The organism is Microvirga sp. 2YAF29 (assembly GCF_052114605.1).
GTDB lineage: Bacteria > Pseudomonadota > Alphaproteobacteria > Rhizobiales > Beijerinckiaceae > Microvirga.
This window is the reverse complement of sequence record NZ_JBFRFB010000003.1, coordinates 114184-171854: the sequence shown is the minus strand read 5'-3', so window position 1 is coordinate 171854 and position 57671 is coordinate 114184. Positions and strand designations below refer to the sequence as shown.

Genomic DNA, 57671 nt, shown 5'->3' with positions numbered 1-57671 from the left:
GCCAAAGCCGCTTTCATAGTCATAGGCAATCACGTGGGCCTCGACGGTGCGGCCCTTGGTGGTCGTCAGCCAGACCTCATCAGCCTCGGCGATCAGGTAGCCTATCGTCACCACAAGGCCGTCAGCCCGGATGACGACGCCCTGGCCGGCCCGCTCCGTCCCAAGCATTTCAGCCGTGAAAGCTTTATGCGGCACCCTCGCCCGCAACGATACAACTGAATCGAGCGCATTCTGGAGATCATAGGCCAATGCATCCGGATCTGGCTGGAACTCGGGCGGGATTTCCCATTCGTCCGGTGATTGCATCGAGAACTCCTCATACCGTCCGGCCCGAACAAGGCCAGATACTGAAGATGGCGGAGAATGCGGCGCCTTCAAGCCGTTGCCGGATCCTACCCCCGAATGCTCGGGAGCCGGGGTTGATCCAGATCAAGGCTAGAAATGCCGAGGCGCGGCAAACACAACGTTATGACGCCAGAGCTCATTGCCCGCTACGATCAGCGTGTTCCACGCTATACAAGCTACCCGACCGCACCGCATTTCAAGCCTGACGTGTCGGCTGAAACCTATGCGGTCTGGCTGTCGGAGCTCTCTTCCGACACGGCCCTGTCCCTCTATCTGCATGTGCCCTTCTGCGCGGAGCTGTGCCTTTATTGCGGCTGCAACACGACTGTTGCACGGAGCTACAAAGCCGTCGCGTCCTACGTGGAGCTTCTGGAGCGTGAGATCGAACGTGTGGCGCAGCATCTCCCGCGCCGCATGAATGTCAGCCATATCCATTGGGGCGGCGGCACACCGACCATTCTGTCCGCAAGCGACCTGAAGCGCATCATGGACAGGCTCGAGCGCGCTTTCCAGATCCGAAAAGATGCGGAAATCGCAGTCGAGATCGACCCGAGGACTCTCACTCTGGAGCATGTCGAGGTCCTGGCCGCCTCGGGCCTCAACCGTGCGAGCCTCGGCGTGCAGGATTTCGATCCGAAAGTGCAGGAGACGATCAAGCGTGTTCAATCCTTCGAGCAGACGTCGAAGGTTGCCGCTTGGCTACGACATGCAGGCGTGACCGGCCTCAACCTCGATCTGATGTATGGCCTTCCCTATCAGACGAGAGAGAGCGTCACTCGCTCCGTCGAGCGTGCACTACTGCTCGATCCTGATCGCATTGCGCTGTTCGGCTATGCGCATGTTCCATGGATGAAGCGCCATCAGACGCTTTTGCCCGAAGCGGCGTTGCCCGATGCCATTCAGCGGGTCGAGCAAAGCACGGCGGCTGCAATTGCCCTTCTGGGTGCAGGCTATGTCCAGATCGGCATAGACCACTTTGCAAAGCCCACGGATGCACTCGCTCTGCGCCAGCGCGAGGGGCGCCTTCATCGCAACTTCCAAGGCTACACGACCGATGAGGCAACGGCCCTGATAGGTTTCGGGACATGCGCCATCGGCTCCTTGCCGCAGGGCTATGTCCAGAATTCTGCGACGACGGCCGGATATCGGGAGGCTATCAGTGAAGGGCGCCTCGCCACCGCTCGCGGTGTCGCCCTGACCGAGGATGATCGGCTCCGCCGCAGCATCATCGAGCGCCTGATGTGCGATTTTACCATCGACCTCGATGAGATCGGCGCTGCCGCCGACTTCACTCGAGAACTGGCGGAAATCGATGAACTTGCCCGTGACGGCTTGGTGAAGCGCGACGGTCTGGTCCTCCAAATCCCCGAGGAAAGCCGCCTGCTGGTGCGCAATGTCTGCGCCGTTTTCGACCGGCATCTGGAGGCCGGAGCCGCCCGGCATTCGCGCGCGGTCTGATCCAACAAGGGGCAAAAGCCGAGCCTATGGCTCAGATTGATTTGCATCAATGCCCCTTCCCCTCCCCCCTCCTAGACAGGGAACCTGAAGGCGAAGCTCAGGGCCTCGCCTCATTCAAGAACGGTCGAGACCTATGGCTCACACGGCAGCACCCTCCAAGGGAATGACCTTTGGCGAAGCAGGATCAGCCCTTACCTTCGCATCTCTGGCTTTCCTGAGCATTATCATCGCGGCGAAGGCCTATACGCCTGAATACGCCTTCCATGCTTATCTGTTTGCCGCGGCAAGCATCGCGGCGACATTTTTCATCATCAATCGCTATTACGAGCGTCCTGCCGACTTGCCGCCGCTGACGATCAACGGTAAACCCAACTACAACATGGGCCCTGTGAAGTTCGCGACCATCGCCTCCGTGATCTGGGGCGTCGCCGGTTTCACCATCGGCCTTCTCATCGCGCTTCAGCTCGCTCTCCCGTCTCTGAACTTCGACACGGCATGGCTGTCCTTCGGACGCATGCGGCCCCTGCACACATCGGCGGTGATCTTCGCCTTCGGCGGCAACGTGCTGATCGCGTCGTCCTTCTACGTGGTGCAGCGCACCTGCCGTGCTCGCATGGTCGGCGACATTGCACCGTGGTTCGTGGTGCTCGGCTACAACTTTTTCATCGTGATCGCCGGCACGGGATACCTGCTCGGCATCACGCAGGGCAAGGAATATGCCGAGCCGGAATGGTATGCCGATCTCTTCCTGACCGTCGTGTGGGTTACGTATTTCCTCGTGTTCCTCGGTACCGTCATGCGCCGGAAGGAACCCCATATCTATGTGGCGAACTGGTTCTACCTCGCCTTCATTCTGACCATCGCGGTCCTGCACCTCGGCAACAACGCGACGATCCCCGTCTCGATCTTCTCGCCGAAGAGCTACATCGTATGGTCGGGCGTGCAGGATGCCATGGTGCAGTGGTGGTACGGCCACAACGCAGTGGGCTTCTTCCTCACCGCCGGTTTCCTCGCCATCATGTACTACTTCATTCCGAAGCGGGCCGAGCGACCGGTCTATTCCTACCGTCTGTCGATCATCCACTTCTGGGCCCTGATCTTCATGTATATCTGGGCGGGCCCGCACCACCTGCATTACACCGCATTGCCCGATTGGGCGCAGACGCTGGGCATGGTCTTCTCCATCATGCTGTGGATGCCCTCCTGGGGCGGCATGATCAACGGCCTCATGACCCTCTCCGGCGCCTGGGACAAGCTTCGTACGGACCCGGTGCTGCGCCTGATGGTGGTGTCGGTTGCCTTCTATGGCATGGCTACCTTCGAAGGCCCGCTCATGTCCGTGAAGGCCGTAAACTCCCTGTCTCACTACACCGACTGGACCATCGGCCACGTTCATGCCGGCGCTCTCGGTTGGGTCGCCTATATCTCATTCGGCGCGATCTACTGCCTCGTTCCGTGGCTGTGGAACAAGAGGGAGCTGTATTCTATGAAGGCCGTCTCCTGGCACTTCTGGATCTCCACCCTCGGCATTGTTCTGTACATCTCGTCGATGTGGGTCGCAGGCATCCTTCAGGGCCTCATGTGGCGCGCCTATACCGGCCTCGGCTTCCTTGAGTACTCGTTCATCGAAACGGTGGAAGCCATGCACCCCTACTACCTCATCCGCGCCCTCGGCGGTGCCTTCTTCGTGGCAGGCAGTCTGATCATGGCCTGGAACATCTGGAAGACGATCACCTCCGCCGAGTCCGCCGCTGAAGAAGCCCTTCCGGCGCAACCGGCACTCGTCGCCGCTGAGTAAAGGAATCGACCATGTCAATCTGGTCCCGTCACAAGATCTTCGAGACCAACTCGATCATCCTCATCATCGGTGTGCTGTTCGTCATCGCGATCGGCGGCCTCGTGGAGATCGTTCCCCTATTCTACCTGAAAAGCACCATCGAGAAGGTGGAGGGCATCAGGCCCTACACCCCGCTCGAATTGGCCGGCCGCAACATCTATGTGCGCGAAGGCTGCTACAACTGCCACAGCCAGATGGTGCGCCCGCTGCGCGACGAGGTGGAGCGCTATGGGCATTACTCCCTCGCTGCCGAGAGCATGTACGACCGACCGTTCCAGTGGGGCTCCAAGCGCACAGGTCCCGATCTCGCGCGCCTCGGCAACAAGTACTCGGACGATTGGCACCGCGATCACCTGAACGATCCGCGCGCCGTTGTGCCGGGCTCGATCATGCCGAGCTATCCTTGGCTTGAGAAAACCGAGCTGGATGTGTCCGCTGTCGCGAATGAATTGAAGGTTCAGGCGACCCTTGGCGTTCCTTATGACGAGGACATGATCAAAAGGGCCGAGAGCGACATCCGCACACAAGCCAACGCGGATGATCCCAACACCGCCGAACTCGCCAAGCGTTATCCCAACGCTCAGTCGCGCAACTTCGACGGCAACCCGCAGAAGGTGACGGAAGCGGATGCTCTCATCGCCTACCTGCAGATGCTGGGCACGCAGGTGGATTTCAAACTGTACGACAACAAGGCCAACGTGCGCTGAGGACGATCGATCATGCCGGCCGCATACAAATTCTTCGCTGAACTCGCCCAGACCTGGGGGCTCCTGTACTTCGTCGCCGTCTTCCTGGTGGTGCTGATCTATGCCCTCGCTCCCTCGCGGAAGGCCCGCTTCGACGAGGCCGCACGCATGCCTCTCAAGGAGGACTGATCCCATGGCTCATGAGACACACGAGCAGGTCGATACCGTCACAGGCGTGACCACCACCGGGCATAGCTGGGATGACATCCAGGAGCTCAACAATCCGCTGCCGCGCTGGTGGCTGTGGACCTTCTATCTCACCATCGTCTGGGCCATCGCCTATTGCATCGCCTATCCGGCATGGCCGCTGGTGTCGTCCTACACCAAGGGCGCCCTCGCCTGGCATTCGCGCGAGGCTATCGAGGTGGATCTCGCGCAGCTGAAAGAACACCGTTCGGGCATGACGGCAAAGCTTGCCGCAAGCTCGCTCGAACAGATCCAGCAGGCCCCGGAGATGTTCACCTTTGCCCGCGCTCAGGGCAAAGCATCCTTCGGCGACAATTGCGCTCCCTGCCACGGCGCGGGTGGCGCGGGCGCCAAGGGCTATCCGAACCTGAACGACGACGATTGGCTGTGGGGAGGCTCGCTCACACAGATCGAGCATACGATCCGCTACGGCGCACGCTCGACCAATGATCAGGGCCACGCAGGCACCATGCCCGCCTTTGGCCGAGATGGAATACTCAAACGAGAGGAGATCTCGCAGGTGGCCGACTATGTCCGCTCTCTGTCGGGGCTCTCCACGGAAAAAGGCGCCGATCTTGCTTTCGGCGCCAAGGTCTTCGCCGAGAACTGCGCCGCATGCCATGGCGAGCAAGGCCTCGGCAATCAGGACATGGGTGCGCCGAACCTGGCCGACAAAATTTGGCTCTTCGGCTCTGACAAGGCCGCGATCACCGAGGGTCTCATGAATGGCCGTGGCGGCGTCATGCCGACCTGGCACGGGCGTCTGGACGACACCACGATCAAGGCGCTGACGCTCTATGTTCACTCACTCGGCGGCAACCAACGCTGAGCCTGAGCGAAACAACATCTTTGCAACAACCGCATCGGCCGGAGGGCAATCTCCGACCGATGCTTGACTCAAATCAAGGCGCTGCAGCCGGTCCCGTCGTATTCCGAAGTCTCTTCGATGAGATGATTGCGACGGATTCGATGGCTGACGCCCCACTCCCCCAACCGATTTCCCCGACTTCACCGGCCTCCGCCGATGATGCTCCGCTCTTTGCTCCCCGCAAGCAGATCTATCCTCAGGCCGTGAAGGGACGATTCCGCACCATCAAATGGATCGTCCTCGCCATCACACTCGGCATCTATTATTTCCTGCCCTTCATCCGGTGGGATCGTGGACCGAATGCGCCCAGCCAGGCCATCCTAATCGATCTCGCCAATGGCCGCTTCTATTTCTTCTTCATCGAAATCTGGCCGCAGGAAGTCTATTACCTCACCGGCCTCCTGGTCCTGGCCGCCCTTACCCTCTTTCTCATGAATGCGGTGGCTGGCCGTCTCTGGTGCGGCTACCTTTGCCCGCAGACGGTATGGACAGACCTGTTCTATGCGGTGGAGCGCTTCATCGAAGGCGACCGCCGAGAGCGGATGCGCAAAGATAAGGAGAAGCTCACCGCTAAAGCGCTAGCACAGAAAACCCTGAAGCACTTCATCTGGCTGATGATCGCCTGGTGGACAGGCGGCGCATGGGTTCTCTACTTCTCCGATGCGCCGACCCTCGTCTACGAACTCGCCACCTTCCAGGCCTCGTTCCTGGCCTATGTCTGGATCGGCATCCTCACCTTCACGACCTACACCCTCGCGGGCTTCATGCGTGAGCAGGTCTGCACCTTTATGTGCCCATGGCCTCGCATCCAGGCTGCGCTGACCGATGAGTACGCTCTCAACGTCACCTATCGCTATGACCGCGGCGAGCCGCGCGGCTCGATGAAGAAAAACGAGGTTTTGCGCAAGCAGGGACTTCCCGCAGGCGATTGCATCGACTGCGATCAATGCGTTGCGGTATGCCCGACGGGCGTCGATATCCGCAAGGGATTGCAGTTGGACTGCATTCAGTGCGGCCTGTGCATCGACGCCTGCAATAACGTGATGGCCAAGATCGGACGCCCCTCCGATCTGATCGCCTACGATACGGACATGAACGTAAAGGCTAGGATGGACAGGCAGCCCGAAGTTCGCCGCATCGTTCGCCCCCGCACCCTCTTCTACGTCGGCATCATCGCTGTCGTCGGCGCGATCATGATCGGATCGCTGGCCATGCGCCAGAGCAGCTACTTGAGCGTCATGCATGATCGCAACCCCCTCTTTGTCCGCCTGTCGGACGGCTCGATCCGGAACGGCTTCACCATCCGCGTCGCCAACAAGAACCTGGATGAGCGCCGCTACGCTCTCACCATCAATGGCCTGTCCCATACCAAACTCGATATCGTCGGCGGCGAGATCGACCAGGAGGGCCGCGCCGTCCTTCTGGTCGGCCCCGATCAAACCCTTGAAGCCCGTGTCCTTATCACCTCTGAGGCGATCGTGCTTCCCTCCTCGACCGATCTTCACTTCACGTTGACGGACCTGACGAGCGGCGACGTCGCCCGTATGAATGATCATTTCAAGGCGCCCTAACAGGATGATTTCCATGTCCAGCTTGTCATCTGCTTCGAGCACACCCCGCGTCATCACCGGGCGCACGGTCCTGATCTGCTTCATAAGCTTCTTCGGCGTTGTCTTCGCCATGAATTTCGTGATGGTGCGTGTCGCCCTATCCACCTTCAGCGGCGTCGAAACCGAAAGCTCTTACAAGGCAGGCTTGTCGTTCAAAAACGACATTGCCGCCGCGCACGCACAAGATGCCCTTCATTGGAATGTTGAAGCGAGGCTTCAGCATGGCGCGGAAAGCCGAATTGCACTCTCGGCGCGTGACGCTCAACAGGCCCCTCTTTCCGGGCTGACCACCGAGATTCGCCTCGCTCACCCCACCGACAAACGGCGCGATGTCCCTGTTCAGTTCGTGGAGACCGCTCCTGGCCATTTCGAAAGCCTCACGGTATTACCCGAAGGCCAATGGGACCTCGTGATCAGCCTCAAACGCGACAAAGAAATTCTGTTCCGCTCCAAAAGCCGCATCTCTCTCTAGGAAGCGATCCCATGTCGGACAAACTCGATTTGTCGGTTTTCGTGAGGCATCAGGATGACGGCACGTCCCATCTCGATCTGGCGATCGAGGGAATCGATTGCGCCGCGTGTATCGACGAGATCGAGGGTGGATTGTGCCAGCAGCCGGGTATCGTGGATGCCCGCCTCAACTACACCAATCATCGGCTCGCCATTCAGTGGCATGAGGGCGCAACATCGCCTGCTTGCATTCTTGATGAGCTGCAGCGCCTCGGCTACCGTGCCCACCCCTACCAAGCGCGCCTTGTGGAAGAGGAAGAGACGCGCCGCGCTAAATGGCTGATGAAATGCCTTGCGATTGCAGGCTTCGCATCCATGAACATCATGCTCCTAGCGGTCTCCGTGTGGTCGGGCAACGTCACCGATATCACGCCGGAGACACGGGATTTCTTCCATTGGCTCGCCGCGTTCATTGCTCTGCCGGCCGTAGCTTATGCCGGGCAGCCGTTCTTCCGCAGCGCTCTGGGCGCGCTGAAAGCGAGGCGCACCAACATGGATGTGCCGATCACCATCGGCATTCTGCTTGCGTTGATCATGTCGGTGATCGAAACCATCAATCACTCCGAGCACACCTATTTCGACTCGGTCGTGATGCTGCTGTTCTTCCTGCTCTGCGGCCGTTATCTCGATCAGGCCATGCGCCGCAGAACGCGCGCGGTCGCGGGCAATCTCGCAGCACTGAAAGCCGAGGTCGCCCACCGGATCGATGAGGCCGGCGAACCCGTCCTCGTGCCGACCGCCGCCTTGAAGCCGGGCGACCAGGTTCTCGTTCGGGCGGGAGAGCGCATCGCCGTCGACGGCGTCATCCTGTCCGGCTCCTCCGAGGTCGATGAAAGCTTGGTGACCGGCGAGACACAGCGCTGGCAGGCAAGCACCGGAAGAAATGTCTATGCGGGCAGCATGAACTTCAATGGCACGCTGACCCTTCAGGTAACCGCAGCTGAAAACGGCACGCTTCTGAACGAAATCGAGCGACTGCTCGAGACAGCATCCGCCGCCAGGTCGCGATATGTCCAACTGGCCGATAAAGTCGCCCGTCGCTACGCACCCGTTGTGCATCTCACGGCCGCGATGACAGCAATCACCTGGATGGCTTTTGGCGCATCTTTGCATGATGCCGTCATCACCGCCGTCGCCGTGCTCATCATCACTTGCCCCTGCGCTCTGGCACTGGCCGTGCCCGTGGTGCAGGTCGTAGCATCGGGCGCCCTTTTCCGGTCCAACGTATTTCTGAATTCCGGCGATGCCCTGGAACGTCTCGCGGAGGCCGATACGATCGTCTTTGACAAGACAGGCACGCTCACTCTCCCCGAAATGCGCGTTGCAAATGCAACAGCTATCCGCCCGGATCTTCTGGAAGCGGCAGCGCGGCTCGCCCTGTCGAGTCATCACCCTCTCGCTGTCGCCGTCGCCCATGAGGCTAAGAACCGCCGCCCCTTCGAGGACGCTGCCGAAGAAGCAGGTCAGGGCGTTCGCGTAATCATGGATGGGATCGAGCTTCGCATCGGCAGTCCTGCCTTCTGCGATGCCGTTGACCTCGCAGCTGAGGCGTCGGTGGAAGCCAAGGACGCCTCCATGATTGCCTTCTCATATGGGTGTGAACGGGCAATTTTCATGGTCCGTCAGGCGCTTCGCCCCGATGCCGTGATAACCATCGAAGCCTTGCGCGATATCGGCATCGATTGCCGGATCCTGTCCGGCGACCGTCCCGAGGCTATAGCGCCAATTGCCGCTTCTCTCGGCATCACTGATTGGCGTGGCGGAGCCAAGCCGGCCGATAAGATCGCGGAACTCGAACGGCTGAAAGCATCGGGCCGCAAAATCATCATGATCGGCGACGGCCTTAACGATGCACCGGCTCTCGCCGCTGCCGACGTGTCCATCTCTCCCATCACCGCTGCCGACCTCACGCAGGCCCATGCCGATGCTGTTTTCCTGGGAGAAAAGCTTTCTCCAGTGCTTGATGCTCTGGTCATTGCACGCCGCGCTCGTAGCCTCATGCGCCAAAATCTGCTGATTGCCTTGGTTTACAATCTGATTGCGGTCCCGTTGGCTTTCCTCGGCTATGTCACCCCGCTCGTTGCGGCTCTCGCCATGTCGGGATCGTCGAGCCTCGTGACGTTCAATGCGCTGCGGGTTCGCCTTGGCAAAGTGAAGGCCCTTCCGGAACCTGCTCCCAACCAACCCACGCCGATTATGCCGGCCCTGCAAGGAGCCTGATCATGCAAGTTCTGATCTATCTCGTACCGACTGCATTGCTGCTTGGCTTATCGGGTCTCGCTGCCTTCCTGTGGTCACTCAAGAACGGCCAATACGACGATGTCGAAGGCGCAGCCCTGCGTGTGCTGACGGATGACGACATCAAGCCATGACCATCTCGACTGCCATGCCGCGCGCCGGACAACTCGACTGCCTGTGTGAACCGATTGAGTCGGCCGAGCATTCACGCAACCCCGCCGCAACCGCTCTTCTGGCGACCGGCTTTGCCTTGTCGGTTCTATCGCAGGTACTCACCCTGACGATCCTTCCGCTCGCCGGCCTTTCTCTCGCGCCTGAAACGATCTGGGTGAGCCTGCCCTATGCGGCGTTCTATGCCGGTGCGGCGACTGCAAGCCTTCCTGCCTCCCTGCTTCTCGACGCCTTCGATCGCCGCGCCGCCTTCACGCTGGGCGCAAGCCTGGGCATAGCTGGTGGTCTGGTCCTAGCCTGGTCCTTGATGCAATGGCATTTCGGCGGACTTGTGCTTGGTGCATTCTGGCTCGGAATCGCCAACGGCTTCAGCCTTTTCTACCGGCACGCTGCAGCGCCGCTGGGCGCGAGGGACACGAAAGCTGTTCTGCTCGTGTTTGGAGCAGCCACGCTTGCAGGTCTCGCGGCTCCTACCATTGCGAATGTGGCAGAAGCCCTGGCAACACCTCATGCGCTCTTGGGCCTGGCAGTTGCAGCGGCACTGGCGCATGTCGGCTCGCTCCTTGCGACAGCCGGCCTGCCCCCGCGCAGGACCCATTCCGTCCCCCTCGGGGCGATCAGATTCCAGGGGTGGCGACACATCGTCTGGCCGAGCCTTATCGGTGGCCTTGGGTGGTTTGCCATGACGGCGCTGATGGGGGCAACGCCCATCGCCATGGTCGGATGCGGCCTCGGCGAAGCCGTGACAGGGGCTATCGCATGGCATGTGGTTGCCATGTATGCTCCCTCACTCGCCTTGGCAGCCTTGCCGAAATCGATCCGCCCCCAATGGATCGCCATCGCCGGGTGCGCTCTTCTGGCGGTCGCCGGGATGCTGTTCGCCTTATCGGGAAGTTTCATGGGCTTTTCTGTCTCGGCTGCTCTCTTAGGGGGCGGCTGGTCCATGGTCACGCTTGGCACCACCCTGTGGGTTCATGAGGCGGATGGGCACTCCCGCTGGCTTCTTGGCCTCCACGACGCAACGCTGCTGGGATCGGCCCTGCTGGGGGCTCTGGCGGCAGGCGCTTTCTTCTGAACAGGCAAGGTTTTGTGCCTGTAGGAAGCGCGCCTTGGCTATGCTAGTAACAGCATAGGAATGGTGACCGTTTTTCCATGCCGGGTTCAGCGGAGATGCGGATGGCCCGGCCGGACTGGAGTTTGCTTTTGACTGCCCCTCACTCTTCGCTTCATCAGGATGTCAGCTTCGCATTGCTGGTCGATGCAGTGACGGATTACGCCATCTGCATGCTGGATATCGAAGGGCGGATCATCAGCTGGAACACCGGCGCCGAACAGATTGGAGGCTGGCGCCGGGATGAAATCCTCAATCGTCACTTCTCCATCTTCCATCCTCCCGAGGCTCTCACGAGCGGAAAGACAGAGGAGGAGCTTGAAATTGCGCGAAAGACGGGGCGGTTCGAGGAACAAGGCGTGCGCCTACGCAAGGACGGCACACGCTTCATTGCCCATGTGAGCCTGACACCACTGAAGAACGACAGCGGAGATCTCTTGGGCTACGCCCAGGTCACCCGGGATATTACCGAGCGTGTCGCAGCCGAGGAAGCGCTCAAAACCCGTGAAGCACATCTACGGTCCATCCTGGAGACCGTACCCGATGCGATGATCGTCATAGACGAGCAGGCTCACATCCAATTTTTCAGCGCTGCGGCGGAACGTCTGTTCGGATATGAAGCATCCGAAATCATCGGAAAGAACATCAAGATCCTGATGCCCAATCCTTACCGCGATCAGCATGACGATTACATGCATCGCTATCTCTCCACGGGAGAGCGCCGGATCATCGGAATTGGGCGCGTCGTCGTAGGGCAGAGCAAAGATGGAGCGACCTTTCCTATCGAGTTGGCGGTCGGCGAGATGCGATCAGGCGGACAACGCTACTTCACCGGCTTCATTCGAGACCTGACGGAGAGGCAGAAGACGGAAGCCCGTTTGCAAGAACTTCAATCCGAGCTCGTGCATATGTCGCGCTTCACCGCTCTAGGCGAAATGGCGTCCACTCTCGCCCACGAGATCAACCAGCCTCTCACGGCCATCGCAAACTACCTGAAAGGCTGCCGCCGTATCTTGCAGCGCATGAAGGGGGACGAAGTGCCGATGCTGGAAGGTGCCGTGAACGAAGCAGCGGAGCAGGCCCTGCGCGCTGGACAGGTGATCCGCCACTTACGCGAATTCGTTACCCGTGGTGAGAGCGAACGGCATATCGAGAACCTGCCCAAGCTGGTCCAGGAGGCCAGCGCGCTGGCTCTGGTCGGCGCTCGCGAGAAGGGTGTGCGCGTCTCCTACCGCTTCGACCCTGACGCGGCGCTCGTGCTCGCCGATCGCATTCAGATCCAGCAGGTTCTGCTGAATCTGATCCGAAATGCGATCGAGGCCATGCAGGGCGAACCACGCCGGGAGTTGGCAATTTCCACTCACTCCGTTGCGCAGGACGGACTAGTGGAGATCAGTGTCAGCGACACCGGTACCGGCATCGAGCCGCGCATCCTGGAGCAGTTGTTCCAGCCATTCATCACCACCAAGAAACATGGCATGGGCGTGGGTTTGTCGATCTGCCGGACTATTGTCGAATCTCACGGTGGCAAGATCTGGATAGAGTCCGCTATTGGAGAGGGAACAACGTTCAGGTTCACGCTCCGCGCAGTCAGTCAGGAGGAGTTAGCGAATGCCGAGTGAAGCGGTTGTGCATGTGGTCGATGACGATCTGGCAGTTCGCCAGTCCCTGTCCTTCCTGCTGGCATCGGACGGGTTGCCTGTGCGCCTGCATGAATCGGCCTCTGCGTTTCTCGACAACGTCAAGCACGCTTCGGACGGCTGCATCGTCACCGATGTTCGCATGCCAGGCATCGATGGCATTCAATTCCTTCGGCACCTGAAGAGCCGCGGCTTCACCCTGCCGGTCATCATCATGACAGGTCACGCGGATGTGCCCATGGCAGTTGAGGCCATGAAGGAGGGCGCCATCGATTTCATCGAGAAGCCCTTCGATGATGATATCCTCCTCTCGACAGTGCGGGCCGCTCTGAAGAGGCAGGAGAAACATGCGCATCAGGACGCCCAGACTGCGGAAATCCGCTCACGCGTCCAAGGATTGTCCGAGCGCGAGAAACAGGTGCTCGAAGGCCTCGTTGCGGGAAAGGCCAACAAGGTGATCGCCTATGACCTCGGCATCAGCCCTCGGACGGTCGAGATCTATCGTGCGAATGTCATGACGAAGATGCAGGCAGCCAGTCTCTCGGAACTTGTGCGAATGGCCCTTCTTGTCGGCGTGCAGCCAAGTCATTCGGGCGAACGTCCTTAAGGACAATTCCTGAATAAGGTCTCTGGCACGAATTGAGCCATATCAACCCCTCCACTTCAAGAATGGGATAGGTCTGGAGAAATTCTAAGGCCAGGGATCCAGCAGGACCTTACAATGTCCATGACACCAGGGCCGGTTATCGTCGTGGATGACGATGCCGCCGTTCGCCAATCATTGAAATTCGCCCTCGAACTCGAGGGGCTGGATGTGCGCCTCTATGAAGGTGCGGATGAGATTCTGGCTGAATCGGAGTTGCCGGAGAGCGGCTGCCTGGTCGTCGATTACTACATGCCTCGAATGAACGGCGTCGAACTGATCGACAGGCTGAGGCGACGCCTCGTCAAGCTCCCGGCTATTCTCATCACGGCCCGGGCGACGGACGACATGCGCCGGCGGGCGGCCCGTTCAGGGTTCCGCCAAGTCATTGAAAAGCCTCTGGAGGACGGAACTCTGGTCGATAGCATCCGAGGCGCCCTCGCCGCTTCCATCTAGGCTCGATTGCCCAGCCTAAGGGGAATCCCTTATGGAGAGCACCTGAATTTTGCGCGCTGCATCGGCAGGTTAACTCTGATCTCACATCAGACACGAACCAGCGCCGAGACCCGCCATGCAAACCGCGCACGTTTCTCTCAACACCCAGATCGCTCCGAACGCGGTGCTCCTGCGTAGCATCCCCTCGCCTCAGACCTCACCCGAGCTGGGCATGGCCCGGACGGCGGCGAAGGATGAGGAGATTTTTGCCGAAGGCGATCGGGCTGCCTATTTCTACAAGGTGGCCTCCGGTGCGGTGCGGACCTTCAAGCTGCTCAGCGATGGCCGCCGCCAGATCGATGCCTTTCATCTCCCTGGCGACATCTTCGGACTGGAGACCGGTGAAGAACACCGCTTCAGCGCCGAGGCCGTAGGCGACGCAACCATCATCGCCTTCCGCCGCCGCAGCCTGGAATCGCTTGCCCTTAAGGATCAGGTCTTCGCTCATCAAGTGATTGCTTCCATGATGCAGGCTCTGGGGCGGGCTCAGTCTCACATGCTTCTGCTCGGCCGTAAAAATGCCCTGGAGAAAATCGCCACCTTCCTGCTGGTTCTCTCGGCGCGTCTCACCGAGAACGGCCACATGGACCTCCCCATGTCCCGGATCGATATCGCCGATCATCTCGGCCTCACGATTGAGACCGTCTCGCGCTCGCTGACCCAGCTGGAACGCCAGAGCATCATTGAGCTGCCGGCTCACCGGCGTTCCATCATTCTCCGTGACAAGGCTGCTTTGGAGCGCCTCGATACCTAATACGGTGTCATATGGTATGGCGCTCCTCACCCTGGCTGCGGGTGCGCACTATCGCATCAGCTTTTGCGCATACATCCTGCCAGATCTGGAGTTCGCGCCGCGCATCCGCGAGAGCCCGATGAGCAGGTACCAAGCGGTCATTCTGCAGCTTCGCATCCAGCAAGATCTTTTCAACCGCCTCAGCCCGTTCGCCATCGGGAATTTTCAACGCATTCAAAATTCGCTCGGCAGATTCCTTCCGAAGTACTTCCGTATCCTGAAGGCGTAGAGAATGCCGTGGGAGACCGGCGGCCCGCAACAGCTTGCTCAACCATTGCCCATCCCAGGAAGGGGCGCTGGCATAGAGTGCGCGGTCGCTCAGCACATCGACCATGCGCCGGGCCAGCTCATCATGTGGCATGCCTTCCGCAATTAAGCGCTCCCGCCGAATTTTATGGATCGCCTCCGCCTCGTCCGACCAATCCACCCATTCAGGAGCAGGTTTGATCAAATGGCTTTCCTCATGTCCACATGTGGTGACCCAGGCAACCTCGATCGGATAGCTTTTCTTCTCCAGTGATGAGGCCTCGAAATCTAGAAAGACGACTTCAGGCATGATCCTGCCGCTCACACATCAAGCTGAGATCACCTCGAAAACCGGAGGCTTGCGGATCTGCGGCTTCGGCATGGCCTCCATGAGAGCCTGAATCTTCTCGGCCAGATCGGTCGTGCGGTAGGGCTTGTAGAGCAGGCTGACATCATCCAGAGCCTCCTCGCTTTCCACATAGCCTGTGGTCAGGAGAACTTGAATCTCGGGCCGCTCATTCCTAATCAGGCGAGCCAAATCGATACCTGTGAGTTCTCCAGGCATGCGCACATCGGACAAGACGATCCGTACCTGATCGTTAGATCTGAATATTCGAGCCGCCTCGTCGCCACTTTCCGCCTCGATCACTTTGAATCCGAGTGACATGAGAGTGGAGATGGCGACCTGCCGGACCGCCGGATTGTCCTCGACAACCAGAACGGTCTGTCCTTCACCAAATGGCTTAGCCACAGAGCCCTGCCGCTCAATGCCAATCTCTACGGCCCCATTGGCTCGGGGAAGGCAGATGCGAATGGCCGTCCCTTGCCCGGGCACACTATCGACCTCGACATGACCGTGAGATTGCTGGACGAATCCATAGACCATGCTCAAACCAAGGCCCGTTCCCTTGCCGCTCTCCTTCGTCGTAAAGAACGGCTCGAAAACACGTTCGAGCACTTCCGGCGGCATCCCGATGCCTGTGTCGCGAACTTCGATAACGATGTATTCACCCGAACGCTCGGCCTGCCCTTCCTCCAAAACCTCGCCTCTGATGGAAATGGACAGATCACCACCTTGAGGCATTGCATCCCGGGCATTGACCGCGAGATTCAAGAGAGCCGCCTCCAATTGCGCCCGATCGACCTGAATCGGATGGCTGACGCCCTGAATATCGAGCCTGACATTGATATGCTCGCCAAGCGTTCGACGCATGAGCTCCAACAGCCCCGGCATGAGCGCAGCCACATCGATGATAGATACCTGCAACGGCTGACGCCGGGAAAATGCGAGCAGTCTATGCGTCAGGTCGGCGCAACGCTGCGCTCCCTCCATCGCCATCATGACGCGCGGTTCGGCTTTGGCATTGCCCTTGACCGTCTTGTGCAGCAGGTCGAGGTTGCCGATCACGACGCTCAACATGTTATTGAAGTCGTGCGCTATGCCGCCAGTCAGGCGGCCAACGGCTTCGAGCTTGCTGGCATGGAGGAGGTTCTGCTCCATCTGCTTGCGCTCGGAGATGTCGAACCACATGCCGAAGAACTCACGAGGATGACCGTCATCGTCGTGCATAAGCATGGTCTGATCGAGGAAAAAGCGCTCTGTCCCATCGGCGCAGGTCCAGCGATATTCCAGGGTCAAGGTCCCCTGATCCTGCAATTCCTTCAGCTGCGTGAAAACCCTGTCACGATCATCCGGGTGGATGCGCGAAGACCAGAAGTCGGAGGATTCGAGAAAGGCTGCGGGTGGAAAGCCTGTGATCCTCTCGATGCTTTCATTCGTAAAATGAAGCTGGCGATGGTTCTCCTGGACCGAGGCGGTATAAAGCGCGATAGGAAGCGACTGAAGGACGATAGCCTGATGCTCTTCACGGCGGCGCAGGGCCTGTTCGGTTTTCAGCTTCTCACTTCGGACCCGAAGGTTTTCCATCAGGAGCCGACGTTCCTCTTCACCCTGCCGCCTGATCTCTTCCGTCTTGCGGTAAAGATCGACGAAGACATCAACCTTCGATTTCAGGATCAACGGCTCGATCGGCTTGAAGACATAATCGACGGCGCCAGCCGAATAGCCCCTGAAGACGTGCATGTCGTCTTTATTGAAGGCCGTCAGGAAAAGGATGGGGACGCGGGAGGAACGCGGCCGATTGCGGATCAGACCCGCAACTTCATATCCATCCATTCTCGGCATCTGGACATCAAGGAGGATGACGGCGAAATCATCCTTCAGGACGTGTCTTAAGGCAGCCTCTCCGCAATCGGCAGTAACGATCTCGATGCCGGGCGAGCGAAGAACTTCCTGAACAGCGATAAGGTTACGCGGAGCGTCATCGACCACCAGGATCTTCGCAGGAACTTGATCGGGCATGGCACGAGTCATAGCCCGACTTTCCAAGTCGGATATAGGCTGCGGCATTCCGATACGTTCCGTCATGATCCTAATGTGGCCTCCGCTGCGCCGTTTGGAACCTTTTTCCCATCGGGGACATAAGTGCTTCGACTCAATTGAACGCGCAAGACGGCGAGAAGTTGATCAATGTCTACAGGCTTCGAGACATAATCCGTGGCGCCTGCCTCAAGACACTTCTCCCGATCTCCCTTCATGGCTTTCGCGGTGACGGCAACAAGCGGAATGTCTTGATAGCGGGGGTCGCTTCTGATCTCCCGCATCGTCTCATACCCGTCCATCTCCGGCATCATGATATCGACCAGGGCTATATCGACATCCGGCGTTTCCTTCAGACGATCGATGCCTTCCAAACCGTTCTCTGCGAAGATCACCGTCAGTCCATATTGCTCGAGAGCGCTCGTCAGCGAAAAGATGTTGCGCATGTCATCATCGATGATCAGTACTTTCTTCCCTTCAAGGGGAATGTCCGACCTCGATTCAACGATGATTTGGTGATCGGCGGAAATCGCACTGATCGACCGATGAAGGAACAGGGCCGTATCGTTGAGGAGCCGCTCCGATGAGCCCTCTCCTTTAACGATCACCGTAGCCGCAATCTGCTCGAGCTTGCGCTCTTCGGACCTGCTGAGATCTTGCCCCGTGTAGATGATGATCGGCAGATCCTCCCCGCCCTTAGTTTTGCGGATACGCTCGATGAGTTCGGCGCCCGGCAAATCCGGCAGGCCGAGATCGACGACGGCACAATCGAATTGTCGCGCTTGAAGCGTCTCAAGCGCTCCCTCAGCTGTCCCAACAGCCGTCACATCCACCTTCTCGCCCTTCATGAGCTCCGAGATGCTCATGCGCTGATTGTCGTCATCCTCGACGAGAATGAGCGTCTTGACCGGACGATCGATGAAGTCCTTCGTCCGGTTGAGAGCGGTCATCAAGGCATCCCGGTCAACTGGCTTTTCGAGGAAGCCGAAGGCACCGGCCTTGAGACCGCGCTTCTTCTGGTCGTCGACGGAAATGACGTGGATCGGCACGTGCCGGGTTCGCGGATCATGCTTCAGCAGGTCGAGCAACGCCCATCCGTCCATGTCAGGCAGGCCGATATCGAGTGTGATCGCATGCGGCTTGTAGCGGTGAGCGAGTGCCAGCGCAGCTGCCCCGTCCATCGCGATCAAGCCTTTGAAGCCCTGCTCCCGGGCAAGCTCGAGAAGAACCGACGCGAACATCGCATCGTCCTCGACGAGGAGAACGACCTTGTCCCCAGTTACGATGGCATGCCTGTCGTCGAGGGATGCTGAAAGCGCCATCGCGGCAGGTGGCTGGCGAATGATGGAAGTGGGCGTATCATCCGCTCCGGAAGGATAGGCGTTGCCGTTGCCATTGCCGCGGGTGCCGAACGTAGGCGATTGCATTGCGTGACCCGCCGGTGGCTCAATGGGAAGGAACAATGTGAAGGTCGATCCTTGCCCCGGCGTGCTCGATACGACGATCTCGCCGCCGAGAAGCCGGGCGATCTCACGGCTGATGGAGAGGCCGAGGCCGGTACCGCCATATTTCCGACTCGTCGTTCCGTCGGCCTGCTGGAACGCCTCGAAAATGATGCGCAGCTTGTCTTCAGGGATGCCTATACCGGTATCGGTGACGGAAATGGAGATCCACTGGCTGCCGGCACGCAGAGGCGAGCCTTCCGCGGAGCCGATCTGAAGGCTGACGCCACCTTTTTCCGTGAACTTGAAGGCATTCGAGAGAAGGTTGCGAAGGACCTGTTGTAGGCGCTTCGAGTCCGTCCGTATCGCCGGCGGAAGCTTTGCCTCGACATCGATATGGAAGTCGAGTTTGCGATCCTCGGCGATCTGCCGGAATGTGCGCTCCACATGATTGACCAGATCGCCGAAGCCGACATTGGTGACTTCGAGACTAACAGTTCCGGATTCGATCTTCGACAGATCGAGAATATCGTTGATCAGAGAGAGCAGATCGGATCCTGCCGCGTGGATCGTCTTGGCAAATTCTTTCTGCTTATCGGTGAGATTACCGTCCGGGTTCTCCGTGAGCAATTTCGAGAGAATTAAAAGGGAGTTGAGCGGCGTGCGCAGCTCGTGGCTCATATTGGCTAGGAACTGCGACTTATAGCGTGACGTCAGCGAGAGCTGCTCCGCCTTTTCCTCCAGAGCCGTCTTGGCAACGGAGACCTCGCGATTTTTGTCTTCGACCTCCTGCTTCTGCAACGCGAGAAGCTGGGCCTTGTCCTCGAGCTCCTCGTTGGTCTTCTGCAAGGCCTCCTGTTGCTGGCGCAGAAGTTCTTCCGACTGGCGCAGGGTCGCGGCTTGCTGCTCCAATCGGTCGTTCGTATTTTTCAGCTCTTCCTGTTGGCTTTGCAGCTCTGTCGTCAGCAGCTGCGACTGCTTGAGCAGGCCTTCGGTGCGCATATTTGCAGCGATCGTATTCAGAACGATACCGATGGACTCGGTCAGCTGGTCAAGAAACGATTGATGTGCTTCGGAGAACCGGCTGAAAGAAGCAAGCTCGATGACCGCCTTCACCTCCTGCTCGAAGAGAACCGGTAGAACGATAATGTTCAGGGGTGGAGCCTCACCCAGACCCGAGCTGATCTTGATATAGTCGCCTGGAGCGCCCGTCAGGAGAATGCGCTTCTTCTCATGCGCAACTTGACCGACCAAGCCTTCCTTCATACGGAAGCGATTGGCAAGCCGCTTCCGTTCCGTGAAAGCGTAAGAAGCCACCATGTCGAGAGCCGGCTCCTCCTCATCGGCATCAACCGTGTAAAAAACGCCATGCTGGGCATTCACCAGCGGCGCAATCTCCGACAGGATCATGTTGGAGACGGTCGTCAGATCCCTTTCTCCCTGCAGCATGCGGGTGAATTTAGCGAGATTAGTTTTGAGCCAATCCTGCTCCGCATTCTTGAGCGTTGTGTCGCGCAAGTTGCGGATCATCTCATTGACGTTGTCCTTCAAGGAAGCCAGCTCGCCGGATGCCTCAACCGAAATGGACCGCGTCAGGTCTCCCTTCGTCACGGCTGTGGCCACATCGGCGATGGCGCGAACCTGCGTCGTCAGGTTCGCTGCCAGCTGGTTCACGTTGTCGGTCAGATCTCGCCACAAGCCGGCAGCGCCCGGCACCCTCGCCTGTCCGCCGAGCTTTCCTTCGACACCCACCTCGCGGGCGACGTTCGTCACCTGGTCGGCGAAGGTCGCCAGGGTATCGATCATCTCATTGATCGTTTCAGCCAAGGCGGCAATTTCGCCCTTGGCATCCACAGTCAGCTTACGCTTCAGATCGCCTAAAGCGACCGCCGTCACGACGCTGGCGATGCCTCGCACCTGGCCGGTGAGGTTGTTCGCCATCATATTGACGTTGTCGGTGAGGTCCTTCCAGGTGCCAGCCACGCCGCGCACCTGAGCCTGTCCACCGAGCTTGCCCTCGATGCCCACCTCGCGCGCCACGCGGGTGACTTCCGACGCGAAGGAGTTCAGCTGATCCACCATCGTGTTGATGGTCGACTTGAGTTCTAGAATTTCGCCACGCACATCGACGGTGATCTTCTTCGAGAGATCGCCATTGGCCACAGCGGTCGTGACTTCCGCGATATTACGCACTTGGCCGGTCAAGTTCTCAGCCATCATGTTCACATTCTCGGTCAGATCTTTCCAGACCCCGCCGACGCCACGTACCTCGGCCTGTCCACCGAGCTTGCCCTCGGTGCCCACTTCACGGGCCACACGCGTCACCTCACCGGCAAAGGAGTTCAGTTGATCCACCATCGTATTGATCGTGTTTTTCAACTCGAGAATTTCGCCTTCGACCGCCACTGTGATCTTCTTGGAGAGATCGCCCATGGCGACTGCCGTCGTGACTTCGGCGATGTTGCGCACTTGCCCCGTCAGATTGGCGGCCATCATGTTGACGTTGTCGGTGAGGTCCTTCCAGGTACCGGCCACGCCACGCACCTGGGCCTGACCACCGAGCTTACCTTCCGAACCCACTTCCTTTGCCACGCGGGTCACTTCACCCGCGAAGGAGTTCAACTGGTCCACCATGGTGTTGATGGTGTTCTTCAGCTCAAGAATTTCGCCCTTTACATCGACCGTGATCTTTTTCGAAAGATCACCCATGGCGACGGCTGTCGTGACTTCTGCAATGTTGCGCACTTGGCCGGTGAGGTTTGCCGCCATGAGATTTACGTTATCGGTGAGATCCTTCCAAGTGCCGGCCACCCCTTCCACACGCGCCTGTCCACCAAGCTTACCTTCGGAGCCCACCTCGCGCGCCACGCGGGTGACTTCCGACGCGAAGGAGTTGAGCTGATCCACCATCGTGTTGATGGTCGACTTGAGCTCTAGAATTTCGCCACGCACATCGACGGTGATCTTCTTCGAGAGGTCGCCATTGGCCACAGCGGTCGTGACTTCCGCGATGTTACGCACTTGGCCGGTCAAGTTCGCCGCCATGAGATTCACGTTATCAGTGAGATCCTTCCAGGTGCCGGCCACGCCTTCCACACGCGCCTGTCCACCAAGCTTACCTTCGGAGCCCACCTCGCGCGCCACGCGGGTCACTTCCGACGCGAAGGAGTTGAGCTGATCCACCATCGTGTTGATGGTCGACTTGAGCTCTAGAATTTCGCCACGCACATCGACTGTGATCTTCTTGGAGAGATCGCCTCGCGCAACGGCTGTCGTGACCTCGGCAATGTTACGCACTTGGCCGGTCAGATTGGCGGCCATCATATTCACGTTTTCCGTCAGGTCCTTCCAGACCCCGCCGACGCCACGCACCTGGGCCTGCCCACCGAGCTTGCCCTCGGTGCCCACTTCACGGGCCACGCGGGTGACCTCGCCCGCGAAGGAATTCAGCTGATCCACCATGGTATTGATGGTGTCTTTGAGTTCGAGAATTTCGCCGCGGACCTCGACGGTGATCTTTTTGGAAAGATCGCCCATGGCGACTGCCGTTGTCACCTCAGCGATATTACGGACCTGACCCGTCAGATTAGCCGCCATGAGATTCACGTTATCGGTGAGGTCCTTCCAGGTGCCGGCAACACCCTTCACCTTGGCCTGACCACCGAGCTTTCCTTCGGAGCCCACCTCGCGCGCCACACGGGTCACTTCCGACGCGAAGCTCCCGAGCTGGCCAACCATCGTGTTCACGATCTTGCCGATCCGCAGGAATTCGCCACGCAAGGGGCGTCCTTCGGTTTCAAGCTCTATGGTCTGGCTGAGATCACCTTTTGCAACGGCCCCGATCACGCGGGCGACTTCGATCGTAGGCTGCACGATATCGCCGATCATGGAATTGACCGAGTCGATGCATTCGCTCCAGCATCCGGTTGCCCCGGCAAGTCGTCCACGCTCGCCGATTCTGCCTTCCTTGCCCACGACTTTCGCCACGCGCTCAAGCTCACTGGCGAGTCCCTGGTTCAAATCGGCAATATCGTTGAAGGCCTGCGCGATTTCTCCATCAATCCCGATCATGTCGGATGGCAGACGAGCGGAGAAATCGCCTTTGCGGAAAGCACGCAGAACTTTGAGAAGCAGCTTGGGATCAAGCTGCATAGCAGCGGTTTCGACTTGCGGCATGTAGCCCCCCGTTACACGTCCGGGCAACAACCCGGCACCCCTTCATGCACGGGCATCCGCTGGGCGTTTCAGCCACCTCTAGACGGATACCGACCATCCATAACGTAGGCTGGGTTTGAAAGTTCCAAGGGGGAGTTAGCCTAAAATCTCCAAATCTAACGTTGTAACAAATTGATATAAGATTTGTTCAGCTCTATTTCAGGGGGTGAACCGAAGGTCTCGATCCCAAGGCGGACTCGCCCCGAACCTTTGCGCAAGGAAATCGACGAAGGCCCGCACTTTCGCCGGAGGATGCCTGTTTGCAGGATAGACAGCAAAGACACCGGGAAGTTCCAGGGGCGGATGATCGAGGGCAAGCGCGATGAGACGACCCGCCCGGAGTTCATCGCCGACGACAAAAGTCGGCTCATAAATAAGCCCCTGCCCGCCAACGGCCGCAGCTACCAATGCATCGCCGTTATTCACCCTCAAGTTACCCTGGATCGGCACCTTCACACGGCCATCAGCCTCGAAAGACCATTCGTCCGGTCCCAAGGCTTTCGAGAGCGTATAACCCAGGCAATTATGCGAGGCGAGTTCGGCAACCGTTTTCGGCATGCCGCGCTCGGCAAAGTAGCCCGGAGATCCGCACACGGCGAGGCGGCATGGAGCGAGCCTGCGTGCGATCATCGTCGAATCGCGCAGTCGCCCGATCCGGACCGCCACGTCCCAACCTTCCTCGATGAGATCGACGAAGCGGTCGTTCAAACCGAGATCGACGGTGATGGATCGATGCAGCTGGGTGAACTCGGCGAGAAGCGGCGCAACCTCCCGGAAGCCGAACGAAACGGGAGCATTGATCCGCAAGACCCCTCTCACCTCCATTCGATCTGCCGAGGTTGCGGCTTCTGCCTCCTCGACCTCCGCCAGGATGCGCTCGGCGCTTTCGAGATAGCGCCTTCCGGCCTCGGTCAGGGTCAGGCGTCTCGTGGTACGGTGCAGCAGCTTGACCCCGAGACGCTCCTCTATGGCGCCTACATGCTTGGTGGCCATGGTCTGCGACATGCCCAAGGCCCGGGCTGCGGCAGACAGGCTGCCGAGAGCGGCAACGCGAACGAAGACCTGCATGCTGGTGATGCGATCGAGCATGAACCTCACTCCTTAAGTGTGAAGTCTTATTTGACTCAATCGGATTATCAACCTGATGGAGTAATGTATGGAGTGGAGAAATCCATGAGCTCTCCACTTCGAGTTCTTGGCTTCACCCTCATTCTTCGTAAAGACGGGAGAACTGAATGCCGGATAGGTTCATGATAGTTTCTGTAGAGCCAATCCATCCTGCGCCGATAGAAGGCTGAATTGAGAGGTCGTCATGGAGCTTGGGATCTACACTTTCGCCGAGAGAACACCCGATCCGGCAACTGGTCATCTGGTCAGCCCTGCGCAACGCCTGCGAGACTTGATGGAGGAGATCGAGCTTGCGGAACAAGTCGGTCTCGATGTCTTCGGCCTCGGTGAGCACCATCGCCAGGATTATGTGGTTTCCGCGCCTGCGATCGTTCTTGCCGCCGCGGCCGAGCGTACCAAGACCATCCGGCTGACGAGCGCTGTCACCGTCCTCAGTTCAGACGACCCGATCCGCGTCTTTCAAAACTTCGCGACGGTTGACCTCCTGTCCAACGGGCGCGCGGAAATCATGGCGGGGCGCGGATCGTTCATCGAATCCTTTCCGCTCTTCGGATACGACCTCAATGACTACGACACCTTATTCGCCGAGAAACTCGATCTGCTCCTGAAGATCAGGGATGAGGAGAATGTCACGTGGTCGGGCAGACTTAGACCCGCTCTTCACAACCAGGCCGTCTATCCTCGGCCGGTACAGAACCCGCTACCGGTGTGGATTGCGGTGGGCGGTACGCCTCAATCCGTCGTGAGAGCGGGGACCCTCGGTCTTCCTCTCGCCCTCGCAATCATCGGCGGCGAACCCGAGCGCTTCGCTCCACTCGTGGCTCTTTATCATGAGGCAGGCCGGCGTGCGGGGCACGCCCCTTCCCGCCTCAAGGTCGGTATCAACACACATGCTTATGTGGCCCCTGACTCACAGCAGGCAGCGGATGAGTTCTTTCCGCCTTATGCCCATGTCATGTCGAAGATCGGTCGCGAGCGGGGCTGGGGGCCGACGACCCGCGAGCATTTCGATGCACTCCGTTCCCCCCGTGGCGCTCTGGCGGTGGGCAGCCCCCAGGAAGTGATCGACAAGATCCTTTTCCAACATGAGATCTTCAACCACGACCGATATCTCGCCCAGTTCAGCGTCGGTACCATGCCGCACGCACAGATCATGCGTAGCATCGAGTTGTTCGGCACGGAGGTCGCGCCTGTCGTTCGTAAGGAAGTCGCAAGCCGCCAGGCACACCCTCGATAGGCGAGGCAGGGGATCGAATGCACATTTCCGGCATTGACCCGTAGCGGCCAGCAATGTGCATGAAGATTCTTCCAGGGCCTGTATAGGCAGAAGTAATTTTCACATATATATAGCAGCAATAGAATAATTTCACACAAGGAACCGTGAAATGACTGCTCGCGGAGCATTGGATTTGATCGGCAAGACACCTCTTGTGGAGGTGACAAGTCTGGATGTCGGTCCGTGCCGCCTTTTCCTGAAGCTGGAAAGCGCCAATCCAAGCGGCTCCATCAAGGACCGCCCTGCCCGGGCCATGATCGAAGCGGCCGAGGCAGACGGCAGCCTGAAGCCCGGCGGGACCATCGTAGAGGCAACTGCCGGGAATACGGGCGTCGGCCTCGCGCTCGTCGGCGCCAGCAAGGGATATCGCACCCTCCTCGTGGTTCCAGACAAGATGTCTCGGGAAAAAGTCCTTCATGCAAAGGCCTTGGGCGCAGAAGTCGTGATCACCCGATCCGACGTCGGCAAGGGGCATCCCGATTATTATCAGGATCTCGCATTGGAGATCACGCGCAAGACGCCCGGAGCAGTCTACGTCAACCAATTCGAGAACCCGGCCAATCCGGCGGCCCATGAGGCGAGCACGGGACCGGAAATCCTTGATCAGATGGATGGCGACGTCGATGCCGTCGTTGTCGGCGTCGGCTCCGGCGGCACTCTCAGCGGGATTGGACGCTACCTCAAGAAGGCGTCTCCCAAAACCGAGATGATCCTTGCCGATCCGTCGGGCTCAATACTCGCACCGCTTGTTGAGACAGGGCAGATGACCGAGGCAGGCTCCTGGGCCGTCGAAGGCATCGGTGAGGATTTCGTGCCGCCGAATTGCGATCTCTCGCTCGTGAAGAAGGCCTATTCCATCAGCGACAAGGAAAGCTTCGAGACTGCCCGCGAGCTGCTGCGCAAGGAAGGCATCCTTGCGGGCTCTTCCTCCGGCACATTGCTGGTTGCGGCCCTGCGCTATTGCCGGGAGCAGACGGAGCCAAAGCGCGTTGTCACCCTCGTTTGCGACACGGGCGCCAAGTATCTGTCGAAGGTCTTCAACGATGCATTCATCGCCCAGGAAGGCTGGCTAGACCGCAAGCCCACTGGCCGCGCGCGCGATGTCGTGATCAACCCCTTCGGCGAGGGCGCCACGATCTTCGTCTCGCCTAACGAGACGCTGAAATCCGCTTTCGCGAGGATGCGCTCGTCCGACATCTCCCAATTGCCGGTCATCGAGAATGGCCGTGTCGTTGGATTGGTGGATGAGAGCGACATTCTCAACGCTTTGGTCGCGAATGAGCACGAGCCGCAATCGGTCTTCAACAAGGCGGTCCGTGAGGTGATGGTGACACGGCTGCAAACGATCTCTGCCGATGCGCCCGTCACAGATCTTCTCCCTCTCTTCGCAGCCGGCCTCGTGCCGGTGATCATGGATGGCGACACCTTTGTCGGCCTCGCTACCCGTATCGATCTCATCAATTTCTTCCGGATTCAGGCCCAATGAACGCCCGCAACCAACTTGCCTTCTCAACCCGCTGCATTCATGCTGGCCAAGCCCCTGATCCGACCACAGGCGCGGTGATGATGCCGATCTACGCAACGTCGACTTTCGCTCAGGAAAGTCCCGGCGTGCATAAGGGCTTCGAATATGCCCGCTCGCAAAATCCAACCCGCATGGCTTTCGAGCGCTGCATCGCGGATCTTGAAGGAGGCACAGCGGCCTTCGCGTTCTCGTCAGGCCTCGCTGCCAGTGCAACCGTCCTGGACATGCTAGATCACGGGTCGCATATCGTCGCCTCCGACGATCTCTATGGTGGTACGCGCCGCCTCTTCGAACGAGTCCGCAAGCAATCCGCAGGACTTGAGATCACGTATGTCGATCTTGGCGATGCAGACGCGGTCAAAGCCGCCCTACGGCCGAATACGCGATTGGTCTGGGTGGAAACTCCGACCAATCCCCTTCTGAAGCTTGCCGATCTGGAAGCGATTGCGCAGGCGACGCGCGGTCATGGAACTTTGCTGGTTGCCGACAACACCTTTGCCAGCCCCTGGGTGCAACGACCGCTCGAATTCGGCTTCGACATCGTCGTGCATTCTACGACGAAATATCTGAACGGCCATTCGGACATGGTCGGTGGTGTCGTCATCGTAGGACAAAACCAAGAGGTCCGCGAGAAGATCGCGTTCCTTCAGAATGCCGTCGGCTCGATCTCCGGCCCCTTCGACAGCTTCCTGGCTCTACGCGGCTTGAAAACTCTTTCGTTGCGCATGGAGCGCCACTGCACATCCGCACTAAAGATCGCTGAGTTTCTCGAAGCTCATCCGCAGGTGGATGGCGTCATTTATCCTGGCTTGGCCTCTCATCCTCAACATGAATTGGCGAAGCGCCAAATGCGCGGCTTCGGCGGCATCATTACGGTTCGCATCAAAGGTGGCCTCGAAGGCGCCACGCGTTTCCTGGAGCGTTGCCAATTGTTCACCCTGGCGGAAAGCCTGGGCGGCGTCGAAAGCTTGATCGAACATCCCGCGATCATGACTCATGCCTCGGTGCCGCCCCAGGTGCGCGCAGAACTAGGCATCGATGACGGCTTGGTGCGCCTCTCCGTCGGAATCGAAGATGCCGACGATCTGATCCAGGATCTACGCTCCGCCTTGGTATGAAGCCAGATTCATCACATGGGGCTCAGGTAACTCTGAGCCCCTGTACTCAATGCATCTTCGATGTGATCCGCTCGCTCGTTGCATTGAGCAAGGCGGCGGTCATGTCTCGGCTGGCTTCTGCCAACACGGTCATTCCGCTTTCACTCCTAGCATTATTGGCTGTTTCCAAAACAGCGTAATAGGCCATGTCGCGTTTCTGCCCTGCGGCTTCGGCTTTAAAGGCACCGATCGCCTCGATGACACACGCATGCCGCCCGGCCTCGACGAGATCCCGTGCTTTTCGCAAGAGACCAAGCACACTGATCTGATTGTCCATCACAGAGCCCCTCTTCAGACCGGTTATGATTGACTTGATCCGTCTGACCTTATCAGCATGAGGGAGCTGGCCTGCCTGAACAATATTTCATCAGGCCGCCGACCTGCGACATTTAGTGTTCTAATATTACAGCGGATGCATCGATGCCTGACGCTTGGCTGAAACCTGTCGTCTTGAACCTCCTGGCATATCAAGCTGGTGTCGGACGAACCAACGTAATACGACGCAAAAAATACCCGCTCATGCTCATCGAGACTAAGCAGGCCCACTTTCATCTCGCTCCTCAATTGCACGCATAACCTCGCAAAAAATCGCTCTCTGGAATTAATACTTTTAGGGACAGCGACGTGTCTCACCCAAACGCGAACACGGCTTAACCTATACTCGCTACACGCATATTGGCCGGCACAAGGCTCCTCCCCTTCATTGAACCAATCCATTTAGGGATATCGGTCATGCGCCGATATAGTTGCTACCGAGTGGGTAGGCCATTACCCGAATATTCGTAGCTACTACTTTAGCGAGCAGGTTTCTACGTTGACAGACACATACCCAATATTCAGGTTGAATACAGAACAAGAGGCACGGAAAGTGTCGAAACAAAACAGGGCGGAAAGCATCTTTGGAGGCTAGTAATGGCCCTAGAAAGACTGGACTCTAGGCGGATCGCTTGTGCGAAACGCGCGTACACTACCCGCCGTGTTCCCCTCCAAGCGATGTCAAATCTAATAACCGATCCAGCGACGGTTCCAGCATCCGGCGACTTGGTTTTGGCACGCGTCGATGAATTGGGCAAACAACGACGCATCGAGTTGACCGATGGACGACGTGCGCATCTGTTTCCAGGTGACGAAATCGTCGTTTGCTTTGGCAACAGATATGCACCTGATCAGTTCGAAGGGTTGATCGGAGAAGACCTGAGCAGTTGTGACCTTGTCGCTGCGGGTGGCATCGCATCATGCGAAGTCACACGAAATGAGAAGATGATTCCATCAACGCGGATTTCTCCGATCGGCCTTATCACAGATGCCGAAGGCAATCGACTCAACCTTAAGAATTTCGCGGTCAACGCGCCGGCTCCGGCGAATCCGATCAAGGTCATCCTTTCCCTCGGCACATCGATGAACGCTGGCAAGACGTTCACCTCGACATCGATGGTGAGAGGCTTCAAAGGGGCTGGCTATCGGGTCGCGGCCATCAAAGCCACCGGCACCGGAGCGGGAAACGATCTTTGGATTGTTCGCGATGCGGGAGCCGATGTCGTTCTCGATTTCACTGATGGCGGGTTGGCGAGTACATATCTGATCCCACTGGAGGATATCGTCGCATCGACGCGGCGTTTGATCTATAGCGCAGCCCAGCAAGGCTGCGAAGTCGCTGTGGTCGAAGTTGCCGACGGATTGCAGCATCTCGAGACCGCAGATGTCATCCAAGCGGATGGCCTTTGGACCGATTGTGTTGGTGTCATATTCGCCGCATACGACTCAATGGGCGCAAAATGCGGTGTCGACATGCTGAAGGCTGCCGGCCACAATGTTCTGGCTATAAGTGGCCGCCTGACGCAATCGCCCTTGATGATGCGGGAAACCCAACGCTCCACCGGTCTTCCCGTCTTTACACCATGGGAAATCCAAGACGGCGCACTCACATCGATGGTGATGAACCCAGCCGGGATTTCTCCGAAGGCCGAATTCGATCATCACCACATCGAGATCCTGCGCGGCAATGACCTTATGCTCAATGGCCCGGCCAAGGTTAAAGTTCATGTCAATGGCGATACTTCGGCTATGGTCAAAACCAATGGTGAAACCAGCGCACGCGAACTGCTGAAAACTCTCGCCGAGAAGTTCATGACGATCGAAATTTCGACGCTGTGCGGAGCAGGAGTGAGGGAGCGTGGACCCAGCCGGGTCAATCGCCGGAACGGATACCGGCGGCAGCACTGGGAAACGGGTGTCGGCCGGATCGAGATCAATGTACCGAGAGTGCGAAAAGGTGGATATCACCCCATCTTCCTGCGCAGCAATGGCGTATCGGCCGAAGAAATGATGCAGCTCGTCTCTCAGGCTGCCGAGTGGGATGCGACACCACTCGATCTGGAGCGGTTGCTCGAGCGTCTCGGAATGCCTCAGATACCCTCGCAAACAATTTCTAATCTGAGCATAGAGGTGAAGCAAAAAGCCCAGCAGATCGGCCTGCAGTCACTTCGAGGCAATTCTCCCCTCTTGGCCGGCTTGCGGGCGATCTCCAACAGACGCTCCATTAAGGAAGAATACGGCTTGATCCCAGGCTACGGCGACGATCACGACGAAATGGATCCGTTCGTCCGGGTCGAGACCTTGCCAATCGGACGGGCCCGCGGCACCTCAGGCGTGGGCTAGGGAAGCAAGGCCTTAGATACAAGTGAAAATCCGAAGCTGTACAGGCGTACCCTGTACAGCTTGCGGCATCGAGAGGATGAGCCAGTGCTGACACGAAGCAGGATCGTGAACGTGATCAAGTTCATCCGAGGCCCCGTCGTTCTCGCCTACATCGCACTGCTGGTCGCGCTTGCTATCGGCTTGAGCGCAGCGGTTGGATACGCACGTGATCGAGATACCGACAAGGTTGTTGCCAACCTTCGCGGATACCCGATCACTGTCTATACCTACCACCCAACAGGGTGCTCCGACCCAGCATTGCTCTTCGTCTTCCACGGCCTTGGCCGAAACGCCTCATCCTACCGAAATTCCGCCCGTAAACTGGCGGACAAGGAATGCATGGTCGTCTTCGCCCCGCTTTTCGACAAGGAGCGCTTTCCGAGTTGGCGATATCAGAGAGGTGGAATCGTCTATGACCAAAAGTTGCTCCCTCGGGAACAGTGGACGACGTCTCTTGTTGTCGATCTCATCGCATGGGCGCGGCAAACGGAAAACATGCCCAATGCGCCATACTACCTGTTCGGCCATTCGGCCGGCGCCCAATTTCTATCACGTGTTGCAGCCTTTCAACCTCTGCCTGATGCATCACGAATTGTGATTGCCAACCCTTCAACCTATGTCCTTCCCTCGACAAAAGAGCCCGTACCTTACGGGCTGGGGGGGATGTATGATCCGGTCGAAGGGGAGAGGCGGCTGAAAGCCTATCTCGAACTCCCACTCACCATCTACTTGGGAGAGGACGATACCGGCGACGAAGATCTCGCCCAGACCTCCACGGCGATGCGCCAGGGCGAGAACCGGTTGGAACGCGGTGAGCTGACCTTCGATTCGGCGAGGTCGCTTGCGAAAGCGAAAGGTTGGGATTTTCGTTGGCGATTAGTGACCGCTCCAGGCGTCGGACATACCGCCCGCGGCATGCTTGGGAGCGACAATCTCATGGAGGTTTTCGACCTCAAGGAGCCGGAGGTAGCGCAGTAGCCGCAGGATAAGCGCAAATAAAGAGGTTACGGGCACAGGTGCTAGGACCCTACCCTTGACCCGCTTCCGATAGGAAGAAGGATATCCCTGCAGAGTGATCGCTCATACTCACTCATGAAGACTCAGGCGCAGCGCCTGACATATCTTGCAATTCACTTTTTCGAGGCGCGCTCATCGTCGTTACAATGCAAACGCTTACCCCGATTTAGTCCGAGATTTTGCGAACTTCCTATGGTTATCTTTCAGAACGCCTCTCTAGGACTTGCAGAGCTTGAGCGGGATCTACAGTAGGGCAATTCATGCAGCGAATACAATGAAAGCATGTACGCACCATGACGACGGGACTCGTTTACATCTGGGAAGCTTCTGGCACTGAATTCACTGGCGGCAAGCTGAGAACAGGAACTATCGAGTTAACTCATTTGCGCCCTGCGACAAAGAAGCAGACAGGGTTACGGGGCCGCTACGTCGATGTTTTCAATTTCAACGATGTCAGCAGGTCAACAGAAGCGGGCGCCGCAGGATCTTCAAAATCCGAACAGGCGGAGCCAGGTGAGTTCATTGATTACATGTTCGAACCATGCTCTGGCGGGCTGGTTGGAGGTGTAGAGGAGCGCTTATCGGCGTCCCGTTTCGCAGAGGTGAACGCCTATTACCACATCACCCTCATGGCCGAGCGCATAGATAATGTCCTGACTCAGCTTCGTAAAAAGGCTCTTCCGAAAATCCAGGCTCTCGTCAACGCGCACGAGACTGGACAGGGAGGGGCAAAGGAAAATCGCCACGCTCAACCAAACCGAATATCCCCAAAGCCTGTTTCAGGTGTTGCTTACCGCTATCCGGTTAAAAGCATCGATGATCCTACCGAGATGTCGATTCCCCGATATGGACAGCTTGAGTTCGGACCAGGCTCCACTTGGACAGACAAAGGCTGGCTCTCACGCATTTCGGGCGGAACATATTTGTGCAATCCTGCCCATATCGCCGGTTTCATATATCAGGGCTACGGACGCCATGTTGTACGGCATGTCGCGGACATTCAGGCCGACGGGCTTTCTGCGCCACGAGCGCAACCGAGTCGAGCCAGCGCTCTAGAAGCTGCTCTGACCTCTTACCTGTCAGCATCGATGCTATCCACTCCCCATATCTGGTGCTGGCATAGGCATTACGGCCCTGAATATTCCGATGCTGAGAGCCTTTCTCATAATCTTCATATGAATGACGTCGGTGCGTTCATGACGCGCTCAGACGCCTTCGCGACGCGGGTTCTGTCTGGTTGTTTATGGGATCTTCATAAGAAGCTATCCGCTGACGGGATCGATTGCCTGAAGCTGGTTATCGCAGCACTTTACGAACTCGGCCGCTTGACGGACAATCCTTTCGATCCGGATGTTTCGCAGACCTTTCGCATACGATCATCGGCAGAGAATTTTGCTTCCTGCATGGTTCATGCTGCCCGTGAAACGTTCGGCCCGCACTGTGAACGGATCGTGCTTGATGTTCTATCGAACAGGGGCTTGAAATTCGAGCCCTTAATTCTTCGGAAACTAACGGCACCTTCGGTTCCGGGAGATGATGTTCTCTCATCCGCATCGGAGGAAGTCGAGTTCCACATCACCAGAATCAGGACACAATTCGAAGATGCCATCATCCCCGATGATGGTGATTTCTTAGGTCCCGACAAACTAGCGCGTCATATCTCGGGGTCGAATGCACCTTACGATCTCTCGGCTGTTGGCGACGTGATGCCTGGGATGCGGATGCGGCACCGCATTCGGAAATTCGGCGAGGGTTATCCCTTTGCGTGGGTGAAACCGATCCTCGACAGTTCTTCGGTGGTCACAGGAAATCTCGAAGGGCCGTTCTCCAAGAAATCAGAGAAGCTGGAGACAACCAGAAACTTCTCGTATCAAGTCAACCCGAAGCTTGTTTCCGTCCTGGACCATGGCGGCTTTAACGCTATGACAATCGCCAACAATCACATTCAGGATTGCGGCCGCGGCGGCGTCGTTGAGACGATCGACGCGTTGGATAAGTATCATATCCAGACCTATGGCGGGGGCCGAAACGAAAGAACGGCGCATAGACCAGCGATTTGGGATGGAACGAGAAACCGTATCGGCCTGCTCGGCTATTACTGGAACGGAAGAACCGCTGCGCGCGGCGATCTTCCTGGCTCCGCACGCGATCTATCGCATCTCGTCCAGCGCGACATGGCGTTGTTGCGCCCCTTGGTCGATCGCATCGTCGTAATGGTCCATTGGGGGATTCCCTATGAACGCTCACCCTTGGAGGACGACCGCGCGAAAGCACGCCGTTTCATAGACCTTGGCGCCGACGTCGTCGTCGGACATCACCCGCATATTCTGCAGCCGTTGGAAATCTATAAGGGCCGGCCGATCCTGTACAGCGTCGGCAACTTTGCATTCGGCTCTGGAAACAGTAAGGCGGAGTCGATCCTGCCCAGCATACGCTTCCAGCAAAGCAGTATCGAAATGGATATATTCCCTGTTTATGTTCAGAACAGAGATCCCAGGCTCAACTATCAGCCGAAAGTCATCGGCGGCGAGTCTGGAACAGCTACGATAGACCGCCTCCTTTCCATGTCACCTGGTCTTGAATGCGAGGTCGAACGGCACGATTACTGCCTCCGTCTGTCCATCAGCGATACCAAAAGCATGGTTGGCTGACGGCTATTACACCAAATAGTCCTGTCGCGCGGGCTTACGGCTCTGGCTTAGAGACGGTTCGAGTGGCAATCTTTATTCTGTGAACCAGATTATCGAGCGCAAGAGCCTAAGCATGAGCGAGCCTATTCTCTGGACTGCGGAAGAAGTTCAACGTGTCACCGGCGGTACTTGGCTTGAGCTTAATCCTCAGGGCAGGAAATATCGGAGATGTACTTTTCCGACCAAGTATCTCGATTCCGATTGTGTCGTTATTCATGTGCATGGGCCCGGATGGCCTGATAAGTGCATCGATGGCTCCCATCAAAGGGGTATGACCTCCGACGATCTGATACGCCGCATTCAGAACTATTCGAACACGATGGTCATCACGTCCCAAAGGCCGACGATGCCCACCGGCACTCCCGTCCTCCTGGTTCGTTCGACATACGATGCCCTATTCGCTTTAGCGGTATATCAGCGTTCCCGTTATGAGGGGCGTATAATCGGTATCACAGGAACAGCCGGCAAGAGCTCGACGCGTGACTTCCTCGCTGCCCTCCTCGACATAAAAGTCCCAACCTTTGCGTCATTCGGAAACTGGAATGCCATCGAAGGAAACGCTCTTTCACTTGCCAATCTTCCGCCGAAGGGCGAACTGGCCGTCATTGAAATCAGCGCGGGAGCAATTGACGGTTTGCGCAGGCGCAACTCATTGGAACTGGTCCGCCACCACGATGCTATCATCACGTCCATTGGAGTAAACCTCACATCGAAGACCCCGACGGCCAAGTACGTGGCCGAAATCAAGTCGATGCTCTTTTCAGCCCTTCCGGACGACGGCTGCGCGTACTTCAGTTCCGCAGTACAGGAAATCGAGACATTGATTGCGTCGGCCGGGAGCCATAAACGGCGCATTGTTGGAAGACCCGGCGAAAGCAGCATCTCCGTCGAGATTGTAGGTGAAGAGCTCGGAAAGACGCATCTTCGTATTTCATTCCTGGATTACACTGCCGATGTATCGACCAACATCATCGGCTCTGGTCAGCTGAGCAATCTCGCCCTTGCGTTGCAATGCGCAGCCGATCTCGGCGCGGACCCAAGGAAGCTGGTAGAAAAGGTTTCAGAGATCACGCTGCAAAAGCGCAAGATGGAGGTCAAGAATTATACGTTAAGCGACAAGAGCGTTCACCTCTTGAATGACTGCCACAACGCAACCCTTGTGTCATTCTCGAGTGCGCTGAACTATTTGGACAGACTTTCCCGAGGCTTCAGAAATCAGATTTTCGTCATTGGCAAGATCGTTCACATAGAGGGCTGGGAGAAGCATGTTTATGAGACGCTCTCTCATGATCTGAAGCGGTGCAACCCGAAAACCGTCATCCTCTTCGCAGATGGCTTAGATCCGCTTGAGCATGAATTGAAATCCTTGAACATGAACGTATTGAGGGCGACAGACGCGAAAGAAGCACTGAAACTCATTAGACGAAACATTACAGACCAGACATTGATTTTCCTGAAAGGTTCTCACCGAGGCACGGAGATGCGGGAGCTGGGCGATTCCCTCCAGAAGCACTTGAGAAAGCGCAGCGTAGAATACGCCTCTGCCAATGCCTGAAACTTCCAACATATGCGATGCAGGGCCTCAATACAGACGATGCGAGCACCTAAACTCACATATCCTATGGGTAACTCTGCTCTCCAAGACGCCGATAACCCGCGCTTGATAACGACGCGCGGACCTCGTCTCAAAATAGTTTCCGTATCCTCTAGCGAGCGTCGTTATCGAGGATGTATGATTTCTCTTTGGCTTAACCGTGCAGACAGGTTTTCATATGGAGCAGGTCTCTGATCCCCGAAGCTTAGAGGCACAAGCCTTACGCCTTATGGATGTATGGTTTCCATCGTATCGGCAAGTCGGCCGGCACATGACGTCCAGCAAGCTGGTCAACTTTTTTCGTGACTACAACAAATTTTACAACATCGGGCCCAATGCCACTCGACGGATCTTCGATGACAAGCTGCTCTTCTCGGCATTCCTGACTGGCATCGGAATCAGGACCCCTGTTTCGAGTTGGATCGTCGCCAACGACATTGCCTTCAACTCTTCAGGGCAGCGGATTCCTACAAGCGCGCTGATTCCCTTACTGAGCAACGGCTCCTGGTTCGTCAAACGTCGATCGGGGAGCGGAGGCCGCGGCGCACTCATGCTCAACCATGGCACCATCACCAAAGCGGATGGCTCAGTCGAAGCGATGAGCGAGGCCAGTCTTGTGCACTACCTTAAAGATGATAGGGGCTTCCTCATACAGGAGATTGTCGTTCAATCCGACGAGTATGCTGTCTTCTCGCCATCATCGCTCAACACAGTGCGCTGCCTCACCTTTCTTGGGCAATCCCGAGAGCCTGAGGTAGCGGCTGTGAGCCTACGGATGGGTAATGGCCGTTCAGTTGTCGACAATGATGGAATTTACTGCGGAGTTGATCTAAAAACCCATCGCCTCCTCGGCCCCGGTCTCACGGATGATGATGACGGCTTTGCAGTCCAGATTTTCGAAAAGCATCCTGTCAGCGATGTGACCCTGCCCGGCCATCGGTTAAATCGCCTCAACGATATTTTTGAGGTCTGCAAATTGGCGCATCAGGCCCTGGGCGGGCCTATGACAATCGGCTGGGATGTGGCGATGACCGACGCCGGGCCATGCATCATGGAAGGCAATCTGCGCTGGGGAGCGGCATTGCATTCCTTGGTGGATCCGGGAGTCAAAGAACGCCTTTGGGCGCTTTTCCTGCGCGACTGCAAACTTTCCGGAACAGGTTTCCCGACTAATCTGTCAAATGTCAAACGGGACAACCTCGTCACCGTTGTCTTTCGGGTCAAAGGCAAGGTCCAAGGCGTCGGCTATAGAAAATGGGTCGAAAGCCTTGCTGAAGAAAAGGGGCTGTACGGGCAAGCGAAGAACCGCGCAAATGGGGATGTAGAGATCACCCTTACTGGCCCCCTGCGCCCGCTTGAATTCACGATACTGGCTGCGGCGGACGGTCCGCGCAATGCGGATGTGTCCGGGATCGAGATCGTTCACCTCACTCCTGTTGATCTCGGCAAGCGCGCTACATCTTTCAAAAAGCAATCCAGAGTAAAAATGCAGAAGCACGAGCAACAGGTTGCCGACAGCGTTGAAGCCGTGACTTGATCGGGCAATTCAGCTTTCCGCGCATGTAAAATGAAAGTGGCTCCAGTCGACACCGGAGCCACTTGTAGTTAGCAGTGCATAGGCTTAACGATTTTCGGCCAATAGGAACACGGTCGCCGCTAAGCCCGCCCTCTCCGCTTAGAGAATAAAATCGGCGGAGGTGAAGTTGTGAAGGCCTTTGATCTCAAGACGGAACTCGTAGCCCTTATCGTGATCCGTATTGCCGTAGATGTGCGTTTCATTGAGCGCAGCATCCTTACGGATACGGATCTCGGCGCCAGCCGTGGTGAAAGCCGTCGACGACGCTTCACCGAGGAACTTGAAAGTCTGGTTCCCGCTCTTGATGGTATCGGCGTCGATCGTCGAGAAATCGAACTTGTCGCCCTTCACGTAATCCGTGATGGTCTTGGCCTTGTTGGCCTCCGACACGGTGTTGAAGTCATAGGTCTTGCCCGTGGGGACTGGAATCGGCGTGGGCTTCGGAGCAGGCATCGGGTCCGATCCAGGTGCTTGCGCCGTAATCTTGATGGCATCACGCAAGGCTGTAGATTGGAGCATGCCGCTGGCCGTATGCCCGACGCCAGCAGCCTTCACGAGCTCCCAGTTGAACTCCCAGCCTTTGGATTCGGCCAGCTTCTTGGCAGTCTCGTAGGCGTTCAAGCCACGATCGAGACGGTTCGAACCCTGACGCATGGCGGCAGCGCCGGTCGCAAGATCGGCATCGTCCGTATTGTCGTCTTCCGCACCCAGATAGATCGTGATCGGATCGGCCAGATAATCCTTCAGCAGCGCCTCGGATTCCTGTGCCGAGAAGTATCCACCGCCGAAACCGTAAGTAGCCTTTTCAGTCAGGCTCGGCCAAACATAGGTCGAGGGATTGGCAATGATCATCTTGTCGAAGGTGGCGTCGTCACCATAGGCCGCGATGCGGCTGAGGAACTGGCCGCCAGCCGAATGGCCGAACAAGACCATGTCGTCGCTGTTATCGGTGCCGACTTTGGCATTCGCCCAGTCAGCAATGTCGTTGACGATTGAAACGGTCCAATCATCGCGATTGGAGACGAACTTGCCGCTGTCGAGAATGCCGCCGCGCTGATAGGCATCGCTATCGAAGCGAGACGTATCGAACAGAGGGGCGACGACATAGTAGCCCTTCTCTTCCGCGATCTTGATGGCTGCATCGCGTGCGCTGCTGGCCCCACGGCTGCTGCCATGAAAGTTGAGCATGACGCCTTTAATTTCACCGGCGGGCCGATAAGTGAAAACATCCAGCGAGGTGCCGCCGAATTTAACAGTTTGGGTCTGCTTGCCCACGGGAGCAGCAGTTACATTCAGTGCCATGATTTTTTGCCCCAAATAACGCTCAGCCTCTTAATCGAGGTTTTTCGAGCGATGCTTGAAAATAAATAAGTTTAACTTGGTCAGTATGATTTAGCTTACGCGAAAATGCTCGATTAAACCCACAACGGCGTGTGGAACCGCCTTGCACTATTCAGCCGCTGAAGCTAAACGCTCAGCCACTCGAATTGCTTTTTACCTCTGAATAAGGCGAAATAGTGACGACGGGAATTTTGATATACCTCGGAAGATTCAGTTATTTTTCTGCAATAAGAATTTAGAGAAGATTACTTTGCATATCTTCAATTTATAAAGACTATGATCCTATATATTAACTGGCTTCCTAGAATCCGTGAAAGCGGATCGCGTTAGCGGGAGCTGGCGCTATTTACATCTCGTGGAAGCAATAGCAGAAAACAAACGGCCTCTCGTGTGACCGAAACATCCAGGGTGCAGTTACTCTTGCACCAAAACTCTGCTCAGAGAGCGGGAGATGGGTGCTAGAAAATACTCCCAAGGGGTGCGCGAGCCTGTGCGGATGGCTACATCGGCGCTCATTCCAGGCTGCAATGTCACCGTCTTGAGGCCAGGCGAGTCCGAGCTCAGCTCGACGCGGGCCTGATAGTATGAGAAGCCTGTTTTAGGATCGACAAAGCGATCCGCTGAGACTGTCTGAAGATACCCTTCGATAGCGGTGCGGCTGCGCCGATTGATCGCCCAAAGGCCGATATTAGCTGGAAGACCGGGGCGGACCTGATCGATGTCCAAGGCGTCTATCGACGCCTGAATGACGAGCTTTTCATTGGTCGGCACGACATCAAGGAGTGGTTGCCCAGCCGTTACGACGCCGCCAAGGGTGTGAATCTTGATCCCGACGACAGTCCCATCAATCGGTGAGCGGATTTCCGTCCGTCGAAGAATATCCTCCGCGGCCGCCAGCTTTTGCGACATCTCATAGGCTGTCGACGTCGTCTCTTCGAGACCTTTAACAATTTCAGTCGCTGAGGCTGCTTTCAATTCCGCGCTTCGCAGCAGCACCTCCTCGATGCGCTGCCGTGAAACGCCAATTGATGCCTTGTAGCTTCCAATCGCTCCTTCGATCTCCGCTTTCTCACGCTGCAAGGCGAGAACCCGCGGCTTGTTCGTGAGGCCCTTCTCAAGGAGACTTTGAGCAGCGACCAACTCCTCGTCGATCAATGAAAGCTTTGTCTTCGATGACGTGATTTGCCCCTCCAGACCCGAGATCTCGATTACCAAGCCAGAAACCGTGCGCTCAAAAATGGAAAGACGCTGCTGAATGAGCGTTCGACGATTCTCGAAAATGCTTTTCTGTCCAAGAATGGCATCGCGAACTGTAGGATCCGTCATTCTTGAATTGAGATCGTCAGGGAGAGCGATCTCTTGAAGGCCGTCACGCTCTGACGTCAAGCGGGCCTGAGCCGCCCGTGCCCCGTAATACTGGGCCCTGACCTCATTCAAGGTCGATGATGGCAGCGTGCTCTGCAGCTTGATCAGAATGTCTCCGGCTTGAACATGCTGACCTTCACGCACAAAGATATTCTCAACAATCCCGCCCTCGAGATGCTGCACGGTCTTCGTATTCGTATCGACCGCGACGACGCCTGTCGCAATCACGGCACTTTCGATAGGAGCAAGATAGAGCCAGAGCGACAGCATCCCGATCAAGCCGACGATGATACTGGAGCCTGCGAAGATCAAACCCGCTCCGAACGGCGAGCGTGATGAGAAACGGTCACTTAATGGAGCAAGCGGATCCGGCGGCGCTGGGACGGCATCGAGCCTGCTCATTTGACAGCCCTCAAGTCGGCAGTTCCAGGTCTTCCAGGCACATCGTTGGCGCCTGCGGCAACCGATATTTCCGGCTCACTCCCGCCAAGGGTCAGGAATTTGTCTGCTATCCTGCTCGAGCGAACGGATGGCGCCGTCTGTGTCATGATGATCGAAGTGCCCGCCCGCTTCAGCTCAACGATTGCAGCCTCCATCGCCCTACGTGAAGGACGATCCAGATTGGCCGCCGGCTCATCGAGAACGAGTAATCTAGGTGCCCCATAGATAGCCCGCGCCAAGGCAATTCGCTTGCGCTCACTTCCCGACAATCCCGTCGTATCTTCGCTAATTTCGGTATCGTATCCCTGAGGAAGGCGCACGACAGTATCGTGGATATTCGCCAGTTTCGCGGCAGCTAGAACCTCAGAGAAATTACCTTCTCCCATGCGAGCGATATTCTCGCGCACCGTTCCATGAAACAGCTCGGTGTGTTGAGGCAAGTACCCTATCAGCTGAGTTCTCATCTCAGGTGGAAGCCGCCAGATCTCGACATCGCCCAGACGGATTTGTCCATACTGGGGTTGCAGCAGACCAATCAACAAACGGGAGAGCGTTGTCTTTCCCGTCGCAGCGTCACCGATGATGAGAAGCAACTCTCCGCGACCGACTTCGACGCTCAACCGCCTTACCACGTAGTCACGACGGCCATAGTATCGGAAGCTGACGCTGTCGACGATCAGCTCGGCTTCGCTGGTGGTATCGGCGACGGAAGCTTCCCTCTCGCCTTCTTCCGAAAGCATTTGCTTGACACGTTGATAGGAAGCGCCGGCCTCTTTCAACGACCGCCATTCTCTAACCGCCCGCTCCGCCAATGCATATCCGAATCCACCCATCATCCTCGCGGCGAAAATGCCACCAAGAGTGGCTTCATTTTGCAGAAACAGCCAGATGCCGACACCAATCATGGCAATTCTGAAACACTGGCCCAGTCCTCGCATCATGGTTCGGAAGAGCGCGATGTTCGCTTCGGACCGATCGCGCTCCTCAAGATGAGCAATGTTACTGCGCCTCCACCGCTCGGTCAGACTCGTCGACATGGTGAGAGCGCCGACTGTTTCGATGTTCCTTTCAGCTCCTGCAACAATTCTGTCGGCCGCGCTCTCGGCCTGGCGTGATGCACGCCGCGTCCCGCGCGTAATCAGGTCCTGGAGAGGCCCCAGTAGAAGCAGAACAACTATCGTGCCGACCCCGAGCGCTCCGAGCAGGGGATGAATGAGATAAATGCCAAAGAAGAACAACGGCGCCCATACGACATCGAGCCACGATGCCGCTGAGCGTGTAACGAACGAGCGCAGAGTAGAGAGTTCCCCGAGCGCCTCCGGCGCCGTGGGCGTATCGCTGATGGATCTGTTGGCCAGACTGGCATGCAGCAACCTCACGCCGAATTGCTGCTCAATCCAAATACCCCAACGAGAAAGCATCCGCCGCCGTACAACCTCCAGCGCCAGTCCGGCGATGAGGGCGACGATGACGATCAGCGTGAGCATCACGAGTGTTTCGATGCTCCGGCTGGCAGGAACGCGATCAAAAGCGTGAAGCATATAGAGGGGAACGGAGAATTTGAGCACGTTGATGAACGCGCTGAAGATCCCGACCGCTATGAGACCGGGACGAGAGGCTCGCCAAGCGACACGGATGACCTGGTTTCTGCCTTTCGTCCCTCTGTTTTTCGACCTCGCCATAGGATTCCTAAATCAACAGGAGTGACGGGCGCTGCTACGTGGCCTCATTCATTGGCTTCCACGAGCTCCATCCCATTTTAATCGACCTGCGATTAGCTCTATCCCGTGCACGTCCTTAGTCGCACCTGATCAGGAATCGTTGAATCGTGGTCTCGCAACGTAGCTTTTACGAAAGGGCTCGCTCTACATCCTTTCTCGAAGCGCAAAGTTGGCTTCCATCCAACCATTTTAAGAAAGATGCCTTGTTTGGATATACCTATTCCGATCTATGCCTTTTGAGATACATGCAGCTCCCAAGAAAAGCCCCAAACTCAATCAGCATACAGAGCGCAGCATTTGCAGACCCGTTATAATTACCTCACAGTAATTATCATCCGCAGCCTCACATATCGTTTCGACATAAGCGGGTGATGGCGCTGGAGCTTGAAAGGCATTTGAGGGAGCCACCCACAGGATCGTCTCACTGCCTCATGTAGGCACCATAAAGGCCATGCATTTCGATGGGCCTGAACAACTGCTTCGACTCGCGCAGCCCAGGCCGTCCGGTATCCGATGAGTCGTTGAAATGGATCAGCTTCGGAAACTCCACCATATGGCGGTAGCATAGGAGATAGGAGAGCCCCCGGTAATTCGTGTCTGTAATACAGAGGAAGTTACATCCCAAGGTATGAGCAAGGTGACCCGTGAAGGCAAAGCCCCGCACTTCCCCATCACATTCCACAACCAGCCCGTTGAGCAATTCATGCGGAAAGCGGTCGGCCGTTTTCAAACAGGCACGCGTGTAGCGATAACCATTAGGCGCAATACCATTGGCGATCAGCCGTTCCCGCCAGTTCTCCAGAACGCTCGTACAGGCAGCCCAATCTGCAGCTGTGTAGGGCCTCGTATCGACATGCCCTTGGCGAAGAGATCCCGATATCTTGTTCCGCAATTTTTTGAAGCCTGACCCTTCCAATCCCATGACGGCGGCACGATCGAAGATGAATTCTTCTTCCCTGAAGAAGACTTCATAACCTGCGCGCGCAACTGGAAGGGCATCGCTTTCCTGCACCCAGATGATCCGACCTGAACGATTGCCATTGAACTCCTCCATTCTCTGCTGGGCATAACGCAACGCAGAGACGTTGAAGGGAAATGGAGGAAGATAAAGATCCATCCGCGACTGGCCCTCCTTGCGACGGATCTGATAGATGAGCATGGATCCGGCATGACGCTCCCAACGCAACGTGTGTGCGCGGAACTGGCCGTAGAAGTAGAGTAAAGGGAAATAGTAGAGCCAGGCCTTGACCTGAGCTTCATCCGCAGCTGCAAGAAAAGTATCCGCATCCCTGATCTCGATTGGGACAAGACTTTCCAGACCGATATTTCTTTGCGCTATATTCATCGTTCATCGACCTCGGAATGGGCGCAAGTCGGAGTTGGCGGCCTTTTCTCGAAAGATTCCAAACAAGATCAGGCTTCACTGTGACGTTCGAAATGACAATGGGAACATTGAGAGCGGTTTATACCCATTATGGACTACGGACAGCGGAGTACTTCAGGCATTTCGGGTGTAAGTCTTCCGTCAGACCTGAAGCCATCCCAACCTGATCTGCTTGTTCTCCGCGCCGGCGGTGAACTTCTGCTTGAACTCCGCAAGTCCGCGGCTTCGACCTGCGTCGCCGGAGTTGATCCATTCCCGATCAGGATACAGCTTCGAATGCTCGTGGACGATTAGCGGGCCAACATCATATTGATGATCGCCCCTCCCATAAACATAAGTGGCCCATGAAGCGCCGAGATAGCTGCCTACAGTGTAGCCGATAACGTCGTCATCCAGCATCACCGCTACATGCCGGACGCCCAGGGGCTCCAATGCCGCCAGGTTCTCTAGGCTCCAGACTGTACGGGCTCGATAATATGTCGTCTCGCCCTTCGCCTTCTTGTCTGCGAACCAACGGTCATTGCAAGCCAGGACGCGATCAAGATTGCCCGAATTGATCGGCTCCAGATGCACGCCTGCTTTCAGGAGTTTGCGGATATTTCGGCGATGACCCTGCAGGGAGGAACCGATCATTCCGGAGACGGTTTCGCGCTTCCACACGAATTCATGATAGCTTTTGGGAGGTGCTATGCGGCTTATCCAGTCTTCCTGATAAGGGGCGAAGACTGGCCCTATAAGGTCACCAGGATTGAGCGCCTGCATTTCACGCCTAAGAGCATGATTGTACTCATCACGATCGGACATCAGCGGTAGAAATTTAGTCCTCTTTCCTACGCGAATGAGGATGCAATCCCGCTTCACGACCTCTGTCGCGCCATGAGCGAAGTCCTCGGCCAGCACCAGCAGGCTCATGTCGAATGCCGTTCCGCCCAAAGCCTCCAGATGCCCCCCCCATTCAGCGGCGCGGGCAAGGGTCTCCCGCTGAAGCCAGGTAGGCCCCATTGGTGGGAGACCCGAGGGTTCCGACTGAGGCAGCCGTTCGAGACGCTCCCGAGCTCCGCTGTGGTCAGGGTCTTCCGCAAGGATGTCGCGATATATCTCTCCCGCATCCCGAAACCGCAGCAGCTTACGCAATTGCCCGGCGACTTTGAGCTTCAAATCTATTCGGGCGGGATCCGCTGCCAAGGCAGCCTGATAATAGTTCAGCGAGAGCCGATGCTCACCCCGCATGCGCGCAATATGACCGAGCCCTGCCAGCGCCCGAACCAGCATCGGCTGTTCTTTCAGCAAGCCGAGATATAGAGCTTCTGCCTCGTCCAGACGCGAGAGCGTTCTCAGTTCCTGTGCCATTTCAAGCCTAGGCCGTGTCCGGCGTGGATTGGCGGCCCGCGCGACTTCAAAATAATTCAGCGCCGCAGCAGCATCGCCGCGCTGCCGAGCAAGGTAGCCGAGGTTCAGGGGAGCCCGATACCCATTCGGCTGTTTCTCCAAGATAATCTGGTAGACGCTTTCGGTGGCCCTTCGTAACGCAGCAACGGCATCAAGATGAATGGGCACTTGCCCTTCCGCCTCAGGAAACTCAGCTTGGCTGTTGGCTTCCATAGCTGAGGCGTGTTTTATATGAGAAGCTTGCGGGATCACGGTGGCCTCCAGCATGACCAGGGAAGGTTTGATTATTGTTGCCCCTCAAGATGGCAGCATGGGTAAGCTATGCGATCCAACCTTTCCGCTGCCTTGCGCTTATTGTGCCCACGAAGAACATTCGACCGCCAGAGCCTGCTTTGCGGAAGAGGATGCTATTTGGAGGTACGCCGGAAATCTCCCGCCCTTTTTCGCCACCCTCTGCCAAGCTCGGATGTTCGACAGAACGTTTTTGCTCAATGTTCAGATTTGCCACCGTAAGATTTAAGCTGGACAAGGGATCTTCATGTCAACCGCAGATCCATTTCGTTAAAGAAAGCTGATGCAGGGACGCGGAGGCAGGGTCATGATTCCACGCGGCTCCGGGCAAATGCAGGCGACCCTCGATGGCGTCACCTTCGATGTCTATACCTACAAGCCAGATGCGCCGGTCAAAGGAATTCTGCTGATCTACCACGGCACATCGCGCACGGCGGGCAGCTACCGCGACTATGCCATCGAGCTCGCCGAACGTGGAAAGCTCGTGGTGGCGGCGCCGCTTTTCGATAAAGCCCGCTTTCGCATCAGGGATTATCATCGCGGCGGCCTAGTGGATCGGGGCGGAAACCTCAAGCCTGCCAGTCAGTGGACGACACGCTTCGTGCCGCTTCTGGCCGAATGGGTGCGAGCGCAAGAGGAAGCGGAAACGCTGCCCTACTGGTGCTGGGGCCATTCCGCCGGCGCGCAGTTTTTGTCGCGTGTGGCGGCATTCGAGCAGCCGGATGGGCGCCGCATCGTATTGGCGAACGCTTCGAGCTATGTGCTGCCACTGCTTGGCCGCTATCCTGATGGAGAGGCAGCGCCTTATGGCATGGGTGGCGTTTACGAATACGACGAAGAACGAGAGAAGCTGCGCGGCTATCTCGGCATGCCTGTCACGATCTATCTCGGCTCCAGGGACGACGACCCACGGGACCCTGAATTGTCCATGAAACCTGAGTCCAGACGACAGGGTGTGCAGCGCAAGCATCGTGGCGAGCGCACATTCGCGCTCGGCCAACGCCAAGCGGCGGCCCTAGGTTGCCCCTTCGGCTGGCAGCTGGTCTACGCGCCTGAAGGCGAGCATTCGACCTGGCAAATGATTCAATCCCAATGCGTTCTTGACGCTTTGGAATTGTTCAGATCGTCGGAAGTCAGATTCATCTAGCAAATGAGATAAAGGCAGGATGACTGGCCTTCGAGTCATCGCTCCCGGCGAATGTGACTTCGTTGACCAAGAAAAGCCAAAGGTGTAAGTTTAAACCTTAGCTGACAGTTTGCATTGACCGGATTTCTTCTCATCTCCGGAAGCCTTGATCTGAGCGTTCGAGTACAATTATTCGATGATCGTTGTTGCCGCCTGATTTTTCATGCCGAGCACGGATGTGTGGGGATGAAAGGAAATGGCTCTCGCGCTTGTCTTTGTCATAGTGGCCATCGGCTCCGTTGTTTTCCACCTCGTCAGCCCATGGTGGTGGACGCCGATCGCGTCCAATTGGCATTACATCGACGATACTATTCTCATGACGTTCTGGATTACAGGCGCTGTCTTCGTCGCAGTGGTACTGTTCATTGCCTATTGCGTCTACCGGTTCCGGCACCACCCGGGCCGCCAAGCGACATATGAGCCGGAGAACAAGCGACTGGAATGGTGGCTAACGGTCATCACGGGAATTGGCGTCGCCGCCATGCTGACGCCGGGTCTTTTTGTCTGGCGGCAATTCGTGACAGTCCCGGAGGATGCAACCGATATCGAAGTCATGGGCCAGCAATGGCAATGGACGTTCAGGCTTCCCGGCCCCGACGGCAAGTTGGGCCTTGCGGACATGCGGCTTGTCGGCCCCGACAACCCGATGGGCCTCAGCCGAGAGGATGCTGCCGCTCAGGATGATGTGGTGATCGAAGGGGGGGAGCTGCGCTTGCCGGTCGGCAAGCCGGTGAAGGCCCTGCTGCGCTCGGTCGACGTCATTCACGATTTCTATGTGCCGGAGATGCGAGCGAAGATGGATCTTGTTCCCGGGCAGGTCTCCTACATTTGGTTCACGCCCACACGAACGGGCACATTCGAAATTCTATGCGCTGAACTGTGCGGTGTCGCGCATTCGCAGATGCGCGGAACATTGGTGGTCCAGGAGTTGACTGAATACCAAACATGGCTGAAGGGCCAGAAGGCGCAGGGCTTCGCGCGCCTGTCGCCCTTGGCCCAATAATGACGTCATAGAAGGCGGGGGCCTTAGAGAAAACGGCCAGGGAGAGCGTCCTGATGGTTGATGTCCCAATCGGTCACTCCGGAGCAGCATCCGCTGCCGAGGTCGAGGATGTCGAACTCTATCATCCGCACAGTTGGATCACGCGATACGTTTTCAGCCAGGACGCGAAAGTCATCGCGATCCAATACTCCCTGACCGCGCTATCCGTCGGCTTGATCGCCCTCGTCCTGTCATGGCTCATGCGCCTGCAGCTCGGCTTTCCAGGCATGTTCTCCTTCATTGATCCCAATGCCTATTACCAGTTCATCACGATGCACGGCATGATGATGGTGGTCTATGTCTTGACAGCCCTGTTCCTCGGCGGCTTCGGCAACTACCTCATTCCCCTGATGGTCGGCGCGCGGGACATGGTTTTTCCCTATATCAACATGCTGAGTTTCTGGGTCTACCTCCTTGCGGTTCTCGTGCTCATCGCAAGCTTCTTTGCACCAGGCGGCCCGACGGGTGCTGGCTGGACCCTTTATCCTCCGCAAGCCATCCTATCCGGCACACCTGGCGGCCAGGATTGGGGCATCATCATGATGCTCGTCTCGCTGATGATCTTCATTATCGGGTTCACCATGGGCGGCTTAAACTACGTCGTGACGGTTCTGCAGGCGCGCGCGCGTGGCATGACACTGATGCGCATGCCATTGACGGTCTGGGGCATCTTCACCGCGAGCTTCATGGCGCTGCTCGCCTTTCCCGCCCTCTTCGTCGGCGCCGTGATGATGCTGTTCGACAGGGTGTTCGGAACCAGCTTCTTCGTTCCGGCCATCGTGGAGATGGGGCAGCCCCTCGACCGCAGCGGTGGAAGCCCGTTGCTGTTTCAGCATCTGTTCTGGTTCTTCGGCCATCCCGAGGTTTACATCGTCGCCCTCCCCGCCTTCGGCATCGTCTCGGATTTGATCAGCACTCACGCGAGGCGCAACATCTTCGGCTATCGGATGATGGTCTGGGCTCTTCTCGCCATCGGCGCGCTGAGCTTCGTCGTGTGGGCGCACCACATGTATGTCAGCGGCATGAATCCTTATTTCGGCTTCTTCTTCGCTACCACGACGCTCATCATCGCCATCCCGACCGCGATCAAGGTCTATAACTGGATCCTCACCCTCTGGCGGGGCAATATTCATTTGAATGTTCCGATGCTGTTCTCCCTCGCCTTCATCGTCACCTTCGTGAATGGAGGCCTCACAGGCCTGTTTCTCGGTAATGTCGTCGTCGATGTTCCGCTCTCCGATACCATGTTCGTGGTCGCCCATTTCCACATGGTCATGGGCGTGGCACCGATCCTCGTGATCTTCGGAGCCATCTACCATTGGTATCCCAAAGTCACGGGCCGCATGATGAACGATGCTCTTGGCAAGCTGCATTTCTGGGTCACGTTCTTGGGCGCCTACGCTATTTTCTTTCCGATGCACTACCTCGGACTCATGGGTATCCCACGCCGTTATCATGAGATCGGCGAGATGGCGTTCGTTCCCCAATCAGCGCACACGCTCAATGCATTCATCACCATTGTGGCGCTGATCGTCGGCGCGACGCAGTTTGTCTTCGTCTTCAATCTTTTCTGGAGCCTGCGTTACGGCAGAGCCTCGGGCGGAAATCCATGGCATGCGACGACGCTCGAATGGCAGACGCCCGAAACGCCGCCTTCGCACGGCAATTGGGGCAAACACCTTCCTGTCGTCTATCGATGGGCCTACGATTACAGCGTGCCTGGTGCGAGTCAGGATTACCTGCCACAGAACGATCCTGGTCCCCAGCCCGCCATGGGAGGCTCGCATGGCTAGCATCCTGGCGCTCCTCAGCCTTCTCGCCGTCATCGCAACCTGGTGGCTCATCCGCCAGGGCATCACATCGAAGCCATGGCTGGAGCAAGGCGTTTCGGGTAGTTGGACCGACGATGTTTCAGCGGGTCTATCAAAAGAGAAAGTTGGATTGGGCGTCTTCATCGCTGTCGCCAGCTCGCTGTTTGCGCTTTTCATCAGCGCTTATGCCATGCGCATGCAGATGGCAGATTGGAGAGACTTGCCGATACCCAGGCTTCTCTGGCTCAACACAGGCATTCTTTTTCTGAGCAGCATAGCCCTGCATCGAGCCAGTCGAGCGGCCAGGGACCGCGACTTTGATACCGCAAGAATAGGCTTGCTGGCTGCAGGCATCACGGCCCTGGCCTTCGTTTCCGGCCAGCTTCTGGCATGGCGGCAGCTCACGAATGAAGGATACTGGCTGACCTCAAACTCGGCCAATGCCTTCTTCTATGTTCTCACGGGCCTCCACGGCCTGCACCTCCTTGGCGGCATGGCGGTTCTGGGCTTTGTAATAGAGAAATCATGGCGCGCACGCGGGTTGGAAGAGCGACAACAGCTGACCATCCAGCTCTGCACCACCTACTGGGATTTTCTGCTCGTCGCATGGCTTGTTCTTTTTGGAGTCATGACAGGTTGGGCCGGCGAACTTGTCGACTTGTGCCGGCAGATATTGTTCTGAGGAGGCTGCCATGACGGAGCAGGCGCTGCATCAGATCGATCGACCGAGCCACGAGGCAACTGGTCTTCGGGGCATTGCGGCCGACTATGCCTCTGACCGGAAGGCCTTCAGAGGAGTATCCTGGGGGAAGGCCATGATGTGGATCTTCCTCCTCAGCGACACTTTCGTCTTCAGCTGCTTTCTGATTTCCTACATGACCGCGAGGATGTCCACGACGGTTCCGTGGCCCAACCCGAGCGAGGTGTTCGCCCTGACGATTGCAGGCACGACGCTTCCGCTCATCCTGATCGCCATCATGACCTTCGTTCTGATCAGCAGCAGCGGCACGATGGCAATGGCCGTCAATTACGGTTATCGGCGCGACCGAAGAATGACCGCTGGACTCATGTTCCTTACGGCCCTCCTCGGGGCCACGTTCGTCGGAATGCAAGCTTTCGAGTGGACCAAGCTTATCCACGAGGGTGTCCGACCGTGGTCAAACCCCTGGGGCGCTGCTCAATTCGGTTCAACCTTCTTCATGATTACCGGTTTTCACGGCACGCACGTGACCGTCGGCGTCATATTCCTTCTCATCATTGCGCGAAAAGTCTGGCGCGGGGATTACGACACCGAACGGAAGGGTTTCTTCACGAGCAGGAAGGGCAATTATGAAGCTGTCGAGATCATGGGCCTCTACTGGCACTTCGTTGATCTCGTGTGGGTCTTCATCTTCGCTTTCTTTTATCTTTGGTGAGGGGAATAGCATGGCGCATTCAGCCGCACACACACAGGGCCAACAGCACCCCATCAAGCTCTATCTGGTCGTCTGGGCATGGCTCTTCATCTTGAGCACATGCTCCTACATGGTCGACTATTTCCAGCTCGAAGGTTTTCTGCGCTATTCGCTTATTTTGCTCTTCATGGTGCTGAAGGCAGGCCTCATCATGGCTATCTTCATGCATATGGCATGGGAGCGCCTGTCCTTAGTCTATGTCATCCTTGTGCCGGTAAGCGCAATCCTCGTCTTCGTCGTCATCATGGTGTTCGAGGCGGATCATACATTGCTGACCCGCCTCACCTTCTTCACATCCGGTCCCTGATGCGCTCAGCCATCGATTGAGGTGATTTCCCTTGAACGGCAGGGTGAGCCTCTTCAGGGGAAGGCGGCTCGACGACGCGCCGATAGAGGTGCCAGGTTGCGTGCCCGAGAACCGGCATCACGACGGCCAGTCCGACGAAGAGCGGAATGGAGCCGATCAGCAGGGCGGCGGCCACGATCAATCCCCACAGCGCCATCGTGAATGGGTTCATCACAACGGCCTTGATCGACGTATAAACCGCGACCGCCACTCCCACATCGCGATCAAGAAGGAGCGGGAAGGAAATCGCGCTGATGCTTAGGACAGCGAGAGCGAAGACAAACCCAAGGGCGTTCCCGAGAACGATCATCCTCATCCCTTCCGGCGTAGACAGAACCTGATCCATGAAGGCGGGATAAGATGACGGCGCCGCATAGCCGAACATCGCTTCATAAAGCAAACGCGCCGTCGTCAGCCACACCAGGAAGATCACCAGCAGCACGACGCCGAGGCCGATGATGGATGGAATCGATGGAGATTTGAGCACGTCGAACGCATCCCTCCACGATGTTGAAAGGCCCAGCTCCCGACGGCGACTGATCTCATAAAGGCCGATGCCCGCGAAGGGTCCGATCAGGGCAAAGCCCGATGCCAGAGGGTAGAGCAACGGCAGAGCGTTATTCGTGAATGTCAGAGCAGCAAGGCAGACGCCGAGCACGGGATAGATCAGACCGAGAAAGACGAGATGGGAAGGCATTGCCCAGAAATCATTGAAGCCCTTACGAAGGGCCTCCCGAAGATCCGATGGGCTAATGTGGCGGACAACCGGATGGGCCGGAGCATCGCTTGCGCCGGCGACGATGTGAAAATTTGCCATAACCACTCCTCCAGGGATGAACCTTGGCAGTAGAGGCCACGGAAACGGTGCGCATCATAATAGGTACACGCACAGCTGCGACCTACCCTGCTCCTATGTCCATTTAGGTCGCGATTGTTGCCCTTTCTAAGGCGACTGGGAATCAAGCGTGACGATCTGCCGACTTATAACCCGACTAAGCACCAGATCGCCGACGACCTGTAAGCTGGAGGCTGCCCTACCCGGCTGTTTGCGTCCGTGATAGTTTTTCCGCCAAAGCCAAGCTAACCAAGCCGGGGTTGGATTTGCGACGACGAGGCGGAAAGTAGAAGCATGGCGCATTACCTCGGGATTGACGTTGGAACATCGGCTGTGAAGGCTGTCGTCATCGACGAACGGCAATCGGTTCTCGCCGAAGCTGATGTCGCCTTGCATATTTCCCGCCCGCGCGATGGATGGTCGGAACAAAGTCCCGACGATTGGTGGAAGGCGGTTCAGATCGTTATCGGGCGGCTCTCCAAGCAATCGGAAGCTGGTCTGAGCGATGTGCAAGGCATCGGGCTTTCCGGCCAGATGCACGGGGCCGTTCTGCTCGACGCGCATAACCGGCCCATCCGCCCCGCTATCCTTTGGAATGATGGGCGCTCTTCGAAGGAAGCGGAGGAGCTCGGATCGAAACATCCTGAACTTGCCCGCCGAGTAGGTGTCCTCCCGATGCCGGGATTGACTGCGCCAAAACTCCTGTGGCTTGCGAAACACGAGCCTGAAGCCTTTCGTGCTGTCAGAAAAATCATCTCGCCGAAGGATTACATCCGGTTCAAGCTCACCGGCCTTCTCATGACCGACATGTCGGATGCGGCTGGAACATGGTGGCTGGATGAAGCGGCGCGCGACTGGTCCGACGAAGCCCTGGCCGCGACCGGGATCGACCGGTCGTATATGCCCGGTCTTGTCGAGGGATCGCAATCCTCCGGCGTTTTGAATCCTGCGCTTGCACGGCAATGGGGCATGGGCGGCGGGATCGTCGTCGCAGGCGGCGCAGGCGATGCCGCAGCCGGCGCCGTCGGTCTAGGCGCCATTGAGGACGGGTCGGCCTTCATCTCACTCGGCACGTCCGGACAGCTTTTCGTGACTGCACGGGAATTCAGACCCGCCCCGGAGACATTGCTTCACACCTTCTGTCATGCTCTGCCCGACCGTTGGTTTCAGATGGCGGCGATGTTGAATGGTGCAAGTTGCCTTGCATGGGTGGCCGGCATATTGCAGCAAGATATTGCCAAGCTTCTCAGCAGCACGGAAGCTGCCTATCGCGCACCCTCAAGAGAACTCTTTCTGCCCTATCTCACAGGAGAGCGGACTCCACATAACGATCCCTATGCCCGGGGTGTCTTTTTCGGCATGTCTCCTGAAACCGTGCAGAGCGATCTGGTGCAGGCAGTCCTTGAGGGCGTTGCGTTCAGCTTTGCCGATGCCAAGCACGCGCTCGAAACCGCCGGCACGAGGTTCACCAGCGCCGGCTTGGTGGGCGGTGGATCGCGCAGCGCATTCTGGGCACAGATCTTCGCCAACGTTCTGAACATCCCGCTCCAGCGCTTCGAAGGCAGCGACAAGGGGCCCGCTTTTGGCGCAGCACGATTGGCCAAGCTTGCAGCGACCGGTGATCCACCCGAGAATGCTTGCAAGGCACCTTGCATCATTCAGACAGTTTATCCGCAACCACGCTTGGTCGAGGCTTATGCGCCTCGCATCGAATCGTTCTGCGGTCTCTACCGTGCCCTGAAGCCGGAATTCCAAAAGGCTGCAAGCTCCGCCAATTGACAGCGCATCGCGCGATCCTAGTATTTCTCCTATCCTGAATGAAGCAAGTCATCGTCACGCGAAGACGAGACCTTCAGGGAGGAACGGCTTGTGTCCAGGCGATATCGTTACGGACCGATCCTTGTTCGACATTGCCCGCAGAGCGCGGGGATGGATGCTGCATGTTCCCCTCATACACTCTACTGCCCTGATCTGCGGGAGCACCTATGACCGGATCTGCTCCAATCCTCGAAATGGTCGGAATTTCGAAAACGTTTCCTGGAGTGAGAGCGCTTACTGACGTCTCCCTTACCGTTTATGCGGGTGAAATCCATGCTCTCATGGGTGAAAACGGCGCGGGCAAGTCGACGCTCATGAAAATTCTGTCGGGCGCTTATCACGCAGATCCCGGCAGCGAGATCCGCATCGATGGTAAGCACGTCACCATCAGCAGCCCCCTGGACGCGCTCCATTGCGGAATCTCGACGATCTATCAGGAGCTTTCTCTGGCACCCAATCTGAGTGTCGCGGAAAACATGTTGCTGGGGCGGGAGCACAGAAGAGGTCCGATGATCGACCGCCGCTCCATGGATCGGGCCTGTCGCAGGGTGCTCGACAGGCTCGGCGTACGCTTCAAGACATCGACAAAGGTCAGCGAGCTTTCTATGGCCGAGCGGCAACTTGTCGAGATCGCACGCGCACTGATCGCCAATGCCCGCATCCTGATTATGGATGAGCCGACGACATCGCTCTCCTCCAGGGAGACGGACGCCCTGTTCGCTCTCATCCGGCAGCTTCGGGCCGAAGGTCTTGCAATCATCTATATCAGCCATCGCATGGCGGAGGTCTATGAACTTGCGGATCGGGTCTCCGTACTGCGAGACGGAGCCTATGTCGGCACGCTTACTCGAGACGAGCTGTCGGCGGAGCGCCTGGTGCGCATGATGGTGGGGCGCGACCTGTCGTCCTTCTACAAGAAAGATCATGATGCGAAGGGCAGCAGAGGGCCTGTCCTGTTCTCGGTAAGTCACGTGAGCGATGGCGGACGAGTGCATGCCTGCTCATTCGATCTCCATCAAGGCGAAGTGCTCGGTCTTGCGGGTCTTGTCGGCGCCGGACGCACCGAGTTGGCGCGTCTCATTTATGGCGCCGATCCCAAAGCGACCGGCGAGGTTACACTCAACGGCACGAAGCTTTCGCTTCACCGCCCGGAGGATGCGATCAATGCGGGCATCGTCTATTTGACGGAGGATCGAAAGCATCTTGGTCTCTTTCTCGACATGACCGTCAGGGAGAATGTCAATCTGAACGTTCTGCAGCGGGATGCCCGCACGGGAAGCATTCTCAACATCAGGGCAGCCAAGAACCGGGCTGCCGCCGCGATCCGCGCGCTTGGGATCAAGGTCGTGGGCGATATCGTGCCGGTCGGAAGCCTGTCGGGCGGCAATCAGCAGAAGGTTCTGCTCTCACGTCTTCTCGAAACACAGCCCCGGGTCATCATTCTGGATGAGCCGACGCGAGGTGTCGATATCGGCGCGAAGTCCGAGATCTATCGTCTCATCGATGATTTGGCCCGGCGCGGGGTGGGCGTGATCGTGATCTCAAGCGAGCTTCCTGAAGTTGTCGGCATCTGCGACCGCGTGCTCGTCATGCGCGAGGGGAGGATTGCCGGTGAGGTCGGTGGAGTTGGACACCCTCCCATCACGCAGGAAAACATCGTCGCCATCGCGACCGGAGTGAAGGAAGCCGCAGCATGACCTCTCCCAATGAGACGAGCGCTCCCCTTCAATCCACTGGCGTGGGAAATGCCGAGGCCGGCAGCCAAAGCCTCCAGCGCCGCCTTGCATGGCGTTCCACCTTACAGGCCATCGGCATGCTGCCGGTACTCATCATCCTCGGCATCGCATTTCAGCTGATGTCGGGCCGCTTTCTCAGCGTGCAAAACCTTTCGATTGTGGCGCAGCAGGCTTCTATCAATACCGTTCTTGCGGCGGGCATGACTTTCGTCATCCTGACCGGCGGCATCGACTTATCCGTCGGCTCCATTCTCGCCGCATCGGCCATGGTAGCCATTCTCGGGTCCCAAATTCCCGAATGGGGCATGCTGGGCATCCCGGCGGCCCTCCTCATGGGGCTTGTGCTGGGGCTTGCGAACGGTGCTCTCATCGCTTTCATACGCCTGCCTCCTTTCATCGTAACCCTCGGCTCGCTGACCGCTGTCCGGGGCCTGGCCCGCTTGCTCGGTAACGATACGACCCGGTTCAACCCCGATCTTTCATTCGCGTTCATCGGCAACGGCTCTCTTCTCGGTGTTCCATGGCTTGTCTGGATCGCCTTGCTATTCGTCGTCATTTCCTGGTTCATCCTGCGTCGCACCGTTCTCGGCGTTCACATCTATGCGGTCGGCGGCAACCAGGATGCAGCGCGGCTGACCGGCATCAAGGTCTGGGCGGTTCTTCTTTTCGTCTATGCGGTCTCGGGGCTCGCTGCGGGCCTTGGCGGCGTCATGTCCGCAGCAAGATTGTATGCCGCGAACGGCCTGCAGCTCGGTCAGTCCTACGAGCTGGATGCCATCGCTGCCGTAATCCTCGGCGGCACCAGCTTCGTGGGCGGCATCGGCTCGATCTGGGGAACCTTGATCGGAGCCCTCATCATCGCGGTTCTGTCGAACGGCCTCATCCTCGTTGGTGTCTCGGACATCTGGCAATTCATCATCAAAGGCTTTGTCATCATCGGCGCGGTGGCGCTCGACCGCTATCGCCTGAAGGGGTCCGCGCGCACTTAGCATTGCGGACCGATCACTGCGCTCGAGGTCTGGTCGACTCGTCGCGGCATCAACCAGACCAGGAACGATGTGGAGGAATATATGAAGCGCATTCTTCTGACAGCCGTCGCCACCATCGCCCTCAGCGCCGGCGCGGCCCAAGCGAAGGAGCTCAAGTCCATCGGCATTTCCCTTGGCTCAATGGGCAATCCCTTCTTCGTCGCACTTGCTCGTGGTGCGGAAGCCGAAGCCAAGAAGATCAATCCGAATGTGAAGGTCACGGCGGTCGGCTTCGATTACGATCTCAACAAGCAGTTCACGCAGATCGACAACTTCATCGCCGCCGGTGTCGACATGATCCTGCTTAATCCGGGTGATCCGAACGCGGTCGAACCGGCGATCAAGAAGGCACAGGCCGCCGGCATTCTCGTGGTCGCAGTCGATACCGCCGCGAAAGGCGCCGACCTGACGGTAACCACGGACAATGTCCAAGCCGGTCAGATCGCCTGCCAGTACATTGTCGACAAGCTTCAGGGCAAAGGCAATGTCATCATTCAGAACGGCCCTCAGGTTTCGGCCGTCATCGACCGTGTGAAGGGCTGCAAGGAGGTTTTCGGCAAGAACAGCGGCATCAAGGTGCTGTCCGACGATCAGGATGCCAAGGGATCTCGCGAGGGCGGATTGCAGATCATGCAGAGCCATCTGACCCGCTTCCCCGACATCAATGCGGTCTTCACCATCAACGACCCACAAGCCATCGGCACGAACCTTGCAGCCAGGCAGCTCAACCGGAACAATATCATCATCACCTCGGTCGATGGCGCTCCGGATATCGAGGCGTCGCTGAAAGATGCAAACAGCCCCATGATCCAGGCCTCCGCGAGCCAGGATCCCTATGCCATGGCGCAGCTCGGCGTTCGGCTGGGCAATGATGCGTTGAACGGCAAGA

The 57671-nt window shown here is 57.5% G+C and carries 44 protein-coding genes (2 of these 44 only partly in view); 32 read left to right on the top strand and 12 right to left on the bottom strand.

From position 1 onward, the window contains the following. Window positions 1-306, bottom strand: partial view of a S1C family serine protease gene (locus AB4Y85_RS05465; protein WP_441983852.1) — the beginning only. The gene continues 675 nt to the left of window position 1, outside the view; 306 of the gene's 981 nt are visible here — the first part of the coding sequence; its start codon is at window positions 304-306; its stop codon lies beyond the left edge, outside the window. 162 nt (window positions 307-468) lie between these two features. On the opposite strand from AB4Y85_RS05465, the gene hemN reads away from it, so the two are divergent. From hemN to AB4Y85_RS05395, 14 genes are all read left to right on the top strand, one after another. After that, on the top strand, window positions 469-1803 hold the full coding sequence (gene hemN, locus AB4Y85_RS05460) for an oxygen-independent coproporphyrinogen III oxidase (RefSeq protein WP_441983851.1): 1335 nt from the start codon (window positions 469-471) through the stop codon (window positions 1801-1803). Window positions 1804-1966: 163 nt separating this feature from the next. Next, the gene (gene ccoN / locus AB4Y85_RS05455; protein ID WP_441984012.1) at window positions 1967-3601 is read left to right on the top strand and encodes a cytochrome-c oxidase, cbb3-type subunit I; all 1635 of its coding nucleotides are present in this window, start codon (window positions 1967-1969) and stop codon (window positions 3599-3601) included. Between the two features lie 11 nt (window positions 3602-3612). Beyond that, window positions 3613-4347, top strand: coding sequence for a cytochrome-c oxidase, cbb3-type subunit II (gene ccoO, locus AB4Y85_RS05450; RefSeq protein WP_441983850.1), 735 nt, complete (start codon window positions 3613-3615; stop codon window positions 4345-4347). A 12-nt stretch (window positions 4348-4359) separates the two neighbouring features. Beyond that, window positions 4360-4515: a cbb3-type cytochrome c oxidase subunit 3 gene (locus tag AB4Y85_RS05445; protein ID WP_441983849.1), complete on the top strand. Its 156-nt coding sequence runs from the start codon at window positions 4360-4362 to the stop codon at window positions 4513-4515. A 4-nt stretch (window positions 4516-4519) separates the two neighbouring features. Beyond that, window positions 4520-5401: a cytochrome-c oxidase, cbb3-type subunit III gene (gene ccoP, locus AB4Y85_RS05440; RefSeq protein ID WP_441983848.1), complete on the top strand. Its 882-nt coding sequence runs from the start codon at window positions 4520-4522 to the stop codon at window positions 5399-5401. A 140-nt stretch (window positions 5402-5541) separates the two neighbouring features. Further along, the gene (gene ccoG, locus AB4Y85_RS05435; RefSeq protein ID WP_441983847.1) at window positions 5542-7011 is read left to right on the top strand and encodes a cytochrome c oxidase accessory protein CcoG; all 1470 of its coding nucleotides are present in this window, start codon (window positions 5542-5544) and stop codon (window positions 7009-7011) included. Window positions 7012-7024: 13 nt separating this feature from the next. Then, entirely contained in the window at window positions 7025-7522 is a 498-nt protein-coding gene (locus tag AB4Y85_RS05430) for a FixH family protein (protein WP_441983846.1), read from the top strand. An 11-nt stretch (window positions 7523-7533) separates the two neighbouring features. Then, window positions 7534-9780: a heavy metal translocating P-type ATPase gene (locus tag AB4Y85_RS05425; RefSeq protein WP_441983845.1), complete on the top strand. Its 2247-nt coding sequence runs from the start codon at window positions 7534-7536 to the stop codon at window positions 9778-9780. 2 nt (window positions 9781-9782) lie between these two features. Further along, window positions 9783-9932, top strand: a complete 150-nt coding sequence (gene ccoS, locus AB4Y85_RS05420; protein ID WP_441983844.1) for a cbb3-type cytochrome oxidase assembly protein CcoS — start codon at window positions 9783-9785, stop codon at window positions 9930-9932. After that, a complete protein-coding gene (locus AB4Y85_RS05415; protein ID WP_441983843.1) occupies window positions 9929-11044 on the top strand; it encodes an MFS transporter in 1116 nt (371 codons plus the stop codon). Before ccoS ends, AB4Y85_RS05415 begins: the two co-directional genes overlap by 4 nt. A 128-nt stretch (window positions 11045-11172) precedes the next feature. Next, window positions 11173-12702: a PAS domain S-box protein gene (locus tag AB4Y85_RS05410; RefSeq protein ID WP_441983842.1), complete on the top strand. Its 1530-nt coding sequence runs from the start codon at window positions 11173-11175 to the stop codon at window positions 12700-12702. Continuing rightward, a complete protein-coding gene (gene fixJ / locus AB4Y85_RS05405) occupies window positions 12692-13327 on the top strand; it encodes a response regulator FixJ (protein WP_441983841.1) in 636 nt (211 codons plus the stop codon). Before AB4Y85_RS05410 ends, fixJ begins: the two co-directional genes overlap by 11 nt. 114 nt (window positions 13328-13441) lie before the next feature. Next, window positions 13442-13819, top strand: a complete 378-nt coding sequence (locus tag AB4Y85_RS05400) for a response regulator transcription factor (RefSeq protein ID WP_441983840.1) — start codon at window positions 13442-13444, stop codon at window positions 13817-13819. 115 nt (window positions 13820-13934) lie between these two features. Then, on the top strand, window positions 13935-14612 hold the full coding sequence (locus AB4Y85_RS05395) for a helix-turn-helix domain-containing protein (protein ID WP_441983839.1): 678 nt from the start codon (window positions 13935-13937) through the stop codon (window positions 14610-14612). Between the two features lie 7 nt (window positions 14613-14619). Here AB4Y85_RS05395 and AB4Y85_RS05390 read toward each other — a convergent pair whose 3' ends face one another. The 4 genes from AB4Y85_RS05390 to AB4Y85_RS05375 form a co-directional block, all read right to left on the bottom strand. Beyond that, the gene (locus tag AB4Y85_RS05390) at window positions 14620-15207 is read right to left on the bottom strand and encodes a 3'-5' exonuclease (RefSeq protein ID WP_441983838.1); all 588 of its coding nucleotides are present in this window, start codon (window positions 15205-15207) and stop codon (window positions 14620-14622) included. Window positions 15208-15225: 18 nt separating this feature from the next. Further along, window positions 15226-17259, bottom strand: coding sequence for a response regulator (locus AB4Y85_RS05385; RefSeq protein WP_441983837.1), 2034 nt, complete (start codon window positions 17257-17259; stop codon window positions 15226-15228). A 62-nt stretch (window positions 17260-17321) separates the two neighbouring features. Next, the gene (locus tag AB4Y85_RS05380) at window positions 17322-22895 is read right to left on the bottom strand and encodes a HAMP domain-containing protein (RefSeq protein WP_441983836.1); all 5574 of its coding nucleotides are present in this window, start codon (window positions 22893-22895) and stop codon (window positions 17322-17324) included. A 198-nt stretch (window positions 22896-23093) separates the two neighbouring features. Beyond that, complete coding sequence (locus tag AB4Y85_RS05375; protein WP_441983835.1) at window positions 23094-24023, bottom strand: LysR family transcriptional regulator; 930 nt, start codon at window positions 24021-24023, stop codon at window positions 23094-23096. Between the two features lie 223 nt (window positions 24024-24246). On the opposite strand from AB4Y85_RS05375, the gene AB4Y85_RS05370 reads away from it, so the two are divergent. The 3 genes from AB4Y85_RS05370 to AB4Y85_RS05360 all read left to right on the top strand — a co-directional run bounded on the left by AB4Y85_RS05370 (window position 24247) and on the right by AB4Y85_RS05360 (window position 27981). Next, on the top strand, window positions 24247-25299 hold the full coding sequence (locus AB4Y85_RS05370) for an LLM class flavin-dependent oxidoreductase (protein ID WP_441983834.1): 1053 nt from the start codon (window positions 24247-24249) through the stop codon (window positions 25297-25299). 148 nt (window positions 25300-25447) lie between these two features. Next, on the top strand, window positions 25448-26824 hold the full coding sequence (locus AB4Y85_RS05365; RefSeq protein WP_441983833.1) for a pyridoxal-phosphate dependent enzyme: 1377 nt from the start codon (window positions 25448-25450) through the stop codon (window positions 26822-26824). Beyond that, entirely contained in the window at window positions 26821-27981 is a 1161-nt protein-coding gene (locus AB4Y85_RS05360) for a cystathionine gamma-synthase (RefSeq protein WP_441983832.1), read from the top strand. The genes AB4Y85_RS05365 and AB4Y85_RS05360 overlap by 4 nt, the downstream gene beginning before the upstream one ends. A 46-nt stretch (window positions 27982-28027) precedes the next feature. Here AB4Y85_RS05360 and AB4Y85_RS05355 read toward each other — a convergent pair whose 3' ends face one another. After that, window positions 28028-28297, bottom strand: coding sequence for a hypothetical protein (locus AB4Y85_RS05355; protein ID WP_441983831.1), 270 nt, complete (start codon window positions 28295-28297; stop codon window positions 28028-28030). Window positions 28298-29067: 770 nt separating this feature from the next. On the opposite strand from AB4Y85_RS05355, the gene AB4Y85_RS05350 reads away from it, so the two are divergent. From AB4Y85_RS05350 to AB4Y85_RS05330, 5 genes are all read left to right on the top strand, one after another. Next, window positions 29068-30678 (top strand): transposase, encoded by a 1611-nt coding sequence (locus tag AB4Y85_RS05350; RefSeq protein ID WP_441983830.1) that lies wholly within the window; start codon window positions 29068-29070, stop codon window positions 30676-30678. A gap of 111 nt (window positions 30679-30789) precedes the next feature. Next, a complete protein-coding gene (locus tag AB4Y85_RS05345; protein WP_441983829.1) occupies window positions 30790-31695 on the top strand; it encodes an alpha/beta hydrolase in 906 nt (301 codons plus the stop codon). Window positions 31696-32027: 332 nt separating this feature from the next. Beyond that, window positions 32028-34385, top strand: a complete 2358-nt coding sequence (locus tag AB4Y85_RS05340) for a CapA family protein (protein ID WP_441983828.1) — start codon at window positions 32028-32030, stop codon at window positions 34383-34385. Between the two features lie 112 nt (window positions 34386-34497). Next, complete coding sequence (locus AB4Y85_RS05335; RefSeq protein WP_441983827.1) at window positions 34498-35979, top strand: Mur ligase family protein; 1482 nt, start codon at window positions 34498-34500, stop codon at window positions 35977-35979. 310 nt (window positions 35980-36289) lie between these two features. After that, complete coding sequence (locus tag AB4Y85_RS05330; RefSeq protein ID WP_441983826.1) at window positions 36290-37555, top strand: sugar-transfer associated ATP-grasp domain-containing protein; 1266 nt, start codon at window positions 36290-36292, stop codon at window positions 37553-37555. Window positions 37556-37693: 138 nt separating this feature from the next. Here the strand turns inward: AB4Y85_RS05330 and AB4Y85_RS05325 are convergent, their stop codons facing one another. The 5 genes from AB4Y85_RS05325 to AB4Y85_RS05305 form a co-directional block, all read right to left on the bottom strand. Further along, a complete protein-coding gene (locus AB4Y85_RS05325) occupies window positions 37694-38896 on the bottom strand; it encodes a M10 family metallopeptidase C-terminal domain-containing protein (protein WP_441983825.1) in 1203 nt (400 codons plus the stop codon). A gap of 453 nt (window positions 38897-39349) precedes the next feature. After that, window positions 39350-40702 (bottom strand): HlyD family type I secretion periplasmic adaptor subunit, encoded by a 1353-nt coding sequence (locus AB4Y85_RS05320; RefSeq protein WP_441983824.1) that lies wholly within the window; start codon window positions 40700-40702, stop codon window positions 39350-39352. After that, entirely contained in the window at window positions 40699-42423 is a 1725-nt protein-coding gene (locus AB4Y85_RS05315) for a type I secretion system permease/ATPase (protein WP_441983823.1), read from the bottom strand. Before AB4Y85_RS05315 ends, AB4Y85_RS05320 begins: the two co-directional genes overlap by 4 nt. A 460-nt stretch (window positions 42424-42883) precedes the next feature. Continuing rightward, entirely contained in the window at window positions 42884-43807 is a 924-nt protein-coding gene (locus AB4Y85_RS05310) for a phosphatidylglycerol lysyltransferase domain-containing protein (protein WP_441983822.1), read from the bottom strand. Window positions 43808-43987: 180 nt separating this feature from the next. After that, a complete protein-coding gene (locus AB4Y85_RS05305; RefSeq protein ID WP_441983821.1) occupies window positions 43988-45502 on the bottom strand; it encodes a hypothetical protein in 1515 nt (504 codons plus the stop codon). Window positions 45503-45833: 331 nt separating this feature from the next. Between AB4Y85_RS05305 and AB4Y85_RS05300 the strand changes: the two genes are divergently transcribed. From AB4Y85_RS05300 to AB4Y85_RS05275, 6 genes are all read left to right on the top strand, one after another. Next, on the top strand, window positions 45834-46673 hold the full coding sequence (locus AB4Y85_RS05300; RefSeq protein WP_441983820.1) for an alpha/beta hydrolase: 840 nt from the start codon (window positions 45834-45836) through the stop codon (window positions 46671-46673). A 235-nt stretch (window positions 46674-46908) separates the two neighbouring features. Then, on the top strand, window positions 46909-47715 hold the full coding sequence (locus AB4Y85_RS05295; protein ID WP_441983819.1) for a cytochrome c oxidase subunit II: 807 nt from the start codon (window positions 46909-46911) through the stop codon (window positions 47713-47715). Between the two features lie 53 nt (window positions 47716-47768). After that, window positions 47769-49547, top strand: a complete 1779-nt coding sequence (locus tag AB4Y85_RS05290) for a cytochrome c oxidase subunit I (RefSeq protein ID WP_441983818.1) — start codon at window positions 47769-47771, stop codon at window positions 49545-49547. Further along, window positions 49540-50247 carry a cytochrome c oxidase subunit 3 gene (locus tag AB4Y85_RS05285; protein ID WP_441983817.1) on the top strand — a complete coding sequence of 236 codons (708 nt, stop codon included), beginning with the start codon at window positions 49540-49542 and terminating at the stop codon, window positions 50245-50247. Before AB4Y85_RS05290 ends, AB4Y85_RS05285 begins: the two co-directional genes overlap by 8 nt. A gap of 10 nt (window positions 50248-50257) precedes the next feature. Continuing rightward, complete coding sequence (locus tag AB4Y85_RS05280; protein ID WP_441983816.1) at window positions 50258-50980, top strand: heme-copper oxidase subunit III family protein; 723 nt, start codon at window positions 50258-50260, stop codon at window positions 50978-50980. A gap of 10 nt (window positions 50981-50990) precedes the next feature. Further along, entirely contained in the window at window positions 50991-51326 is a 336-nt protein-coding gene (locus AB4Y85_RS05275) for a cytochrome C oxidase subunit IV family protein (protein ID WP_441983815.1), read from the top strand. On the opposite strand, the gene AB4Y85_RS05270 is transcribed toward AB4Y85_RS05275, so the two are convergent. After that, a complete protein-coding gene (locus AB4Y85_RS05270; protein ID WP_441983814.1) occupies window positions 51310-52182 on the bottom strand; it encodes a DUF2189 domain-containing protein in 873 nt (290 codons plus the stop codon). The genes AB4Y85_RS05275 and AB4Y85_RS05270 overlap by 17 nt on opposite strands. Window positions 52183-52494: 312 nt before the next feature. Here AB4Y85_RS05270 and xylB point away from each other — a divergent pair, with 312 nt between their 5' ends. The 4 genes from xylB to AB4Y85_RS05250 all read left to right on the top strand — a co-directional run. Further along, window positions 52495-53979, top strand: a complete 1485-nt coding sequence (gene xylB, locus AB4Y85_RS05265) for a xylulokinase (RefSeq protein ID WP_441983813.1) — start codon at window positions 52495-52497, stop codon at window positions 53977-53979. A gap of 206 nt (window positions 53980-54185) precedes the next feature. Further along, window positions 54186-55715, top strand: a complete 1530-nt coding sequence (locus tag AB4Y85_RS05260; RefSeq protein WP_441983812.1) for a sugar ABC transporter ATP-binding protein — start codon at window positions 54186-54188, stop codon at window positions 55713-55715. Then, entirely contained in the window at window positions 55712-56743 is a 1032-nt protein-coding gene (locus AB4Y85_RS05255; RefSeq protein WP_441983811.1) for an ABC transporter permease subunit, read from the top strand. Before AB4Y85_RS05260 ends, AB4Y85_RS05255 begins: the two co-directional genes overlap by 4 nt. Window positions 56744-56824: 81 nt before the next feature. Beyond that, a protein-coding gene (locus AB4Y85_RS05250; protein WP_441983810.1) for an ABC transporter substrate-binding protein crosses the window boundary here: on the top strand, window positions 56825-57671 show its 5' portion. It continues 92 nt past the right edge of the window; only the first 847 of its 939 coding nucleotides appear in the window; its start codon is at window positions 56825-56827; its stop codon lies off the right edge, out of view.

Bases quoted from the DNA above. Each gene is read 5' to 3' on its own strand.
- hemN (WP_441983851.1), top strand. From the start codon at position 469: ATGACGCCAGAGCTCATTGCCCGCTACGATCAGCGTGTTCCACGCTAT.
- ccoN (WP_441984012.1), top strand. From the start codon at position 1,967: ATGACCTTTGGCGAAGCAGGATCAGCCCTTACCTTCGCATCTCTGGCT.
- ccoO (WP_441983850.1), top strand. From the start codon at position 3,613: ATGTCAATCTGGTCCCGTCACAAGATCTTCGAGACCAACTCGATCATC.
- AB4Y85_RS05445 (WP_441983849.1), top strand. From the start codon at position 4,360: ATGCCGGCCGCATACAAATTCTTCGCTGAACTCGCCCAGACCTGGGGG.
- ccoP (WP_441983848.1), top strand. From the start codon at position 4,520: ATGGCTCATGAGACACACGAGCAGGTCGATACCGTCACAGGCGTGACC.
- ccoG (WP_441983847.1), top strand. From the start codon at position 5,542: ATGGCTGACGCCCCACTCCCCCAACCGATTTCCCCGACTTCACCGGCC.
- AB4Y85_RS05430 (WP_441983846.1), top strand. From the start codon at position 7,025: ATGTCCAGCTTGTCATCTGCTTCGAGCACACCCCGCGTCATCACCGGG.
- AB4Y85_RS05425 (WP_441983845.1), top strand. From the start codon at position 7,534: ATGTCGGACAAACTCGATTTGTCGGTTTTCGTGAGGCATCAGGATGAC.
- ccoS (WP_441983844.1), top strand. From the start codon at position 9,783: ATGCAAGTTCTGATCTATCTCGTACCGACTGCATTGCTGCTTGGCTTA.
- AB4Y85_RS05415 (WP_441983843.1), top strand. From the start codon at position 9,929: ATGACCATCTCGACTGCCATGCCGCGCGCCGGACAACTCGACTGCCTG.
- fixJ (WP_441983841.1), top strand. From the start codon at position 12,692: ATGCCGAGTGAAGCGGTTGTGCATGTGGTCGATGACGATCTGGCAGTT.
- AB4Y85_RS05400 (WP_441983840.1), top strand. From the start codon at position 13,442: ATGTCCATGACACCAGGGCCGGTTATCGTCGTGGATGACGATGCCGCC.
- AB4Y85_RS05395 (WP_441983839.1), top strand. From the start codon at position 13,935: ATGCAAACCGCGCACGTTTCTCTCAACACCCAGATCGCTCCGAACGCG.
- AB4Y85_RS05390 (WP_441983838.1), bottom strand. From the start codon at position 15,207: ATGCCTGAAGTCGTCTTTCTAGATTTCGAGGCCTCATCACTGGAGAAG.
- AB4Y85_RS05385 (WP_441983837.1), bottom strand. From the start codon at position 17,259: ATGCCCGATCAAGTTCCTGCGAAGATCCTGGTGGTCGATGACGCTCCG.
- AB4Y85_RS05380 (WP_441983836.1), bottom strand. From the start codon at position 22,895: ATGCCGCAAGTCGAAACCGCTGCTATGCAGCTTGATCCCAAGCTGCTT.
- AB4Y85_RS05375 (WP_441983835.1), bottom strand. From the start codon at position 24,023: ATGCTCGATCGCATCACCAGCATGCAGGTCTTCGTTCGCGTTGCCGCT.
- AB4Y85_RS05370 (WP_441983834.1), top strand. From the start codon at position 24,247: ATGGAGCTTGGGATCTACACTTTCGCCGAGAGAACACCCGATCCGGCA.
- AB4Y85_RS05365 (WP_441983833.1), top strand. From the start codon at position 25,448: ATGACTGCTCGCGGAGCATTGGATTTGATCGGCAAGACACCTCTTGTG.
- AB4Y85_RS05360 (WP_441983832.1), top strand. From the start codon at position 26,821: ATGAACGCCCGCAACCAACTTGCCTTCTCAACCCGCTGCATTCATGCT.
- AB4Y85_RS05355 (WP_441983831.1), bottom strand. From the start codon at position 28,297: ATGGACAATCAGATCAGTGTGCTTGGTCTCTTGCGAAAAGCACGGGAT.
- AB4Y85_RS05340 (WP_441983828.1), top strand. From the start codon at position 32,028: ATGACGACGGGACTCGTTTACATCTGGGAAGCTTCTGGCACTGAATTC.
- AB4Y85_RS05335 (WP_441983827.1), top strand. From the start codon at position 34,498: ATGAGCGAGCCTATTCTCTGGACTGCGGAAGAAGTTCAACGTGTCACC.
- AB4Y85_RS05330 (WP_441983826.1), top strand. From the start codon at position 36,290: ATGACGTCCAGCAAGCTGGTCAACTTTTTTCGTGACTACAACAAATTT.
- AB4Y85_RS05325 (WP_441983825.1), bottom strand. From the start codon at position 38,896: ATGGCACTGAATGTAACTGCTGCTCCCGTGGGCAAGCAGACCCAAACT.
- AB4Y85_RS05320 (WP_441983824.1), bottom strand. From the start codon at position 40,702: ATGAGCAGGCTCGATGCCGTCCCAGCGCCGCCGGATCCGCTTGCTCCA.
- AB4Y85_RS05315 (WP_441983823.1), bottom strand. From the start codon at position 42,423: ATGGCGAGGTCGAAAAACAGAGGGACGAAAGGCAGAAACCAGGTCATC.
- AB4Y85_RS05310 (WP_441983822.1), bottom strand. From the start codon at position 43,807: ATGAATATAGCGCAAAGAAATATCGGTCTGGAAAGTCTTGTCCCAATC.
- AB4Y85_RS05305 (WP_441983821.1), bottom strand. From the start codon at position 45,502: ATGCTGGAGGCCACCGTGATCCCGCAAGCTTCTCATATAAAACACGCC.
- AB4Y85_RS05300 (WP_441983820.1), top strand. From the start codon at position 45,834: ATGATTCCACGCGGCTCCGGGCAAATGCAGGCGACCCTCGATGGCGTC.
- AB4Y85_RS05295 (WP_441983819.1), top strand. From the start codon at position 46,909: ATGGCTCTCGCGCTTGTCTTTGTCATAGTGGCCATCGGCTCCGTTGTT.
- AB4Y85_RS05290 (WP_441983818.1), top strand. From the start codon at position 47,769: ATGGTTGATGTCCCAATCGGTCACTCCGGAGCAGCATCCGCTGCCGAG.
- AB4Y85_RS05285 (WP_441983817.1), top strand. From the start codon at position 49,540: ATGGCTAGCATCCTGGCGCTCCTCAGCCTTCTCGCCGTCATCGCAACC.
- AB4Y85_RS05280 (WP_441983816.1), top strand. From the start codon at position 50,258: ATGACGGAGCAGGCGCTGCATCAGATCGATCGACCGAGCCACGAGGCA.
- AB4Y85_RS05275 (WP_441983815.1), top strand. From the start codon at position 50,991: ATGGCGCATTCAGCCGCACACACACAGGGCCAACAGCACCCCATCAAG.
- AB4Y85_RS05270 (WP_441983814.1), bottom strand. From the start codon at position 52,182: ATGGCAAATTTTCACATCGTCGCCGGCGCAAGCGATGCTCCGGCCCAT.
- xylB (WP_441983813.1), top strand. From the start codon at position 52,495: ATGGCGCATTACCTCGGGATTGACGTTGGAACATCGGCTGTGAAGGCT.
- AB4Y85_RS05260 (WP_441983812.1), top strand. From the start codon at position 54,186: ATGACCGGATCTGCTCCAATCCTCGAAATGGTCGGAATTTCGAAAACG.
- AB4Y85_RS05255 (WP_441983811.1), top strand. From the start codon at position 55,712: ATGACCTCTCCCAATGAGACGAGCGCTCCCCTTCAATCCACTGGCGTG.